The following is a 56,978-nucleotide window of genomic DNA, read 5'->3' as shown; positions in this document are numbered from 1 at the left end:
TCCGGGCCGTGGCGCGGGCCAGGGCCGGGGACGGCCCCGCCTTCCTGGAGTGCCACACCTACCGCTTCGAGGGACACCACACCATGGAGCGCCGAATGAAGGTCAACTACCGTACGGCGGAGGAGATCGAGGACTGGCGTTCGCGCGACCCGCTGCCGCGGGCCGCCTCGGCCGTGGCCCCGGCCCGGCGGGCGGTGATCGACCTGCGGGTCGACGCCGAGCTCGACGGGGCCGAGCGCTTCGCCCTCGCCGCCGCGCACCCGGATCCGGCCGGTGCCTGCGACCACCTCTACGCGAGCGGGCTGCGGCCCAGGGCCGGGGCGGTCGGATGACCCTGCTCTCCTACACCAAGGCCCTGAACCGCGCCCTGGCCGACGCACTCGCCGACGACCCTGCCGTCTGCGTGTTCGGCGAGGACGTCGGGGCCGGCATGGCCGGGCCGACCCTGGGCCTGCAGCAGCGCTTCGGCCCCGGCCGGGTGGTGGACACCCCGCTGTCCGAGCAGGGCTTCACCGGAATGGCGATCGGCGCCGCGCTGGCCGGGCGGCGACCGGTGATCGAGTTCCAGATCCCCTCGCTGCTGTTCCTGGTCTTCGAGCAACTGGTGAACCAGGCCCACAAGTTCTCGCTGATGACCGGCGGCCAGGCCGGGGTCCCGCTGACCTGCCTGGTGCCCGGCTCGGGCTCCAGGGACGGCTGGGCCGGCCAGCACTCGGACCACCCCTACGGCCTGTTCGCCCACGCCGGGGTCAAGACCGTGGTCCCGGCCACCCCCTCCGACGCCTACGGCCTGCTGCTCTCCGCGATCCGGGACCCGGACCCGGTGGTGGTCTTCGCCCCGGCCGCCGCGCTGGGCGTCCGCGAGGACATCACCCGGGAGCTGGCTCCGATCCCGCTGGGCTCGGCCCGGGTGCACCGCAGCGGCACCGACGTGACCGTGGTCGCGGTCGGCCATCTGGTGCACGACGCGCTGGCGGTGGCGGAGGAACTGGCCGGCACCGTCTCGGTGGAGGTGCTGGACCCGCGCACCCTGCATCCCTTCGACTGGGGCGCGCTGGCGGCCTCGCTGGAACGCACCGGGCGGCTGGTCGTCATCGACGACTCCAACCGCAGCTGCGGGATCGGCGCCGAGGTCCTGGCCACGGCCGCCGAGGAGATGCGGCTGATCGCACCACCGCACCGGATCACCCGTCCGGACGGCGCGGTGCTCCCCTTCGCCCTGCACCTGGACCGGGCCCTGCAGCCCGGCCGCGAGCAGTTGCGCCATGCCCTGCACTCCGTCATGAAGCACTCCTGACACCCCGTCGACCAACCTGACCACTACCACTTGAGGAGTACCACCATGCCCACCGACCGCTACCACTGGGACCGTTCGCACCCCGGCCTGTCCGGACTGCAGCAGGCCATCGATCCGCTGCGCCGCGAGGTGGTCGAGCACACCGTCTACGGACAGCTGAACAGCATCGAGCGGGTCCGCAGCTTCCTGGACCGCCATGTCTTCGCGGTCTGGGACTTCATGTCGCTGCTGAAGAGCCTGCAGCGGGAGCTGACCTGCGTCGATGTCCCCTGGGTGCCCAACGGCCCGACCGCCAGCCGCCGGCTGATCAACGACATCGTGCTGGTGGAGGAGAGCGACGAGCTCGGCGAGGGCTTCACCAGCCACTTCGAGCTCTATGTGGAGGGAATGCGGCAGGCCGGAGCCGACCCGGGCCCGGTCAACGCCTTCCTCGACCTGCTGCGCGCGGGCACGGCCGTGCCGGAGGCGCTGAAGTCGGCCGGGGTGCCGCAGGCGGCGCTGGACTTCACCGGCACCACCTGGGAGATCATCGACAACGCCCCGGTGCACTGCCGCGCCGCCGCGTTCGCCTTCGGCCGGGAGGACCTGATCCCGGACATGTTCGCCCAGGTCATCAAGATCGACGACCCGGACGGCGTGCTTACCGTGTTCAAGGACTACCTGGCCCGGCACATCGAGGTGGACGGCGAGCAGCACACCCCGATGGCGATGCAGATGCTGATCGACCTCTGCGGCGACGACGAGGCCAAGTGGGCCGCCTGCGCCGACACCGTCCGCACCGCGCTGCGGGCCAGGGTGAAGCTCTGGACCGCGATCGAGGAGTCCTTCTCGGCCTGATCCCTCGCCTGGCCCCGGTCCGGGGTCAGGCGAGCTTCCGCACCGCTTCCGCCGACGCCGGCAGCACGTCCCCCGGCTCGCGGAAGCGGTGCAGTGCCGCGTACCCCTCGGGGCTGCGCAGCCGTCCGGCCAGACGGGCCGGGAGGACCGCGGTGAACAGCGAACCGGTGTTCTCGAACCCCTCCACCAGCCAGGAAACCCAAGGCAGTTGCAGGTTCGCCGCCGGGCTGAAGAAGACCGGCCGGACGCCGCCGAAGCTGACCTCGTAGGCGCCGAACCGGCTCCAGTTGGAGAAGGTGAACCTGCGCTGCGCCGGATCGAACCCGAGCGGGACGCAGTCCCCCAGCCGGTCCCGGCCGATGGCCTCCAGGAAGCGCAGGTTGGCGCGGAGGTTGAGGTGCGCGCCGGTGAAGTCCTCGATCGCCTCCCGCAGCCCGGCCGCGAGCAGCTCGGGCGCGCCCTGCCCGGGGCAGGACAGGTGGATCTCGCTGAGCAGATTGCCGATCACGGTCGCCGGCAGGTCCAGCGGACGCCGGACGTTGACCGGCACGGTCAACTCCCTGGCTTCCTTGTCCTCGTCCAACTCCCTTATCGCGGAGATGGCGTGGGCACAGATCACATCGCTGGCCGAGAGCTTGCGTCCGGCCGCCGTGATGAAGGCCTGCTTCATCCGGTCGGTCTCGGCTTCGCCGAAGTAGACCTGGACGCTGCGGTTGGCCCGGGCCGCCAGCGCGACCTCACGGCCCAGGAAGGCGACCTCCTCCGGGTCGGGCAGCCGGAATCCGGGCCGTCCGCAGTCCTCGGCCGGGAGTACCCGGTCCAGGTAGGCGTCGTGGTCCTGGACGATCTCCACCTCCGGCAGCCTGCCGCCCTCCACCGCGGCCGACCAGGCCCGCAACAGCTGGACGAAGCTCTGCATGTCGCCCACCGCGTGGTGCCAGGAGATGCCCAGCGCGGTGCCGCCGTCGGCCAGCCTGCTGATCCGCACGGTCAGCAGCGGATGCCCGCCGGTCCTGGCCTGCGCCGCCGCCACATGGTCGACCAGTTCGGCCCGGGGCAGGGTCACCCGGCCCATCGCCTCGGCCAGGGTCTCGTCCACGTCGTAGCTGTCCATCGGCACCCCGGCGCCGTCGCAGACGATCTCCAGCACGCCGTCGACGGTGCGCAGCCGGCCGCCGAACACCGGCAGTCGCTCCAGGGCCAGGGCGAGCCCGGCGGCGAGCCGCTCCTCGTCCAGCGTCTCGGCGAAGAAGTACACGACGGACACGGCGAGGTCGGCGAGCATGGTGTCCATCAGCCCGCAGCGCACCACCCCCGCGGTCGCGGTTCCCGGGCGGACCGTCCGGGAACCGCGCAGCTGCGGCCAGGCACTCACGTGGTCAAACTCCGTTCGCCCCAGGGGTTCTGATCATTCCGAAGAATAGGGCAGCAGCCGACCGCGGGCCAGTGGTCTGGACCAAATGTCACCCCGGGTTCAGCCCAGGCTCCACTGCTGGTTGGCGCCCCCGTTGCAGCCCCACAGCTCCAGCTGGGTGCCGTTGACATTGCCCGCGGGCTGGTCGCCCCCGGTGACGTCGAGGCACAGTCCGGACTGGACCCCGGTGACCGTTCCGTCGGGGTTGAGCCGCCACTGCTGGTTGGTCCCGCCGTTGCAGGTCCAGAGCTCGACCTTGGTACCGGCCGAGGTCTGGTTGTTGTAGGCGTCCAGGCACTGGGTGCCGCCGTAGAGCCGCAGCTCGCCGGCGGCGGTGATGGTCACCGCCTGGTTGCTGCCGCCGCCGCAGTCCCAGATCTGGATCTTGGTGCCCGGTGTGGTCGCCCCGCCGTTGGCGTCCAGGCAGCGCTTGGAGGAGGCGCCGACCAGCGGGTGGGTGCTGCCGGTGCTGCTGCCGCTGCCCACCGAGACCCGGTACATCACCGAGCCGTGGCCGGGGACGGTCGCCGAGATCGCGCCGGTGCTGCTGCTGACCAGGTTGGACCACAGGTTGGTCAGCTTGTAGGAGCCGGCCGACGGCAGGCCGACCGCGGCGGCCGTGGTGCTGATGGTGGCGGCGGAGGAGTTCTCGTTGAACAGCACCACCGACACATCGCCGTTGGACAGCGGCTTGGCCAGCACGTCATGGCCGCCCGAGGAGGCGACCTGGGTGCCCTGCTTGCCCAGCGAGTCCTGGTCCACCGCGACCACCGCCCGGTTGCCGTAGAGCGACAGGGTGGCCGGGGTGGCCTTGCGCAGGTCGGTGCCCGCGATCAGCGGTGCCGCCATCTCGGACCACAGGCTGAACTCGGAGCGGTCCTCGGTGAACGACATGCCGTTGCCGACCTCCAGCATGTCCGGGTCGTTCCAGGCCCCGGGGCCCGCGTACTGCGCCAGTTGGACGTTGCTGTGGTAGATCGACAGCATCGAGCCGAAGGAGGCGTTGATGTCCCCGGTGGTGCGCCACAGGTTGCCGGTGGCCGCGCCCCAGGTCCAGACGCTGTCCTCGCCCCACTCGCACATGCTGAAGACGATGGCCCGGCCGGTGTTGTGCAGCGCGTCCCGCATCGCGTCGTAGCGCTGCTGCCAGGGCACGCCCTGGTTGTTGCAGTTGTCGTACTTCAGGTAGTCCACGCCCCAGGCGGCGAAGCTGTCGGCGTCCTGCTGCTCGTGGTTCAGGCTGCCGGGGTAGCCGGCGCAGGTGGCCGTCCCCGCGCTCTCGTAGATGCCGAGCTTCAGGCCCTTGCTGTGCACATAGGCGGCGGTGCCGCTGATGCCGTCGGGGAACTTGGCCGGGTCGGGGACCAGGTTGCCGCCGGAGTCGCGCTGCGAGGCCATCCAGCAGTCGTCGATATTGACGTACTGGTAGCCGGCGTCCTTGAGGCCGGAGGAGACCAGGTAGTCGGCGGTCTGCTCGATCAGCTGCTCACTGACGTTGCAGCCGAAGGCGTTCCAGTCGTTCCAGCCCATGGGCGGGGTCCTGGCCAGTCCGTTGTCGAGAGCGCGGGCCCGGGGCGCGGCACCGAGCAGGACCAGGACCGGCAGCAGGAGTACCAGCACGGCGGTCACGGTGGCGCGGGGGTGGGGGTGGACCATCGACTCTTCTCCTTCTGTTGCAAATTGAAGGACAGTGTTTGATGTTGACTCGCTGAAGTGTCCGCTCCTGTCTGATGACCCGTCAAGACTGTTGACATGACCAAGGTAATGCAGTGACGATGCGTCAAATCCAACAGCTTTCAACATTTTTGATCCCCGAGGAGCCGCACTCGTGATCCCCACCGTGCTACAGCGACCACGACACCTGCTCGTGCTCGTCCTCGCCACCCTGCTGGCCTCCGTCTCGCTCGGCTTCGGTGTGCTCGCGCCGCAGGCCCGCGCCGCCACCAGCACCTCCATCACCGTCAACGGGAGCAGCGCAGGGAAGGCCTTCGACGGCATCGGCGCGATCAGCGGCGGTGGGGGCAACACCCGGCTGCTGACCGACTACCCCGCGGCCCAGCAGCAGCAGATCCTGCAGTACCTGTTCAAGCCCGGCTACGGGGCCGACCTGCAGATCCTCAAGGTGGAGATCGGCGGGGACACCAACTCCACCGACGGCTCCGAATCCAGCCACATGCACACCGCCTCGGCGGTGGACTGCGGCACCGGCTACGAGTGGTGGCTGATGGAGCAGGCCAAGGCGCAGAACCCCAACATCAAGCTCTACGGCCTGGCCTGGGGCGCGCCCGGCTGGATCGGCGGCGGCAACTTCTGGTCCACCGACATGGTCAACTACCTGGTGAACTGGCTGGGTTGTGCCAAGTCGCACGGTCTGACCATCAACTACCTGGGCGGCTGGAACGAACGCGGCTACAACATCGCCTGGTACGAGCAGCTGCGCTCCACCCTCAACGCCGACGGCTACGCGGGCGTGCAGCTGGTCGGGGCCGACAGCGACTGGAGCGTCGCCGGGGACATCGCGTCCAACTCGGCGTTCGCCAACGCCGTGTCGATCATCGGGGTGCACTACCCCTGCGCCGGCGGCGACGGCGGCAGCGCCGACACCTGCACCGGCAATGCCACCGCGAGCGGCACCGGCAAGCCGCTGTGGGCCAGCGAGAACGGCTCGCAGGACCTCAACTCCGGCGCTCCGGCCCTGATCCGCTCGATCACCCGGGGCTATGTCGACGGCGGGATGACCGCCTACATCAACTGGCCGGTGGTCGCCGCGGTCTACCCGAACCTGCCCTACGACACCGACGGGCTGGTGCTGGCGACCCAGCCCTGGTCCGGCTCCTACAGCGTCGGCCGGAGCCTGTGGGCCACCGCCCAGGTCACCCAGTTCACCTCGCCCGGCTGGCAGTTCCTCAACTCCGGCTCCGGCTACCTCGGCGGCAGCGAGTCCAACGGCAGCTATGTGTCGCTGAAGTCGACCAACGGCTCGGACTACTCCACGATCATCGAGACCACCACGGCCAGCGCGGCGCAGACGGTCACCGTCCATGTCTCCGGCGGCCTCTCGGCCGGGACCGTGCACGTCTGGGCCAGCAACCTCAACTCGGCCAACTCCGCCGACTACCTGGTCCAGCAGCCGACCGTCACCCCGTCCGGCGGGGCGTACACGCTGACCGTCCAGCCCGGCTACGTCTACACCCTGACCACCACCACCGGGCAGGGCAAGGGCACCGCGGCCGGCCCCGCGCAGAGCTCGCTGGCCCTCCCCTACGCGGACACCCTGGACAGCGACGCCGTCGACCAGCAGCCCCGCTACCTGTCCCAGCAGCAGGGCGCGTTCGAGGTGGAGCCCTGCGCCGGGGGCCGCAGCGGACGCTGCGTCAGCCAGCAGGCGCTGGTGCAGCCGATCGAGTGGGACGGCAACTCCAACCCGTACACCATCGGCGGCGGTCTGAACTGGACCAACTACACCGTCGCCGCCGACACCCTGATCCAGCAGCCGGGCTCGGTGCAGCTGATGGGACGGGTCGGCACCCAGCACAGCTTCGGCCCGGCCGGGATCAACGCCTACTACCTGCAGGTCAGCAACACCGGCGCCTGGTCGATCGTGCGCAACAACACCAGCGACAGTCTCAGCACCCTGGCCAGTGGCACGGTCGCCGCGCTGGGCACCGGCAGCTGGCACCATCTGGCGCTGACCCTCAACGGGCACACCCTCACCGCCGCGATCGACGGCACCACCGTCGGCAGTGCCACCGACGGCACCTACAGCGCCGGCATGGTGGGCCTCGGCACCGGCGGCTACCAGAACGACCAGTTCGACAACCTGTCGGTCACCCCGGTCGGCAGCGGCGGCTCCTCGGCCGGGCCCATCGTCGCCGTGGACGACTCCGCCAAGTGCGTGGACGACAACAACGGCTCCGCCGCCAACGGCACCAAGGTCCAGATGTGGGACTGCAACGGCACCGCCGCGCAGAACTGGTCGGTCGGCACCGACGGCACCATCCGCATCAACGGCGCGTGCCTGGACATCACCGGCGCCTCCACCGCCGACGGCGCCCTGGTCGAGCTCTGGGGCTGCAACGGCGGCGGCAACCAGCAGTGGACCGAGCAGAACGGCACCCTGTTCAACCCGGTCTCGGGGAAGTGCCTGGACGACCCCGGCTTCAACACCGCCAACGGAACCCAGTTGGAGCTCTGGACCTGCAACGGAGGCACCAACCAGCAGTGGGTCCCCACAAGTTGAGTGGTCCAGACCCTTGCGGGACAAGGACGTTGACGCCATTTTGGTTGTGTACTCGTCAGAGAATGCGCCAGGAGTGGTGAGAGGACGTCATGTCTCGTAGCAGCACTCGTAGGAGTGCCAGGGTATTGACCGCGGGCGCGGCCTGTCTCGGCCTGCTCCTGGGCGCCGCCGGCGCGACAGCGGCGGCGGCGCCCCAGGTGTCCCCGGCACCGGGCCCGGGCCCGACGGCTTGCGCGGGCGTCGTGCGGATCACCGCCTTCGCCTTCCATCCGTCCCAGGTACCCCCGGGGCAGACCTCCCCGGCCGTGCTGACCGTGAAGAACTGCACCGGGGTGAGCCAGACGGTGAACGAGACCTGGCTGGGCCGCTTCTCCGGCTCCTCCACCGGAGCCCCGTCCGCCTGCCCGGTCCTCGACCCGTTCCTGCGGCCGGTGACCATCGCCGCGCACGGCACCAACAGCACCAGCACCACGTACTCGTCCCCGTCCGGCTGCACCCCGGCCCAACTGGCCGTCACCGTGACGATCACCAGTCAGAGCGGCACCCAGCTGGCCCAGCAGACCGCCGTGCTGACCTTCGGCTGACCCGGGGCGGTCCGTCGGATGCGGTCAGTCCCAGGCCAGCAGCAGCTCCCGCTCGAAGACCCGGTAGCCCGCACGCTCGAAGGCCCTCGCCATCGGGACGTTGCCCAGGTCGGTGGCCGCCCGGATCCGCTCCGGATCCGTGGCGGCCAGGATCCGGGTGCCCTCGGCCAGGATCGGGTCGATGAACCCCTTGCCCCGGTGCCGGGGGACCACCCCGATATAGGCGATGACCGGACGGTAGGAGTTGCGGGCGGCGATCACAAAGCCCACCGGCTCGCCGTCCGGCAGCACCGCCACCCGCCACCAGTCGCGCGGGGTGGTGTAGTGCGCCATCTCGTCGTCGAACTGCAGCTGCGCGGTCTGCCGCGGGGTCATCCGGGCCAGGTCCTCGCGGCTGTGGGCGTCCAGGGTTCCTTCCAGCACCTGGGTCATCAGCTGCACCAGCTCCGCCTCGTCGGCGACCGGACGGAACGTCAGCCCCCGGTCGGGCGGCGGGGGCACGGCCGTCCCCGGCGTCCAGTCGAGGCGCAGCCGCTCCACGAAGAAGCCGGCACCGGTCTGCTCCAGCAGGGCCCTCCGGCCCTCGACCACCGCCCGGGCGGACGGGTCGTCGCGCCAGTCGGCGGGGATCATGCGGGTGTACTTGGGAGGCGTCGCCCCTTCGGGCACCACAGCGGCGAACGCCGTGCGGAGCAGCAGCAGCGCCGCCTCCTCCTGTCCGTCCCGGTAGTCGAAGACGTCGAACAGCAGCGGCGCGTCGTCCTCCGGACGGGCCCACCAGCCGAGCCGCGCGAGCGGCTCCCCGGCCCGGTCGAGGGCGAGCCAGAGCCAGGGCAGCCGACGGCGGCCGGAGCCGAGGTCGTCGGCGATCTCCTGGTTGAAGACATAGGGGAATCGGTTGAAGAGGTCGACCTCGTCCGGACCGGTCAGGGTACGGATCGTCAGGTCGGCGAGTACTGCGGTCAAGGCACGCTCCGAGGGAAGTGCGCCCGGCCGCCCGGGGTCAGCGCTGCCGCCGGCCCCGGGAGGGATCGGACGCAGTGGTTGAGCAGGTCATCGGCTGGTCCCTCCTTTCGTATCGTGTGGTGTGGTTCAGCTCGGCGATCATGTTCTACCGGACGACCGCGGAGCCCGGCAAACCATTTACGCTCAGCCCAGGTCGGGTCCGGCGTCGCGGACCTGCTCGACCGTGCGCATGGCCTCGCGCAGCTCGGCGAGCCAGGTCTCGGCGTGCTCGCCCACCTGGCGTACGCACCAGCCCAGCGCGTCGCTTCGGCTGCGGGCCACCCCGGCGTTGACGAGGGTGTCCAGCAGCTGCCGCTCGCTCTGCCGCAGCCGGGTCATCACCGGCACGGACAGGGTGGTGAACATCTGCACGGTGTCCCCGCAGCGCACCCCCCACGACACCTTGCGCCCGAAGGCGTGCTCGGCCTCGGCGGCGACCTCGATCCGGGCGTGCCGGGTGCGCTCGCGGAACTCCTTGATCCGTCCGGCGACGGCGGCGGAGCGCTCCACCTCGGAGGCGCCCTCGCCGGTCTCGGGGGCCGGGATCCGCCCGATGACGGTGATCTCCTCGCGGTCGACCGTCACCTCGGGCGGGCCCTCGTAGAGGCCCTTGGGAAGGCGGCCGGTGAACCAGCCGCGCAGTTTGTCTGTCAGTGCGTGTCCTGTGGTCATGTATTTATGCTTACACAATTACGAACCTAGGCAAAGGGTTCGGCGTTCGCCGCCGGTGAACCCGCTCCGCGTGCCAGCATCGAGCCGGCCGCGGTCGCGGCGGCGATGGTCACCAGCGCCCCGAGCATCAGCGCCGCCGCCTCACCGGGCGCCAGCAGGCCCAACTGCGAGCCCAGGGTCGCGGCGGCCACCGGGACGCCCAGCTGGGCCGCGGCCAGCGTCCCGATCGCCACCGGCTGACCGGTCGCCCGCATGGCCGCGTGCACCGCGACCGCGCCCAGGCCCAGCACCAGGCCGAGCAGCACGAACGAGGAGTGGTGGGCCAGCTCGCGCAGGTCGAGCGAGGCCCCGAGCCAGAGGAAGAACAGCGGCCCGAGGAAGCCCTCGGTCAGCGCGAACAGCTGCTTGGCCAGCCGTCTCGGCTCGCCGACCGCCGCGACCACGAGGCCGAAGGAGAATCCGGCCAGCATGATCGACACATGGGTCCGCACCGCCAGCGCGGCCAGCGCGAACAGCAGCACCAGGCTGATCCGCAGCTCCAGCGCGAAACTGCGCCGCTCGGACAGCTGGTGCAGCCGCCGCTGGTAGCCGCCCCGCTCCAGCCGCCGCAGGACGAAGAACAGCAGCACCGCGCAGCCGACCACCGCCAGCGCGCCCAGCGCCGCCCTGGCCGCATGGTCCGGGTCGATGACCAGCGGCAGCGCCACGATGCAGGCCGTGTCGGCCACCGCGACCTGCGGCAGCATCCGCAGCACCGGCCCGCCGTCCAGGCCGAGCGAGTCGACGATCGGCAGGACCAGCGCGGCGGAGGAGGACGCCATCAGCACCGCGTACAGCGCGGCGTGCCCGGTGCCGAAGAGCCGGGCCACGGCGAGGCCGGCCCCGGCCGCCAGCACCCCCACCGCGACCGCCCGGAGCGTCCCGGTCCGCAGGCCCGCCCGCAGACTGGCGTCCCGGACCGGGACGTGGGCGCCGGCCACGAACATGATCAGCGCGAACCCGATGTCGGCCAGGAAGCTGAAGGTGGGGTTCCGCGCGTCCAGGTACCCCAGCGCGGTCGGGCCCAGCAGCACCCCGGCGACCAGCTCCCCGAGCACCACCGGCAGCGCCCACCGCCGCGGCAGCGCCAGCAGCGGCCCGAGCAGCGCCGCCAACGAGATCACCGCCAACGTCGCAAACCCCATCGGCGGGACCTCCTCGCACGGAACCGGCGGAACTTCAGCTCACGGTAGCCGTTAGGTGAGCCGCAGCATGGCCCACAGGGCGGTGGTGGCCGCGGCGAGGGTGAGCGGGACGGTGCAGAGGCCGAGCCGGGTGAAGGTGCGCAGGTCGGCCTGGCTGTTGTGGTCGTGCAGGATGCGCCGCCAGAGCAGGGTGGCCAGGGAGCCGGCATAGGTGAGGTTGGGCCCCAGGTTCACCCCGATCAGGGCGGCCAGCACCGGCCCGGGTCCGCTCGACGCCAGGATCGGCAGCAGCGCCAGGATCGCGGGCAGGTTGTTGATGGCGTTGGCGAGCACCGCGGCGACCGCGGCCACCGCCAGCAGCGACGGCAGGCTGCTGCCGTCCGGGAGCAGGCCGCCCGCCGCGCTGTCCAGGCCGTGGTCGACCACCGCCTTGACCACCACCCCCAGCGCCAGCACAAACAGGCAGAACAGCGGGGCGGCGGCGCCGGCCAGGGTGCGCACGGTGGTCCGGCGGCGGGCCAGCGCCCGTGCCGCCAGCACCAGCGCCCCGGCCAGCGCGGCCCAGGCCGGGTTGATGCCGGCGAAGGAGGTGACCGCGAATCCGGCCAGGGTGAGCACCAGCACCAGCAGGGTGAACCGGGGCATCGGCACCGGCTCCGCCTGCCCCGGCGGCGGCCCGCCGGCGACCGCCAGGTCGGTGCGGAAGAAGCGCCGGAAGACCAGGTACTCCAGGCCGATCACCAGCAGCCAGGCCGGGGCCATCAGCACCGCGAAGCGGGTGAAGCCGAGGCCGCTGGCGGTGAAGGCGAGCAGATTCGTCAGATTGGAGACCGGCAGCAGCAGCGAGGCGCTGTTCGCCAGATGCGCGGTGGCATAGACATGCGGACGGGTCCGGGCGCCGACCCGGGCGGCCGAGGCGAAGATCACCGGTGTCAGCAGCACCACGGTGGCGTCCAGGCTCAGTACGGCGGTGGTCACCGAGGCCACCGCGAACACCCCGCCGAGCAGCCGTACCGGGCTGCCCTGGCAAGCCCGCGCCACCAGGTCCCCCGCCGCGGTGAACAGGCCCTCGTCCGCGCAGAGGTGGGCCAGCACCAGCACCGCGGCCAGGAAGCCCACCACCGGCAGCAGCGTGCGGACCTGCTCCCAGGCCTGCTCCGGCGTCACCATCCCCAGCGCCACCACCAGCGCGGCGGCGGGCACGGCCGCGGCGGCCTCGGGCCACCCCCGGGGCCGGACCACGGCGAACCCGAGCACCCCCAGTAGCAGGACGACCGAGAGAGTCTCGGCGAGGGCGGTGCTCAGGGGGTACTCCTCGACTGGAACAGCAGGTCACGGGACACGGGCGGGACATGGGCGGGATGCGGGCGGGATACGGCGTGCCACTACCCCGACACCCGGCAATGATGCCATCGCACCGCTGGCCCACCCCCCGCACCCACGCCGGCCGCGCCCGCACGCCACCCAGTGCCGGCCGGTCAGTGGTGCGGCACCACGGCGACCGGGCAGTGGGCGTGGTGCAGCACCTGCTGGGCCACGCGTCCGATCGGCGGGGCGAAGCGGTGGCGGCGGCGCTCGGCCCCGACCACCAGCAGGCAGGCCCGGGTGGAGGCGTCGACCAGGGCCCAGGCCGGCTCGTGCATCCCGACCTCCTGGACCACCCGCACCCCGGGGAACTCCTTGGCCGCGTCGGCCAGCACCAGGGCGAGTTCCTCGCCCTCCTCACCGTCACGCAGGCCCATGTCGCCGGGCGGCGGGGCGATGTACCCGCCCACGTTCGGCGGGTACTGCCAGGCCCGGACCACCAGCAGCGGCGCACCGCGCCTGGCCGCCTCGGCGAAGGCGAACCCGACCGGCGCGGACGCCTCGCCGGGGGCGGCCCCCAGCACGACCGGGGCCGGGCCGGTGGTCGCGGCGGCCTCTGACTGCTCGACCGCGGACTCGGGGCCGCGGTCCCCGGTACGTCCCGTAGTCCCCCGCAGGACGACCACCGGGCACGGTGCGTGCGCGACCAGGCTCTGGCTGACCGAACCGATCAGGATCGAGGAGAACCGGCTCAGACCCCGGGAACCGACCACCAGCAGGTCCGCCCGCCCGCCCAGGTCGATCAGCCCCGGCGCCGCCCCCTCGGTCAGCAGGTCCAGGTCGACCCGCAGCTCGGGGTGCTCCTTGAGCACCCGGGTCTGCGCGCCCTGCAGCAGCGCCTCCGCCGCCTCTGTGATGCCCTGGGCGATGTCCCCCTGCTCCAGCACCGGGACCCCGTAGGGGGACAGGGTCCAGGAGTGAGCGATCCGCAGCGGGACCCCGCGCAGCACCGCCTCGGCCGCGGCCCAGTCCAGTGCCTCCTCGGCACAGGACGATCCGTCGAATCCCACCACTACGCCGTGCTCCGGTGAACCGGTCATGGTCTGCTCCCTCTGTGCGCGGATGTCGGCAGTAGCCAGCCTGTCCGCGCGGCACCGGTCCGCGGCAGGGACCGATCGTCCCTGCCGGAGGGACAACCGGCCCTGGGCGGGCGGCGCTCAGAACCGGCTGAGCAGAGCGGCGGAGCCGCCGGTCTCGTGCGCATCGGCGGCAGCCGCCATCAGCCGGGCCGCCCGCCCGGGGTCGCACTCGGGCGGGACCACCAGCAGGTCCCAGCGTCCGACCTTGTAGGAGAGCAGGCAGAGGTCGTCGGTCTCCTGCTCGGGGCCGAACCAGCCCAGCCGCACCACGTGCGCGCCCACCGGGACCTTGGCCGGCAGGTCGGGCCAGCTGCCCTGGTGCACGGTCACCCGGGTGATCCGCCCCCAGGTCCGGTCGAGTTCCGCCACCAGCGACGGCAGTTCGGCCGTCATGTCCCGGGACCTGGGCCACCAGGCCCCGTCCAGCCGTCCCCGGATCCGGGTCTCCGGCTTGAGGGAAAGGCGCAGCCCGGGAACGGGGGCGGGAGCGACGGGGGCTTCAGGGGCTTCGGGGCGGGTGCTGATGGTGGTCACGGTGCGGACCTGCCTCCGGGCCGACGAGCGCCCGGTGTCGTCGCTCACCGGAGACGACGCGCCAGTGCGGCGGCGTACGGAATGCCCTCGGTGGGTCCACCGTACTCCGGCATCCGGCCCGCCCCTGTGAACCGTCCGCAGCCGTTGCCCGAGACTGGGGCCGCGCTCCTGGCGTAGATTCCCCCACAGCACCCGAGCAGGAGGAGGACGACGATGTCCGCAGACCTCGATCCGCAGCTGTCGCACCGCAGGGGCGAGGCGGAACCGCCGCTGCCGGAGCGCACCGTGGGCGCCGATCTGGCCCGTACCGCGCGGGCGTTCCCGGACGGCGAGGCGCTGGTCGAGTGCGCCAGTGGCCGGCGCTGGACCTACGCCGCCTTCGACGCCGCCGTGGACCAGCTGGCCCGCGGGCTGCTCGCGGCCGGGGTGGAGGCCGGCGACCGGGTCGGCATCTGGTCGCCCAACTGCGCGGAGTGGGTGCTGCTGCAGTACGCCGCGGCCCGGGCCGGGTCGATCCTGGTCAACCTCAACCCGGCCTACCGCGAGCATGAGATCGCCTACGCGCTGCGCCACTCCGGGACGAAACTGCTGGTCGCCGCGACCCGGGTGAAGGGCAGCGACTATGTCGCCCTGATCGGGGCGGTGCGCGCGGACTGCCCGGCGCTGGAGCGCGTGGTGCACATCGGCACCGCCGACTGGGACGCCCTGGTCGAGGGCGGCCGGGCCGTGCCGCTGGAGCAACTCCGGGAGCGCGAGGCCGGGTTGAGCCCGGACGACCCGGCGAACATCCAGTACACCTCGGGCACCACCGGCTTCCCCAAGGGCGCCACCCTCTCGCACAACAACATCCTGGGCAACGGCTTCCAGGTCGCCGAGATCCAGGGCTGGACCGAGGCCGACCGGGTCTGCCTGCCGGTTCCCTTCTACCACTGCTTCGGCATGGTGATGGGCAACCTCGGCGCGACCTCGCACGGCTCCTGCATCGTGGTCCCCGGCGCGCTGTTCGACCCGGTGCAGACCCTGGACGCGGTGCAGAACGAGCGGTGCACGGTGCTGTACGGGGTGCCCACCATGTTCATCGCCGAACTGGCGCAGCTGGAGGCCGCGCCCGGCCGCTGGGACCTGTCCTCGCTGCGGACCGGCGCCATGGCCGGCTCGCCGTGCCCGGTGGAGGTGATGAAGCGGGTGATGGGCGAGATGGGGATGGCCGAGGTGACCATCGCCTACGGGATGACCGAGACCGCGCCGGTCTCCACCCAGACCCGGCGCACCGACTCGCTGGAGCACCGGGTGGCCACGGTCGGCCGGGTGCATCCGCATGTCGAGGTCAAGGTGGTGGACCCGCAGACCGGCGCGACCGTGCCGACCGGGACGCCGGGCGAGCTGTGCACCCGCGGCTACTCGGTGATGCTCGGCTACTGGGAGGACCCGGAGCGCACCGCGGAGGCGGTGGACCCGCAGGGCTGGATGCACACCGGGGACCTGGCCGAGATGGCGGCCGACGGTTATGTCTCGATCGTGGGCCGGATCAAGGACATGGTGATCCGCGGCGGCGAGAACGTCTACCCGCGCGAGGTCGAGGAGTTCCTCTACTCCCATCCCGACATCGAGGACGTCCAGGTGATCGGCGTCCCCGACCCCCGCTACGGCGAGGAGTTGATGGCCTGGGTCAAACTGCGGCCCGGAGCGCCGGAGTTGACGGTCGATCAACTACGGGCGTTCTGTGCGGGAAAGCTCGCGCACTTCAAGGTCCCGCGCTATCTGCACCTGGTGGACGGCTTCCCGATGACGGTCACCGGCAAGGTCCGCAAGGTGGAGATGCGCGAGCAGGCGCTGCGGCTGCTGGCCACGACTACCAAGCCGGGTCCGGGCGTTTGAGGGCCTGACCGACCAGGACGGTGTCCACCAGGTCGACGTCGAGGGCGGCCAGGTCGTGGGTGATGAAGCGGTAGAGGTGGTCCAGGTCGCGGAGCCAGACCGCGATGTTGAGGTTGCCGGGGCCGGTGGTGGCCAGCGCGCCGTGCACGGCCGGGTGGGCGGCGAGCAGCCGCCCGGTCCGGTCCAGTCGCGCGGGCGGGACCCGCATCCGCAGGTTGGCGTCCACCCCGAGCCCGAGCCGCCGCGGGTCGACCAGGACCTGGGTGCGCAACTGCCCCTGCTCGAACAGGGCGGTGAGCCGACGGCGCACGGTGGACTCCGGGTGCCCGGTGGCCCGGGCGACGGCCGAGGCCGACATCCTGGCGTTGCCCGCCAGGGCGGCGGCGACCGCGCGGTCGACCTCGTCGGCCTCCCGGTCGCCGCCCTCCGCCGCCGGTAGTCGCGGGGTGAGCCGGTCGCGCTCGTCGGGGGTGAGCGCGTCGAGGCGCCAGTCCCCGGCGACGGCGAAGACATGGATGACGGTCTCGGCCTCGACCGAGGTCACCGCCGAGGTGGTCGGAAGCTGGCGGAACACCAGCCGGTCCCGGTGGTCCGGACTGGCCGTCAGCACCGCGATCAGCTGGTCACCCCCGGCCGACACATCGACCAGCGGGATGTCGGACCTGGCGGCCAGGGCGTGGGCCACCGCGTCGACCTTTCCCCGCAGCACCCTGATCCGCAGCAGCATCACCCCGTCCGGGCGCGGCAGCGGCGGCGAGGCGACGACCCGTACCCCGCCGCCGTCCAGCAGCGCGGCCCAGCGCCGGGTGACGACCCGGGCCGGCAGCCCGAGCACTTCGGCCGCTCGCTCGGCGGTGATCCGGCCGTCGCACTGCAGCGCCGCGATCAGCCCCAGGTCTATGGCATCGGCGACGTAGTCGCTCACGGGAAAGCCCATGCTGGACAGTATCGCTCGCAATGACCTCACTGACCGGCAGCTGTCCGCCGCCCGGCGCCAGGCTTGGAGCAGCAACCACCCGAGAGGAGCATCCGATGTCCGACACCCTGACCCTGATGGCGCGGGCCGCCCAGGACGCCGCCGCCCTGCTGCCGCGGCGGACCGGTCCGCACGGGTTCGACAGCTGGCCCGCGTTCAAGGCCGCCTTCGACGCCGTCGACCGGCCCACCACAGCCCTGCTCCGGGAACGGCTGGAAATCGCCCTCCCCGGTACGGCCTGGGCCGAGGAGATCGACACCGACCTTCCGCCGGGCGGTGAGCAGTGGGTGGTCGACGCCGTGGACGGCGCGGTGCAGTATCTGCAGGGGCTGCCGCAGTGGTCGGTCAGCATCGCCCTGGTCCGCGAAGGACGCCCGGTCCTGGCCGCGCTGCACAGTGCGGTCCTCGGCCACACCTACACCGCGGCGCTCGGCGGCGGGGCGTTCCTGGACGGGGCCCCGATCACCCCGTCCGGCAAGACGGACCTGTCGCTGGCCCTGGTCGCCACCAGCCAGCCGCCCTTCGTCGGCCGCCAACCCGGGGCGGTGGCCGACGCCGGCCGCGCGCTGTCACTGCTGCTGCCCGCGGTGGGCGCGGTCCGCAACCTGGGCCCGACCTCCTGGCAGCTGGCCGACGTCGGCTCGGGACGGATCGACGCCTTCTACGAGTACGGCCGTGACGCCGGCAACCTGCTGGCCGGTTCGCTGGTCGCGAGCGAGGCCGGTGCGCTGGTCACCGACATCAACGGCAGGCCCTGGCACCCGGCCTCGCCCGGCTTCCTGGCCGCGCCGCCCGCTCTGCACGGCCGGATCCTGTCCCTGCTGGCGACCGCGCGGACTACCCCGGCGGGCTGACCGTCACACCGAGGCCGGTGATGTCGAAACCGGCGCTGGGCAGCGGGGTGGCCGCGCCCGGCCGGGCCCGCAGGCCGTCCAGGATGAGCAGCAGGTAGCGCCGCCAGGCATCGGGGTGGCCGGTGTGGTCGGTGACCGCGGACACCATCAGCTGGATCATCGGGATGTCCCAGGGCTCCGCGTCGGGGCGCAGCGTCCCCTGCTCCTTGGCGCGGGCGACCAGCCGGTCGACCGCCGGTTTGATCCGACGGGCCACCAGCGCCTGCCGCTGCGGGCCCTTTCCCGTACCGAGCATGACCTCGCGCAGCCCGCGGTCGAAAGCCTGCAGCTCGCACACCTGCTCAAGACTCGTGGTCAGCCCGTGCCAGGCGTCCGGGTCCGCCGCGGCCTCGGCGGCCAGCGCCTCGACCCGGTCGATCATGTCCTCGAAGAGGGCGTCGACCAGCTCCTCCTTGTTGGCGAAGCGCCGGTAGGCGGTGCCCACGCCGACTCCGGCGTGCCGGGCGATGTCGTCGAGGGTGGCGCTCATCCCCCGTTGGCGGAACACCTCGTGGGCGGCGGCGATGATCCGGCTGCGGTTCAGTTCGGCGTCACGTCTCAACGGTGGCCGGGCCGGCCCTGAGGACGCTGCCATGTCGAACCGCCTCGGCTTCCTGGGGTGGGATCCACTGTCCAGCGCATGCTACAGCGGCGGCTGTGGCATATGCCGGACAGAGATCAACACTCAGTCACCTCGAGTTGGCGGCCTGTCAGAACGGCAACCCCGTCAGAGCAGCGGCCCGGTCAGAGCAGCGGCCCGGTCACCGGCAGGACCACCTCGCAGGGGACGCTGCGCCGGTGCGCCGGATCCAGCGCGTTGAGGACGTCCGTCAGCGCGATCGGGTCGGCGGCGATCTCCAGGTGGTCGGTGCCGTCCAGCAGGCACTGGTTCTGCAGCAGGATGTTGGTGACGTTCGGCGCCGCCGGGAGGAAGGCATTGGTGTAGGGGGTGACCACCTCGTCGTCCACGGACTCGATCACGGTGTACTGCACACCCGGCACGGTCTCACCGCCGGCGTTGAGCGCGGTGAGGAAGGGCGAGCCCTCCTCCTGTTCGACGCAGGCCGCGCACGGCCCGTTCAGCAGGCCGTTGATCGGGTCGATCAGGTTCAACTGCCGGCCGAGCTCGGTGATGCCGTCCAGCGTGGTCCCGTTGTTGCTGGGCGCCAGCGCCACCAGCTTGTCGACCTTGGCGGCCCCGCCCAGGTTCTTGAGGTAATAACGGGGCATCATCCCGCCCTGCGAATGGCCGACCAGGTCCACCTTGGAGGTGCCGGTGGCGGCCGTCACCTGGTCCACGAAGGCCGACAGCTGTCCGGCGCTGACCGCGATGTCGCCGGTGCCCTGCAGGATCGCGGTGGGCGAGCTGCCGCCGTAGTTGAAGGCGAAGACGCAGTAGCCGTTGTTGGCGAGCAGCGGCGAGGCCCCGGCCCAGTTGTCGTGCATGTTCCCGAAGGTGCCGTTGACCAGGATGACCGGGTAGGGGTGCGCGGCGCTCGGCCGGCAGGACCAGTTGTTGGCGCCGGGCGGCGCGACGGTGGGGGTGAGCGCTCCCGCCAGCACCCCCGTCGCGAAGTTGTAGTTCACCGGGTACGAGGCCGAGGCCGCCGCCGGTTGCGCGCCCGCGAGCGCGACTCCCATGGCACCGGCCGCCGCAGCCGCGGCCAGAACACGCAGTCGGCCGCTTCTCAGGTTGGCTTTCATGTCGGACACCGTCCCTTGTGGTGGAATTGCGAAAACACCTGGTCCGACTTCGAGTGGGAATGTCGAACCTGCGATCGAACGGCGACGCTAGGAGTGCGGCACGTTCGCGTCAACGACTTCCACAAGCGCCAAGGGAAAGCGCGCGATCGGATGCCAGGATTCCTGCCGCGGCATCTCGGCGGCCTGTCATCAAACCTAGCGCTCCCACTGCCCCCGGTCGGCCGCAGCTGACGGACAGCAGGCGGGCAGCTGGGCCAAGTTCAGGCATAGGGCCATGTCAGAAGTATTGACTCGTCAGTAACATCGGCTCATACTCACGTCGGGCGGCTCCGTCTCCAGCGCGGCGGAGCCCCGACGGAGGGCAGCTGTTGACCGGACCGTGGGCCGCTTTGCCGCGCCAATTCGCGGTCGAGCTACGGAAAGAGCGGCAGACTCTCGCTGCCGAGATCATACGCGAGATCAGGCAGCAGATTCCGGAATTCGACCGCCCACTCGCCGGTAAATTCGGGACCGGAATTCAGCGGGGTGTGGAGACGGCGCTGGCCGAGTTCGCCGACCTGGTCGCCGGCTCACAGCTGAAATCCGACGAGGAGCGGCTGGCCGTCTACCGCGCGCTCGGTCGGGGCGAGTTCGCCGAAGGCCGCAGCCTGGACGCGCTGCAGGCCGCCTACCGGCTCGGCGCCCGGGTCGCCTGGCGGCGCTACGCCCGGGCCGCGCGCCGCAGCGGGATGGGCCCCGACCTGCTGGTCACCGTCGCCGAGGCGGTCTTCGTCCACATCGACGAGATCGCCTCCGCCTCGGTCCAGGGTTATGCCGAGGCCAGGGCCAACCACGCCGGGACGCTGGCGCCGCTGCGCCGCCGCCTGCTGGAGCTGATGGCGGCCGGCGCGCCGCAGGAGGAGGTCGAGAAGGCGGCAGTCGAGGCGGACTGGCCGCTCCCGGAGCAGGTGGCCTGCGCGGTCCTCGGCCCCGCCGACCCGCGCCGCGGCCGACGGCGGCGGCTGCCCGCACCGGTCCTGGCGGACCTGGACGGACCCGACCCGTACTTGCTGCTGCCCGAGCCCGCCCTGCTGCTGAAGGACGATCAGATCAGGGCGGTGCTGCGCGAACGGGGTGCGGTCATCGGCCCGACCGTGCCCTTCGACCTCGCCGCCGACTCGCTGCGCTGGGCCAGGCTGACGGCCTCCCACAGCCGGCCGACCGAGGTCGGCAGCGAGCCGCCGACCTGCGACGACCGCCTTCCGGACCTGCTGCTGCTCGCGGATCCGCCGCTGGTACGGCTGATGGCGGAACGCCGGCTCGAACCCCTGGCCGGACTGACGGCCAAGCAGAGCGAGCGGCTGGGGGCGACCCTGCTGGCCTGGCTGCAGACCAACCGCGGCAGCGCCCCCGAGGTGGCGGCCCGGCTGGGCATCCATCCGCAGACGGCCAGGCAGCGCCTGCACCGGGTGCAGCAGCTGTTCGGCACGGCGCTCAGCGACCCCGATGCCCGCTTCGAGCTCGAGGTAGCGCTCCGCGGTCGGGCCGCGTCGGCGGCCAGCCGCTAGCCGGTAGGTATACAACGTTGGAACGCGGGCGTCGGCTCTCGCCTGCTCCAGCCGGGCAACGCACCAAGGTCGACGTGCTGTTTGTGCAGCCTCATGCCCAAGGCCCCGACCTGGCCGTATGCGGTAGGGCAGCACTGTTCCCCGCTGGCGGGATGTGAAGGTTCACGTTCCGGGGGTGGACAGCGCGGTAGCGGCGTGCTGTCATACCACTGCCCTTCATTCCAACGTTGTTATTTGCTGCACAACACGGGGACCGAGCACCGCACCCTGAACCAACGCCGCTCCCACCAGCGGCTTCTGGAGGAAACCATGTCCCACACGATGGACTCGTCCGACCGGTCCGAGGGCGCGGAGCAGACCGCTCCGGGCGACGGCCTCAGCCGTCGCGGCCTGATCCGCTGGAGCGGCGCGGCCGGGCTCGGGGCGGCCGGCGTCGCCCTGCTGCCGGGCATGGCACAGTCCGCCGCCGCAGCCGTCCCCGCTTCGGCCTCGGCCTCCGCCGCCTCGGCCTCCGGTCAGGCGAGCGCGTTCGCGTCCACGTTCGACCCGATCCGGCCTCCGGCCGTGCCCCTCGCCGTCCGCTCCCCCTACCTGAGCACCTGGCTGTCGGCCGACAATCTCGCCGGCACCTGGCCGAGCTTCTGGACCGGACGCACCACCGCCATGGCCGGCATCGCCCGGATCGACGGCGTGGCCTTCCTGTTCATGGGCGCGCCGAACATCGACGGGCATGTGCTGCGGGGCATGATGCAGCGCTCGCTGACGCTCAGCGCCACCCGTTCGACCTATGTCTTCGAGGCCGCCGGCGTCCAGCTGACGCTGGCCTTCCTCTCCCCGATCGAGCCGGGCGACCTGCGCCGCCAGTCGGTGCCGCTGTCCTACCTCACCGCGGACGTGCGCAGCACCGACGGCAAGTCCCACCAGGTGAGCCTGTACTTCGACATCTCCGGGGAGTGGGCCCACGGCGACTCCGGCACCAAGATCCGCTGGTCCCAGGAGCAGGTCGCCGGCAGCGGCAGCACCTCGCTCACCTCGCTCTCGTTCACCCCGGACACGCCGGCCGTGCTCGCCGAGAACGGCGACATGGCCAGTTGGGGCTCGGTCGTCTGGAGCGCCACCAACCGCTCCGGGCTGAGCTGGCAGATCGGCGCCGACACCGTGGTCCGCGCCGCCGTGCTCGCCAACGGGAAGCTCGGCAACACCGCCGACAGCAACCAGCCCCGGGCCATCAGCGACAACTGGCCGGTGTTCGGCTTCAACTTCGACTTCGGGGCGGTGCGGTCCAAGCAGTCGGCCGTGCTGTCCGTCGGCCACGTCCGCGAACCGGCCATCAGCTACCTGGGCGCGGACCTCCCGCCGCTGTGGCGCTCCTACTGGCCCACCTGGCAGCAGATGGCCGCCTCCTTCCACGCCGACGCCTCCGCCGCGCAGACCCGTACCGCGGCCTTCGACGCCAAGGTGCGCCGCGACGCCACCGCGGTCGGCGGCGCCAAGTACGCCGCGCTGTGCGCGCTCTCGCTGCGCCAGGCGTACGGCGGCACGGAGCTGGTCAGCCGCAACGGCGAGCCCTGGGCCTTCCTCAAGGAGATCTCCAGCGACGGCAATGTCTCCACCGTGGACGTCACCTACCCGGCGATGCCCGCGTTCCTGTACACCGACCCGGCCTATCTGGGGCTGCTGCTCGCACCGATGCTCGACTACCCGGAGAACGGGGGCTGGCCCAAGGAGTTCGCGGAGCACGACCTCGGCTCCCACTACCCCGTCGCGTCCGGGCACAACGACGGCAACGAGGAGGACATGCCGGTCGAGGAGTCGGCCAACATGCTGCTGATGTGCGCCGCGTACCTGGCCAGGATCGACCGGTCGGCCGCCCGCGCGTTCGCCGCCAAGCACTACCCGATCCTCAAGCAGTGGGGCGAGTACCTGGTCGCCAACGCGCTCGACCCCGGCTTCCAGAACCAGACCGACGACTTCACCGGCTTCATCGGGCACAGCGCCAACCTGGCGCTGAAGGGCATCCTCGCCATCGGCGCGATGGGCCAGATCGCCACCGCCGCCGGCAACACGGCGGACGCCGCCCGGTACCGGACCACGGCCGGCAGCTACAGCTCGCAGTGGGCGGCCAAGGCCCAGGACACCACCCCGGACCACCTCAAGCTGGCCTACGACCAGCCGGGGACCTGGAGCCTGAAGTACAACGGCTACCCGGACCGGCTGCTGGGCCTGAACCTGGTCCCGAGCTCGGTGGCCGAGGAGGAGGCCGACTGGTACCTGACCCAGGTCAACCAGTACGGGGTACCGCTGGACCTGCGGCACTCCTACACCAAGGGCGACTGGGAGATGTGGACCGCGGCCTGGCTGAGCGGCCACCCGGTCAGCCAGTTCCTGATCGACTCGCTGTACGACTTCGCCAACACCTCCCCCTCCCGGGTGCCGTTCACCGACCTGTACGACACGGTGACCAACCACCAGAGCGGATTCCAGGCCCGACCGGTGGTCGGCGGCATCCTCGCCCTGCTCAGCCTGGGCCGGTAGCCCGCCCGCCTTCACTCCTCCGAGGTCGTGACCGAGGCCCGGCCGCCTCGTTAGAAGAATCGTTTCCGCCCCCGTTTCCCTTCCCCGGAACGGGGGCTTCTTCGTTCCCGCGAGCAGGTGCGGCGCCCCAGCTGGCAACCCTGCCGGGGCCGCTCGCGTCAAGGTCGCGTCAAGGTTGGCGGACGGGACGCAAGGGAGGCGTTAACGCCGCGCATACAACCCCCTGACGTGCGCTTTCCTGGCACAGCCGGTGTTCGCCGGTCACCAACCACTCGACCTCTGGGGTGCAACCTCATGCTCGACGTGCTCTTCGTCGGGGTGACGATCCTCGTGTTCGCCATCCTCGCTCTGATCGTCAAGGGAGTGGAGAAGCTGTGAGCGCCGACAACATCGTGGGCCTGATCGTTTCGGTCGCCCTCGTCGGATACCTGATCGTGGCTCTGATCCTCCCGGAGAAGTTCTAGTGAACGCTACCCTTGCGGGCTTCCTGCAGGCCCTGGCCCTGGTCGGCGCCCTCGCCCTGTCCTACCGACCACTGGGCGACTACATCGCGCACACGCTGACCTCGCGCAAGCACCTGCGGGTCGAGCGCGGCATCTTCAAGCTGATCGGCGTCGACGGCGACGCGGAGCAGACCTGGGGCGCCTACCTGCGCAGCGTCCTGGCCTTCTCCTTCATCTCGGTGCTGTTCCTCTACGGCTTCCAACGGCTGCAGGAACACCTCTGGCTCTCTCTGGGTTTCCCCGCCGTCACGCCGGCCATGGCGTGGAACACCGCGGCGTCGTTCGTCACCAACACCAACTGGCAGTCGTACTCGGGTGAGTCGACGATGGGCCACCTGGTGCAGATGGGCGGCCTGGCGGTGCAGAACTTCCTGTCCGCCGCCGTCGGCATCGCCGTGGTGGCCGCGCTGATCCGCGGGTTCACCCGCAACAGGACCGACCACCTGGGCAACTTCTGGGTGGACCTGACCCGGATCACGCTGCGCGTGCTGCTGCCGATCTCGGTCGTCTTCGCCCTGGTCCTGGTGGCCGGCGGTGTCGTGGAGAACCTGCACGCCGCGCAGCTGGTGCACACCCTGTCCGGTGGGACGCAGTCGATCCCGGGTGGTCCGGTGGCCTCGCAGGAGGTGATCAAGCAGCTGGGGACCAACGGCGGCGGCTTCTACAACGCCAACTCCGCGCACCCCTTCGAGAACCCCAACCCCTTCACCAACCTGCTGGCCATCTACCTGCTGCTGGTGATCTCGTTCGCGCTGTGCCGGACCTTCGGCAAGATGGTGGGCAACCACAAGCAGGGCTACACCATCCTCTCGGTGATGGGCCTGTACTGGGTGGCCTCGGCCGCGCTGATCACCTTCTTCGAGCACCAGCACTCCGGTGTCGCCTCGCAGATCGCGGGTGCGGCGATGGAGGGCAAGGAGGTCCGCTTCGGGATCCCCGGCTCGTCGCTGTTCGCGGCCTCCACCACGCTGACCTCCACCGGCGCGGTGAACTCCATGCACGACTCGTTCACCCCGCTCGGCGGCGGTATGACGATCCTGAACATGATGTTCGGCGAGATCGCCCCCGGCGGTACCGGTTCGGGCCTGTACGGGATCCTGATCCTGGCGATCGTGACGGTGTTCGTGGCCGGTCTGATGGTCGGGCGCACCCCTGAGTACCTGGGCAAGAAGCTGGGCGCGCGGGAGATGAAGTTCGCCTCCCTGTACATCCTGGCCACCCCGGCGGTCGTGCTCTGCGGCACCGGCCTGGCGATGTCGCTCAAGGCCGGCCACGGCGGCGGGATGAACAACTCCGGGCCGCACGGGTTCTCCGAGGTGCTGTACGCCTTCACCTCGGCGGCCAACAACAACGGCTCCGCGTTCGCGGGCATCACCGTCACCTCGCCGCACTGGCAGACCGCCCTCGGGCTGGCGATGCTCTTCGGCCGCTTCCTGCCGATGGTGTTCGTGCTGGCCCTGGCCGGCTCGCTGGCCCGCCAGCAGCCGATCCCGGAAAGCGCGGGCACGCTCAAGACCACCAGCCCGCTGTTCGTCAGCATGCTCTCCGGCGTGATCCTGATCGTCGTCGGACTCACCTACTTCCCGGCCCTGGCGCTGGGGCCGCTCGCGGAAGGCCTCCACTGATGTCCACCCCCACCCTCAACACCCCGGTCCTGGAACCGGACCCGCAGCAGGCATCAGCACAGGTCGAGCACCGGCTGTCGGCGGGCCTGCTGGACCCCAAGCAACTGCTCACCTCCTTCCCCGACGCGGTCAGGAAGCTCGATCCGCGGGTGATGGTCAAGAGCCCGGTCATGTTCGTGGTGGAGGTCGGCTCGCTGCTGACCACCGTCTCGGCGATCGAGAAGCCCAGCGTCTTCGCCTGGGTGATCACCGTCTGGCTGTGGCTGACCGTGGTCTTCGCCAACCTGGCCGAGGCCGTGGCCGAGGGCCGCGGCAAGGCCCAGGCCGACACCCTGCGCCGGACCAAGACCGACACCGTGGCCCGCAAGGTCCAGGGCCACTGGATCCCCGGCGCCACCGGGGTCGCCGAACAGGAGATCGCCGCAAGCGAGTTGCAGCTCGGCGACTTCGTGATCGTCGAGGCCGGCCAGGTCATCCCCGGTGACGGCGACGTGGTCGAGGGTGTCGCCAGCGTGGACGAGTCGGCCATCACCGGCGAGTCCGCACCGGTGATCCGCGAGTCCGGCGGCGACCGCTCGGCGGTGACCGGCGGCACCAAGGTGCTCTCCGACCGCATCGTCGTGAAGATCACCTCGGAGCCCGGCAAGACCTTCATCGACCGCATGATCGCCCTGGTCGAGGGCGCCTCGCGGCAGAAGACGCCGAACGAGATCGCCCTGAACATCCTGCTGGCCTCGCTGACCATCGTGTTCCTGCTGGCCGTGGTCACCCTGCAGCCGATGGCCAAGTACGCCGGCGCCGAGCAGAGCATCGTGGTCCTGGTCGCCCTGCTGGTCGCGCTGATCCCCACCACCATCGGCGCCCTGCTGTCCGCGATCGGCATCGCCGGCATGGACCGGCTGGTGCAGCGCAACGTCCTGGCCATGTCCGGCCGCGCGGTCGAAGCCGCCGGCGACGTCTCCACCCTGCTGCTGGACAAGACCGGCACCATCACCTTCGGCAACCGCCAGGCCGCCGAATTCCTGCCGGTCGGCGATGCGACGGACCGTCAACTCGCGGACGCCGCACAGCTCTCGTCGCTCTCCGACGAGACCCCCGAGGGCCGCTCCATCGTCGTCCTGGCGAAGGAGGGGTACGGGCTGCGCGAGCGTGCGCAGGGCGAACTGTCGCACGCCACCTGGATCGAGTTCACCGCCCAGACCCGGATGTCGGGCGTGGACCTGGACGAGACCTCCGGCATACACAGCATCCGCAAGGGCGCGGCCGGCTCGGTCGCCGCCTGGGTGCGCGACAACGGCGGCAGCACCGGCAACGAGCTGGACCTGGCGGTCGAGCGGATCTCCGGGATGGGCGGCACCCCGCTGGTCGTGGCGGAGAAGCGGGGTTCGGCCCCGGCCCGCGCCCTCGGGGTGATCTACCTCAAGGACGTGGTCAAGCCCGGTATCAAGCAGCGCTTCGAGGACCTGCGGGCGATGGGCATCAAGACCGTCATGATCACGGGCGACAACCCGCTGACGGCCGCCGCCATCGCCGCCGAGGCCGGTGTGGACGACTTCCTCGCCGAGGCCACTCCCGAGGACAAGATGGCCCTGATCAAGAAGGAGCAGGCCGGCGGCAAGCTGGTCGCCATGACCGGGGACGGCACCAACGACGCCCCCGCCCTGGCCCAGGCCGACGTCGGCGTGGCGATGAACACCGGGACCTCGGCCGCCAAGGAGGCCGGGAACATGGTGGACCTGGACTCCAACCCCACCAAGCTGATCGAGATCGTCGAGATCGGCAAGCAACTGCTGATCACCCGCGGTGCGTTGACGACCTTCTCGATCGCCAACGACGTGGCCAAGTACTTCGCGATCATCCCGGCCATGTTCGCCGCGGTGTATCCGGGGCTGCGCCACCTGAACATCATGGGCCTGCACAGCCCGACCTCGGCGATCACCTCGGCGATCATCTTCAACGCCCTGATCATCATCGGCCTGATCCCGCTGGCCCTGCGCGGCGTGCGCTACAAGCCCTCCTCGGCCCAGTCGCTGCTGCGCCGCAACCTGGGGATCTACGGCGTCGGCGGCCTGATCCTGCCCTTCGTCGGGATCAAGGCCATCGACCTGATCATCCAGTTCATCCCCGGTCTGCACTGAAAGAAGTGGTGTGACACATCATGGCTAAACCCCTTCCCACCCCGGTGCGCAACCACCTCACAGGGCTGCGGATCCTGCTCCTGTTCACCCTGGTCTGCGGCCTGGCCTACCCGTTGGCCGTGACCGGGATCTCCCAGGTCGCGTTCAGCAAGCAGGCCAACGGCTCGCTGCTCAAGGACAGCAGCGGCAAGGTCGTCGGCTCCTCGCTGATCGGCCAGAACTTCACGGTGGTCGGCAAGGACGGCAAGACCGTCAGCCCCGACCCCAAGCTGTTCCAGTCCCGGCCCTCGGCCGCCGGCGCGGACGGCTACGACCCCACCGCCTCGGCCGGCAGCAACAAGGGCACCAACGACGCCGATCTGGCCACCACCTACACCCAGCTCAAGGCCGCCGTCGCCAAGTTCAACGGCGTCAGCCAGGGCCGGGTCCCGCCGGACGCGATCACCAAGTCCGGCTCCGGGCTCGACCCCGACATCAGCCCGGCCTACGCCGCCATCCAGGTCAACCGGGTCGCCCAGGCCCGCGGCCTGACCGACGCCCAGGTCCAGACCCTGGTCAAGAAGTACACCAAGGACCGCACCCTCGGCTTCCTCGGCGAACCCCGGGTCGACGTCCTGCAGCTCAACCTCGCCCTCACCGAACTCAGCTGAAGCCGAACTCGGCTGACACCGGACAGGGTTGACGTTTGGTCCGGCCGCACGGGGATCCTCCGTGCGGCCGGCCCGCGATGGACAGGCAGCTTGCCCAATTCTCCGCAGAGGAAAGGACACGTCCGGTGGCACCGCAGCAGGAGCAGCCCCCGCCCTACCCCCGTGGTAGCGGCCGTCAGGGCAGGCTGAAGGTCTTCCTCGGCGCCGCACCCGGCGTCGGCAAGACCTACCGGATGCTGGACGAGGCCCGCCGCCGCTCCGAACGCGGAACCGACATCGTGGTCGCCTTCGTCGAATGCCACCGGCGCCGCAACACCGAGGACATGCTCGACGGTCTCGAGGTCCTGCCCCGGCTCACCCGCGAGTACCGCGGCACCGCCTTCCCCGAGATGGACCTCGACGCCGTACTGGCCCGGCGTCCCGAGGTCGCGCTGGTGGACGAACTCGCCCACAGCAACATCCCCGGCGGCCGCAACACCAAGCGCTGGCAGGACGTCCAGGAGCTGCTCGACGCGGGCATCGACGTGCTCACCACCGTCAACGTCCAGCACCTGGAGTCGCTCAACGACGTGGTCCAGAAGATCACCGGGGTGCCGCAGCAGGAGACCGTCCCCGACAAGGTGGTCCGCCACGCCGAGCAGATCGAACTGGTGGACGTCGCCCCCGAGGGCCTGCGCCGCCGGATGGCCCACGGCAGCATCTACGCCCCGGAGAAGGTCGACGCGGCCCTCTCCCACTACTTCCGGGTCGGCAACCTCACCGCCCTGCGCGAACTCGCCCTGTTCTGGCTGGCCGGACGGGTCGACGAGGGCCTGCAGAAGTACCGCGCCGACCACGGCATCGCCAGCGTCTGGGAGACCCGCGAACGGGTCGTGGTCGCGCTCACCGGCGGCCCCGAGGGCGAGACCCTGATCCGCCGCGCCGCCCGGATCGCGGCCCGAGCCGCCGGCGGGGACCTGCTGGCCGTCCACGTCGCCCGCAGCGACGGCCTGGCCGACGCCAACCCCGCCGCGCTGGCCGCCCAGCGCCGCCTGGTGGAGGCCCTCGGCGGCAGCTACCACTCGGTGGTCGGCGACTCCGTCCCCCGCGCGCTGATCGACTTCGCCCGGGCCGAGAACGCCACCCAACTGGTCCTCGGCACCAGCCGCCGCAGCGCCCTGTCCCGCTCGCTGACCGGACGCGGCATCGGCGAGACCATCACCGCCCTGTCCGGCGACATAGACGTCCACATGGTCACCCATGAGGAGTCGGGGCGCGGACGCAGACTCCCGGTCCCTGGCCGGCTGCACTCCCCCGCCCGCCGGATCGCCGGGCCGCTGGCCGGCCTGGTCACCCCGTTCCTGCTGACCGCGCTGCTCAGCCAGACCCGCGGCGCCGTCAACCTGACCAGCGACATACTGATCTTCCTGCTGGCCGTGGTGGGCGTGGCGCTGCTGGGCGGGGTAACCTCGGCGCTGCTGGCCTCGCTGTTCGCCTCGCTGCTGCTGAACTACTACTTCATCCCGCCGATCCACCGCTTCACCATCAACGACCCCAACAACATCCTGGCCCTGGTGGTCTTCGCCGCCGTGGCACTCACCGTCGCCGCCGTGGTCGACCGCGCCACCCGGCTGGCCCGCCGGGCCGCCCGCGCCACCGCCGAGGCCGAGACCCTGTCCGCCCTGGCCGGCAGCGTCCTGGGCGGACAGAGCGCCATCGAGGCCCTGCTCACCCGGCTCCGCGAGACCTTCGGCATGGACTCCGTCGCCCTGGTCCGCCGCCCCGAGGACCGTCAGCTCCCGGTCGGCGAGGCGAACAGCGAGGCGGACAGCGTGGGGATCGAGGAGGTCCCGGTCGGCGACGATGCCGTCCTGGTCCTGCGCGGACGCCCACTGCCGGCCGCGGACCGCCGGGTGCTGACCGCCTTCGCCGCCCATGTCGCCGCCGCCCTGGACCGGGCCCACCTGGCCGAGGTCGCCGCCGAGGTCGAACCGGTCAAGGCCGCCGACCGGATGCGCACCGCCCTGCTCGCCGCCGTCAGCCACGACCTGCGCACCCCGCTCGCCGTCGCCATGGCCTCCGTCAGCTCGCTGCGCAGCCACGACGTCCAGTTCACCCCCGAGGACCAGCAGGAACTCCTCGCCAGCGCCGAGGAATCCCTCGGCAAACTCAACCGCCTGGTCGACAACCTGCTCGACATGAGCCGGCTGCAGGCCGGCGCGCTGTCGCTGGACCTGCAGCCCACCGGCCTCGACGACGTCCTGGCCGCCGCCGTGGACTCCATGGCCCGGGGCACCTCGGCGAGCCTGCGGGTGCAGGGCCTGGCCCAGGTGCCGGCGGTGCTCGCGGACGGGCCGCTGCTGGAACGGGTGGTGGCCAACCTGGTCGCCAACGCCCTGCGCCACAGCGGCGGCACCCCGGTGCTGGTCTCCGCCAGCGCCCTGGCCGGCCAGGTGGAGATGCGGGTGGTGGACCACGGCCCCGGACTGCCCGAGGACGACCGGGAACGGGTCTTCCTGCCGTTCCAGCGCCTGGGCGACACCGACAACGGTTCCGGCGTGGGCCTCGGCCTGGCCCTCTCCCGCGGCCTGGCCGAGGCCATGGGCGGCACCCTCACCCCCGAGGACACCCCAGGAGGGGGCCTCACCATGGTCCTCACCCTCCCCGCCACCGACGGAGACTCCTTCTCGTGACCCGCGTTCTGCTCGTGGACGACGAGCCGCAGCTGCTCAGGGCCCTGCAGATCAACCTCAAGGCCCGCCAGTACACCGTCGCCACCGCCCCCGACGGCCCGCGCGCCCTGGAGGAGGCGGCCAGGATCCCGCCCGACGCGGTCATCCTGGACCTGGGACTGCCGGGCCTGGACGGCATCGACGTCATCCACGCCCTGCGGGTGTGGAGCGCGGCGCCGGTCATCGTGCTCTCCGGCCGCACCGACGCCGCCGACAAGATCGCCGCGCTGGACGCCGGCGCCGACGACTACGTCACCAAGCCCTTCTCCATGGACGAACTGCTGGCCCGGCTGCGCGCGGTGCTGCGCCGGCCGGCCACCGGGGAGTCGCACGGCACCAGCGCCGTCATCGGGGACCACATCGTCGACCTGGCCAGCTGCACGGTCCGCCCGGCCGGCGTGGCCGAGCCCTCGGACGACGAGGCGCTCCGGCTCACCCCCACCGAATGGCGCATCCTCACCGTCCTGCTGAACCACCCGGGCCGCCTGGTCACCGGCCGGAGCATCCTGCTGAGCGTCTGGGGTCCCGGCCATGAGCGCAACACCAACTACCTGCGGGTCTACCTCTCCGGCATCCGCCGCAAGCTGGAACGCGACCCGGCCCACCCGCGCCACCTGCTGACCGAGCCGGGCATGGGCTACCGCTACGAGCCCTGACCGGCCGCGGGGTCCGCGCACTCAGACCAGGAGGCGGGCCTTGGCCTGCTCGAACTCCTCCTGGCTGAGGTCACCGCTGCGCTTGAGCTCGGCGAGCTTGGCCAACTGCCCGGCCTGGCTGTCCGCCGGAGGCGCCTCGGCGGCGGCCTTGCGGACGTAGTCCTGGAACTGCTGCTCCTTGTCCCGGGCGGCCTGCTGCTCGCGCTCTCCCATCGAACGCCCACGGACGACCAGGTACACCAGCACACCCAGGTACGGCAGGACCACCAGGCCGACCAGCCACAGCGCCTTCCACCAGCCGCTCATCCCGTGGTCCCGGAACAGGTCGGTGACCACCTTGAACAGCAGGAACAACCACATGATCCACAAGAAGAACCACAGCATCATCAAGAACGCGTTGAGCAGCGGGTGGCTCATGGCTCCAGCTCCTGTTCACAACCGGTGGCATTATGGTGTGAAAATTACCATTATGTACGATTTCCCGCCGGTCAGGAGACGCGTCGATGACCCAGGATCAGGCAGCGCAACGGCCCTCCCCCGCGGAGCGGGCAGCGAGGGGCAGGGCCGCGCGGGCGCAGGCGCCCCGGTCGTCCCACGCCGTGTTCGAGCCGACCGCGCGGCGGCCCGATCCGGTGGACGTGATCGAGAAGCAGTCCGCCGCCCGGCTGCAGGAGCTGGTGCCGATCCGCTACGCGCGGATGACCGAGTCGCCGTTCCGCTTCTACCGCGGCGCCGCCGCGATCATGGCCGGCGACCTCGCGGCCACCCCGGCCTCCGGGCTGCGCGCCCAGCTCTGCGGCGACGCCCACATGTTGAACTTCCGGCTGCTGGCCTCCCCCGAGCGGAACCTGATGTTCGACATCAACGACTTCGACGAGACCCTGCCCGGGCCCTGGGAGTGGGACGTCAAACGACTCGCCGCCAGCCTGGTCATCGCAGGCCGGGAGAACGGCTACTCGGACCGGGAGCGCCGCGGCATCGTCCGCGGCTGCGTCCGCTCCTACCGCGAGTGGATGCGCCGCTTCGCCAGCATGCACGACCTGGACGTCTGGTACGCCAAGGCCGACGCCGACGCCCTGGGCGCCCTGGCCTCGCGCGAACTGAACAAGCGCGGCCGGCGGCGGCTGTCCAAGTCCCTGGCGAAGGCCCGTACCCAGGACCGGCTGCAGGCCTTCGCCAAGCTCGCCCGGGTGGTCGACGGCGTGCCCAGGATCACCCCCTCGCCGCCCCTGGTCACCCCGATCGCCGACCTGCTCCCCGACGGCGAGCGCGGTCTGCTGGAACAGCGGATCACCGAGCTGATCGAGCGCTACCGGGACACCCTGCAGTCCGACCGCCAGCATCTGCTCAACCAGTTCACCGTCACCGACATGGCGCGCAAGGTCGTCGGCGTCGGCAGCGTCGGCACCCGCTGCTGGATCGTCCTGCTGCTCGGCCGCGACAGCGGCGACCCGCTGCTGCTGCAGGCCAAGGAGGCCGACGAGTCCGTGCTCGCGCCCTTCGCGGGCCCCAGCGAGTACGCCACCCAGGGCGAGCGGGTCGTGGCCGGGCAGCGCCTGATGCAGTCCGCCAGCGACATCTTCCTCGGCTGGCACCGGACCCAGGGCATCGACGGCCGCGAGCGGGACTTCTACGTCCGGCAACTGCGGGACTGGAAGGGCATCGCCCTCCCCGCGCTGATGGTGCCTCAGGGCATGGCGCTGTTCGGCGAGGTCTGCGGCGCCACCCTGGCCCGCGCGCACGCCAGGTCCGGGGACCGGATCGCCATCGCCGCCTACCTGGGCGGCGGCGACGTCTTCGACCGGGCCGTGGCGGAGTTCGCCGAGAGCTACGCCGACCAGAACGAACGCGACCACCGGGCGCTGGTCGACGCGGTCGGGTCCGGCCGGGTCACCGCCGCCGCGGTCTGACCGGGCGGTCCGACCGGGCGGTCCGACCGGGCGTCCGGTGCTGCGTCAGCCCTGGTCCGGGTAGGTGCCGACGTTCCAGAACCGCCAGGAGTGCAGGGACGCGGGATCCGCCAGGTGGATCTCCAACTGCTGCCGCACACCGTCCGCGTAACGGATCGCCACATCGGCGTCGGCGCTGTCCGAGTCATTGCCGGTGACGGTGACGGTCGCGCTGCCGCTGTTGGCGTCCCGGGTATAGGCGAAGTCGGCCGGCGAGAATCCGCTGGGGCCGTCGCTGCCCGAGCGGACCACCGCGCGGAGCTGGCCGTCGCTGTGCTGGGCGACCGCGCGCAGATAGCAGCGGATCAGGCCGGCCTGGTCCGCGTCGGCCTTCTCGATCCGGGCGGCCGACCAGGAGCAGGACGGCGCGGACGCGTCGGAGTCCCGGAAGACGCCCCGGGCCCAGAGTGCGCACAGCAGCAGCACCGCGGTCGCCACCGCGGCGACGAGCCAACGCCGGTTGCGGCGCCAGGCGGCACCCGCGGCAACAGTCATTCTTGTCCCCCTTGTCCGCAGTGGGGGACGCCGCGTCGGCCGGAACGGTTCTGGCTACCGCCCACCGACTCGCCCGGCTCCGTCGGCCGTCCAGCCGCCTACGCCGCCGGACCGGTGGAGCTGCGGACGACCAGTTCGGGGGCGAAGAGCAGTTCGTCGTGGCTGACCTGTCCGCCGGCGATCTCCCCCGCCAGCAGGTCCACGGCGGCCCGGCCCATGGCCTCGATCGGCTGCCGCACCGTGGTCAGCGGCGGGTCGGTGCAGGTCATGAAGGAGGAGTCGTCATACCCCATGACGGAGACCTCCCCCGGGACGCTCAGCCCCCGGCGCCGGGCGGCGCGTACCGCTCCCAGCGCGAGCGGGTCGCTGGCGCAGATGATGCCGGTGACCCCGCGCTGCAGCAGTCTCGCCGCGGCGGCCTGGCCGCTCTCCAGGGAGAACAGCGCGTGCTCGATGTGGGAGTCGGGCAGTGCCAGGCCGGTCCTGGCGGCGAACTCATGGGCGGCGACCCGCTTGCGGCGTGAGGGCATGTGGTCCGGCGGCCCCAGCAGCAGCCCGATCCGCTGGTGGCCCAGCGAGAGCAGGTGTCCGAGGGCCTGCTCGACGGCGACCGCGTCGTCGCAGGACACCTGGGGGAAGTCGAGGTCCTCGAAGGCCGCGTTCATCAGCACCGTCGGCAGCCCGCGCTGGGCCAGCCGCTCGTAGTGCTCGTGCGGGGAGTCGGCCTGGGAGTACAGCCCGCCGAAGAAGACCACCCCCGAGACGTGCTGACGCAGCAGCAGTTCCACGTACTCCGCCTCGGACACCCCGCCGGCGGTCTGGGTGCACAGCACCGGGGTGAACCCCTGCTGGGCCAGCGCTCCGCCGACCACCTCGGCGAAGGCCGGGAAGATCGGGTTCGCCAGTTCCGGCAGCACCAGCCCGACCAGCCGTGAGCGCTGTCCGCGCAGCTGGGTCGGCCGCTCGTAGCCGAGCACGTCCAGCGCGGTCAGCACTCTGGACCTGGTCGCCTCGGCGACCCCCGACTTGCCGTTGAGGACACGACTGACCGTCGCCTCGCTCACGCCGACCTTCTTAGCCACATCTGCAAGCCTTCGCGCCATAGCCGCAAGACTAGGCCATAACCCGCAAAATATTTGCAGACGAGCGCAATAAAAAGGCGCGCTTACGCCGACGCGTCTCCTTCGGGGGGCGCGTCAGCGGCGCCGCCCGCCCCGGGGGCGTACGGGCGGACCCGGACCACGCTCCCGTTGCTCTCGGCCTCCGCCAGCAGGGCGGCGACCCCGGCGGCGTCGGTCAGCGTGACGACGGGGGCGTCGTGCCCGGGCAGGTGGTGCGTGACCTCGAAGCGCACTGGCGTCCTCTTCCTCTTCCCTCGGCGCCAACCAGGATGGAGCACGCGGAAGATTCATTCAATCACCGCTCCGGAGCCTGCGGCGGAACGGCCGGCGGCCAGTTCCTCTTTCAGCCCCACAACCGGCGATGAGGGCCTCCACCCGGGTTCCACCCGGGGGTTGAAGGTATTCGGAAGCCCGCGCCGGATAGTCGAGCCATGAACCTTTCCGACTGGATCATCGACATCGCCCTCGTCCTCATCGTCTTCCGCCAGCTGCGGGAGGAACGGCTCAGCCTCCGCACCGTGCTGCTGCCGCTGGCCCTGGTCGGGTGGGCGACCAGCCACTACCTGCGCAGCGTGCCGACCGCCGGCAACGACCTGGTGCTGATCACCCTGTTCGCGGCGGTCGGGGTCGTCTTCGGCCTCGTCGGCGGCCTGCTCACCCGGGTCCGGTACGCGGACGGGCACGTGCGGGTGAAGGCCACCCTCGGCGCGGCGGCCCTGTGGGTCATCAGCATGGGCTTCCGGCTCGGCTTCGCCGTCTGGTCCACGCACTCCTCCGGCGCCGCGCACCTCGCCCACTTCTCCGTGGCCCACGACATCACCACCGGCCAGGCCTGGGTGGCGGCGCTCATCCTGATGGCCTTCGGTGAGGTCGCCGTCCGGCTGGGTACGATGGTCATCCGCGGCCAGGTCCTCACCGCGCGTGCCAGCCAGGAGAAGCAGTTCGAGCTGTCCCCTGCGGCCCGTCCCGACAGCTACGTCTGACCGGCGGCTACGTCCGATCGAGGGAACCGGGATGTCGACAGTGCGGCGCAGCGGTGATGACGTGTGGTGGCGGTCCGTCGACCGCGGCAATCTGACCGGCGGGACCGCGATGATCGCCTGCGGGGCGGTGACCGTCCTCGCGGCCACCGGCTTGATCCTCCGGCTGGTCGTCGGCGTGCTGGTGCTGTGTGCCGCGGTCGGCAACCTGGCCATCCGGCGGCCCCTGCCCCCGCGCTGGGGGAGGTTCGCGGCGGCGGTCACCATCGGCTCCGGACTCGCCGCCACCGCGTTGGTGCCCGGTGGCCTGGGCTCGGTCCCGGTGATCGGCGGGGCCTCCGTGCTGCCGAGGTGGGTCCCGGCGGGCCCGGCGCGCATCGTCTGCGTCGGGGCGGTGTCGGTCGCCTTCGGGGTGATCATCATGGCCGTGGTCGGCAGCCCGGCCGGCCTGCTGGCCGGGCTCGGGCCCTGGGCCATCGCGGACCGGGCCGTCGAGCACGACGAATTGCAGGCCGAGCGGGACCGCGCGGTCGCCCTGCTGGCCGAGTTGGAGGCCTCCCGGCAGGCGCAGCAGGAGGCGGCGGCGGCCGAGGAGCGCAACCGGATCGCCCGCGAGATGCACGATGTGCTCGCGCACAGCCTCGCCGGACTCTCGATGCACCTGCAGGCCATCCGCGCGATCGCGCGCCGGGAGAACGCTCCGGCCTCGCTGACCGACCCCCTGGACCGCGCCGCCGGTCTCGCCCGCGACGGCGTCCAGGAGGCACGGGCCGCGGTCGGCGCCCTGCGCGCACCCCACCTGCGCGGCGTCGACGACCTGAAGGCGCTGGTCGGCGGCTTCCCCGGCGAGGCGGAGCTGCTCGTCACCGGCCGCCCCGGCCGACTGGACCCGGAGGCGGGCCATGCGGTGTACCGGGCGGTGCAGGAGGCCATGACCAACGCGGCCCGCTACGCCACCGGCAGCGCGATCGAGGTCCGGGTCGCCTGGGACGAGCGGGGGCTGCGGGTCGATGTCCGCGACCACGGCCTGCCGGTCGGAGGCCGGCCCTCCGGGGTGAAGGGCAGCGGCACGGGGCTGCGCAGCATGGGCGAGCGGATCGAGGCGGTCGGCGGGACGGTGGGCTCCGGGCCGCAGCCGGGCGGCGGCGGATGGCACACCGAGGTACGGGTGCCGCTGAGCGGAACTGGGGCCGGTGGGCCGGACGGGGCCGGAGTCCGCGGGTGAGTCCGCGGGCGGCAGGATAGGGGCGTGAGCGGCTGGGCTGCCGTCCGGGCACCGGACACCGAGCGCGTGCGGAAGGGTGGAGCGGTGACGATTCGGGTGCTGGTGGCCGACGACCAGGCGGTGGTGCGGGACGGGGTCGTCCTGCTGCTGTCCTCGGCCGACGACATCGAGGTGGTCGGCCAGGCCGGTGACGGGGGCGAGGCCGTACGGCTGGCCTCGGAACTGCGCCCCGACGTCGCCCTGGTCGACCTGCGGATGCCGGTGCTGGACGGCGCCGAGGTCACCGCCCGGGTGGTCGCCGCCGGCCTCGGGGTCCGGGTGCTGATCCTCACCACCTACGCCGACGACGACGCGGTGCTGCCGGCGTTGCGGGCGGGAGCGGCCGGCTATCTGACGAAGGACGCCACCAGCGAGGCGCTGTTGGCCGCGGTCCACGACGTGGCCGCCGGACGGACCGTCCTCGACTCGGCGGTGCAGCGGCGGCTGGTCCAGCTGCTCATCGACGAGCCGAACGCCGCCGCGGCTCCCACCCCCGTCCCGGCCCAGGAACCGCCGCCCTCCGCCGAACTCCCGGTCGAGGCCGGGGGTCTGACCCGCCGTGAGGTCGACGTGGTCCGGCTCGTCGCCCAGGGGCTCAACAACCGGCAGGTGGCCAGGGCGTTGGTGGTCGGCGAGGCGACGGTCAAGACCCACCTCAACCACGTACTCTCCAAGCTTGCGATGGACGACCGCGCCGCCCTGATCGCCTGGGCCTGGCGGCACGGCCTGGCCGACCAGGGCGGTGGCACGCAGCAGACGGGGAACGGGTCGTGGAACTGACGTTGATCGCCGTGTTCGGCGTGATCAGCATCGTCGCCGTGGCGGTGGTGTCCCGGCGGATCGGGGTGGCCGCGCCGCTGGCCCTGGTGGTGGTCGGGATCGTGCTCAGCTTCCTGCCGGGGGTGCCGCACATCGAGGTCGAGCCCGAACTCGTGCTGACCGTGGTGCTGCCGCCGCTGCTGTACGCCTCGGCGGTGCACATGTCCGCGATCGACTTCCGGCGCGACCTCAAGGCGATCCTGCGGCTGGCGGTGCTTCTGGTGGTCGCCACCACGCTGTGCGCGGGCTACCTGTTCAGCTGGCTCCTGCCCGGCCTCGGACTGGCCGCCGCGTTCGCGCTGGGCGCGATCATCAGCCCGACCGACGCCGTCGCGGCCACCTCCATCGGCAAGCGGCTCGGGCTGCCGTCCCGGCTGATGACCATCCTGGAGGGCGAGGGGCTGGTCAATGACGCCACCTCACTTGTACTGCTGGGCTCGGCGGTCGCCGCGATGACCTCCACCGTGCACCTGTGGAAGGTGGGGGTCGACTTCGTCCTCTCGGTGCTCATCGCCACCGTCGTCGGCGTGCTGGTCGGCCTGCTCACCGTCCTGGTGCGGGGCCGTCTCGCCGACGCCGTGCTCAATACGGCCCTCTCGTTCGTGGTGCCCTTCCTGGCCTTCCTGCCCGCCGAGGCGATGGGCGCCTCGGGCGTCCTGGCCGTCGTGACGACCGGGCTGGTCAGCGGCCACCTCAGCCCCCGGTTCCTGCGGGCCAGGGACCGGCTCGCCGAGGAGGTGAACTGGCAGACCGTGGCCTTCCTGCTGGAGAGCGGGATCTTCCTGCTGATGGGCCTTCAGCTGAGAACCCTGGTGGACCAGGCGCAGGACGCCGGACAGGGCATCGCGCACGCCGTCGGGATCGGGCTGCTGGCCTCGCTGCTGGCGATCGCGGTCCGGATCCTGTTCCTCGGACCGCTGGTGGCCTCGCTCAGGCGCGACGCCGACAGGGCCGAGAGCTTCCGGACCGCGCTTGACGACCTCGCCGACCGGCTCAGCACCGGCCAGGAACTGCCGCACCGGTTCAAGAAGACCGACCCGAAGCGGCTGGAGGGCCGGCTGCGGCGGGGCAGGAGCGACGCCGAGTTCCGGATCAATGAGACCTTCGGCTGGCGCGGCGGGATGGTGATCGCCTGGTCCGGGATGCGCGGCGCGATCACGGTGGCCGCCGCCCAGACCCTGCCGACCGACACCCCCTACCGGCCGCAGCTGCTGCTGATCGCGTTCGTCGTGGCCGTGACCACGCTGCTGCTGCAGGGCCTGACCCTGCCCCGGGTGATCCGCGCGCTCAGGATTCCCGGCGACGACGCCGCCGCCGACCGCGCCGCCTTCATCGACCTGTCCTCCGAGCTGGCGGCCAGAGTGACCGACGCGCTGGCCGACCCCGGGCTGACGACGGCCGACGGCGCCCCCTACGACCCCGCGATCCTGGACCAGGTCCGCACCTGGACCGCGACCCGCCGCCAACCGCCCGCCCCGGCCGGCACCGTCGCCGAGGGCGTCGACCCGCGGGAGCAGTACCGGGACCTGATACTGGCCGCGGCGAACGCCAAGCAGGACGAACTGCTGTCCATCCGCTCGACCGGCGCCTACAACTCCCGCGTCCTCGCCCAGGCCCAGGCCATGATCGACAACGAACTGGCCCGCTTCCAGGAGCCCGAGGGCTGACCGCGCGCCGCCCCCACCACGGCCGGGGCCTGCCGCTCAGGCGCCCGCGCCGCCGTCGACCGGCACGATCGCACCGGTCACCATCGACGCCCGGTCGCTGAGCAGCCACGCGGCCGCCTCGGCCACCTCATGGGGCTCGGCCATCCGTCCGAGCGGGATCGACGCCTTGATCCTGGCGACGACGCCGGGGGTCGCCGCCTCCCACGCGTCGATCATCTCGGTGGCGGTGCCGCCGGGGGTGATGCCGTTCACCCGGATGCCGTCCTTGGCCCAACTGACGGCGGCGGTCTCGGTGATGCTGTTGAGGGCGCGCTTCATCGCGGCGTAGGCGGGGAGGGCGGGGTTCGCGCGGCGGCTGCCGATGCTGGAGGTGTTGACGATCGCCCCGCCCCCGTTCCGGCGCATGAGCGCGGCCTCGGCGTTCATGGCGGTCCAGTGCGAGCGGAAGTTCACGGCGAACTGCTCGTCGATGTCCTCGTCGGTCGTGGCGTCCAGCGGGCCGGGCTGCCGCTGACCGGTCGCGCCGTTGTTGAACGCGCCGTCGAGCCGTCCGTGCAGTTCCTCGACCCGGTCGACGGCGGCGCGGACGCTCGCACGGTCGGCGAGGTCCAGGGTCACCGCGTCGGCGACACCTCCCCCGGCGCGGATCTCGGTGACGATGCGGTCCAGGGCGTCGGTGCCGCGGGCGGCGAGCACCACGGCGGCGCCCTCCCGGGCGAAGAGCTGGGCCGCGGCTGCGCCGATGCCGCGACTGGCGCCGGTGATGAGGACGACCTTGCCGGTGAGCAGGCCGACGGGTGCGGTGTTGGTGGGTGCGGTGTCGGTGGGGTTTGTCATGCTGCCAGTCTCAGCCGGTCTCCGGGCCGGATTCAGGCACAGGCAGTACCAGGATCCGTCGCCGCACCGCGTGCACACTTGGGGTATGGACAAACAGGAGCTCGCAGCCTTCCTCCGCAGCCGCCGCGAGCGGCTCCGGCCGGAGGACGCCGGCCTGCCCTCGGGCCCGCGACGCCGGACACCGGGTCTGCGCCGCGAGGAGGTGGCGGTCCTCGCGCACATCTCCACGGAGTACTACGTCCGGCTGGAGCAGGGCCGGGCGCCGCGGCCCTCGGGCGAGGTCCTCGCCGGGATCGCGGGCGCGCTGCGGCTCACCGACACCGAGTCCGACCACCTGCACGTGCTCGCCGGCACCGCACCGAGCCGTACCGGGCTGCACCGGCGCGACGTCCGCCCGAGCATCCTCGCGCTGCTGGAGCGGCTGCCGCAGACGGCCGCCTTTGTGACCTCCGCCGTGTTCGAGGTGCTCGCCTGGAACGACCTCGCCGCCGCGCTGATGGAGGACTTCGCCGAGCTGGCCCCGGAGGACCGCAATCTCGCGCGCCGGGCTTTCCTCCGGCCCGCCCGCGCCGAAACAACGCTGTACGGGGTCTCCGACGCCGCGGAGTTCCGGCACCATGTGGTGATGGGGCTCCGATCCACCCTCGCCCGCTACCCGTCCGACCCCGCGGTGACCGCACTCATCGACGAACTCCGGGACTCCAGCGCGGAGTTCGCCCGGCTCTGGGAGCAGCACGACGTCCAGGCCGCGCCGATGCTCACCAAGACCTTCCGGCACCCGGTCGTCGGGGAGATCACCGTCGACTGCGACGCGCTCACGCTCACGGACCGGGACCAGAACCTGGTGCTCTACAGCGCGCCGCAGGGATCCCGCAGCGCCGAGGCGCTGGCGCTGCTGAGCGTCCTCGGCGCCGAGGCCGGCGACTACCGGCGGTAGCGTCCCGTCCCGACAGTCCCGGGAGGTCCGGCACAGTCCGGATGCCGCTCAGGCGCTGTCGAGCTGGACCGAGACGGCGACCCGGCCCCGGTCGTCGCGTCGGGCCAGAGCCTGGCCGTGGCGCTCGGTCCCGTCCAGCCGCAGGGTCATCGGGCCGCCGTCACCGGTGAAGTTGCGCCACCAGGTCTTGGCGTCGGGCATCATCACGGCGATGGTCACCACATCCCCCTTGCGCCGGTAGCCCACCGGCGTGCTGACGGTACGGCCCGAGCGCCGCCCGGTGTAGGTGATCACGGCGAAGGAGCGGCCGACCAGCCGTCCCCACCGCGGTGAGGACACCAGCGCGGACACAGCCGCGTTGGCCGGAACGGCCAGCCGTGCCACCAGTGTTCTGCGCTGTCCCACGAGACCTCCGGGCATTGTCGAATGGCGTCACCCCACGGGGCGGCATGCCCATGGGGCGCCAAGCCCAGGCTACGTGGCCCGGAAGGTGACGGCGACGGTCAGCCCCCCGTCCGGGCCGGGGTCGGCGGTGATGTCCGCGCCGTGGGCCTCGGCGATGGATCTGGCGATGGACAGGCCCAGGCCGTGACCGGTGCTGCCGATGCGGTCCTGCCCGAGGCGGCGGAAGGGCTCGAAGAGGTCGGCGACCTGCTCCTGTGCCACGGTGCCACCGGTGTTGGCGACGGTCAGGACCCGTTCGGTGAGGTGGACCGTGACGGTGCCGCCCGGCCGGTTGTACCGCAGCGCGTTGTCGAGCAGGTTCGTCAGCAGCTGGCACAGCAGCACGGGATCGCCTTCCACCCGCAGCAGCTGATGGACCGTCAGGGTGACGGAGACGTCCCGCGCCCGGGCCGCCGGGCCCAGTCCTTCCACCAACTGCCCTGCCAGTGTGCTGAGTTCGACCTGTTCGGTCTGCTGCAGGCCGCGGTCGCTGCGGGCCAGCAGCAGCAGGGAGTCGATCAGCTGTTCCGCTTCGCGGTTGACGCTCAGCAGGTCCTCGCGCACCTCCGCCAGGCCGTCGGGCAGCGGGTCGGCCAGTCCGACCTGAAGGCTGGTGCGCTGCGCGGCCAGCGGCGTGCGCAGTTCGTGCGAGGCGTTGCTGACGAAGCGCCGCTGGCTGTCGAACGCCTTCTCCAGGCGGTCGAGCATGATGTCGAAGGTGTCGGCGAGTTTGTGGAGCTCGTCGTCCGGGCCGGTGAGGGCGAGTCGCTCGTGCAGGTTCTGCTCGCTGATCCGGCGGGCCGTGTCCGTCACCGCGATCACCGGCCGCAGGGCGCGTCCGGCCAGCCACCACCCCACGAACGAGGCCAGCAGAGTGATCAGCACCAGCCCGACGCCGGACCACAGCAGCATCTGCTGCAGTGCCGCGTTCTGCACCGCGGTCACGGTCCGGTCCACCAGTTGGACCGCGATGCCGTCGGGCTCGGCACCCCCGCCGGCGTTGCCCGTCCTCCCCGCAGTCGCCGGGCCGGCCGGGGTGGTCGGGCGCAGCGGGCTGGTCGTGGCGTACGGTGCCGCGCCGGTCGGCCCCCCGGTGCCGCGCACCAGGTCGATGCCCTGCACCTGCTGCGCGGTGCCGTAGCGGGCCAGCACCACCACAAAGGCCAGCAGCACTACTCCCGCCAGCACGAACAGCGTGGCGAACGCGGCGGCGATCCTGGTCCGGAAGGACATGGCGCGCAGGGCGCCGCGGAGGCGCGCCGGGCGGGTCAGCGGCACAGCCGGTACCCCTCGCCCGCATCGGCCACGATCGCGTCCGGGACGCCGAGCTTGCCCCGCAGCCGACTGACGGTGGCGCGCACCGCACTGGTGCGCGGGTCCAGGTTCTCGTCCCAGATGGAACGCACCAGCTCCCGGTGGGTGACGGCTTCGCCGCGCGCCTCGATCAGCATCAGCAGCACGGCGAACTCCTTGGGCGTGAGTTCGACCGCCCGGCCGTCGACGTGCACCTCGTGCCGGGTCAGGTCCAGGGAGATGCCCTGGTACTCGTGGACGACCGACGGCGGCTTGGGCGCGCGGCGGCTCAACGCCCGTACCCGGGCGACCAGTTCGGTGAAGTCGAAGGGCTTGCCGAGGTAGTCGTCGGCGCCCAGCCGGTCCAGGCCGTAGACCCGGTCCTCCAGCGAACCGGCCGCGGTCAGCATCAGGATCGGCGGCGGGTCGCGCAGTTCGCGCAGCCGCAGGCAGACCTCGTCGCCCGTCATCACCGGCAGGTCGCGGTCCAGGATCAGCACGTCGTACGCGGCGAGCAGGCACATCCGCTCGGCCTCGTCGCCCGAGGCGGCGATGTCCACGGCCATGGACTGCCTGCGCAGGCCGGTGGCGATGGTCCGCGCCAGGATCGCGTGGTCCTCGGCCAGGAGAACTCTCATGGGATCAGAGAAGCACGCCGGGGATTGCAGCGGGATAAAGACGGCCGTCCGGCGTGTTCGGCCCGCTGAGCAGGCCCGGAACCCGTCGCTCTTATACAGCCGTAACAGCCCTTATGCCGTTGCGCGGGCCGGGCTGGTGTTGTTCGCTCCATGAACTTCGTCAAACGGGCTGCTTTCAGTCTGAGGGCCCGAAAAGGAAAGACCGGCATTCTGCTCGGCATTTTCCTGGTGATCTGCACCCTGCTGCTCGGCGGTTTCCTGCTCCAGGACGCGACCGCCCGGCGCCAGGCCGAGGCTGGACGGCGCATCGGGGTGGACGTGACCGTGCGCGGCGCCGAGCTGACCTCGCGGACGGTCGACACCCTCGGCGCCTCCCCGCCGGTGCAGCGGTACAACCCGATGCTGCGGGCAGTGACCGAACCGCAGGGGCTGACCCCCGTGGTCTCGAACCTGCCCGAACCCCGCCGATCCGAAAGGGCAGGCGACGGCGGCAAGGACGGGCTGACGGTGTACGGCATCCGCGACTCGGGGATGCTGCTGGACTTCGCCACCGGCACCACCACGATCGTCTCCGGACGCGCACTCACCGAGCAGGACCGGGCCCGCAGGGTCGTGCTGATCGAGCAGCGCCTGGCCGTCAGGAACCGGCTGAAGGTCGGCGACCGGGTCACCCTCGCCTCCGCCGACGGAAAGCGCACGGCCGCGTTCGAAATCGTCGGCCTGTACCAGGACCCCCGGCCGGATCCGCCCCAGTGGGTGGCGCCGAGCGAACTGTCCGCGAACCAGGTGTACGCGCCGGTCGCCGCCCTGACCGCACTGGGCTTCGGCGACCGGCCCGAGGAGGCGGTCTTCAAGGTCGGCTCCCCCGGACAGGTCCAGCAGCTGCGCGCCGAGGCCGCCCGGCTGCTGGGCGCCCGCGGCTTCCGCTTCGACGTCAACGACAAGGCGTACCGGGACCAGGTCCTGCCGCTGCAGCGGGTCGGGTCGTTCACGGCCGCGCTGGTCTGGCTGATCACCCTGTCCGGCGCGGTGATCCTCAGCCTGATCGTGGCGATGACGATCCGGGAGCGGCGCGACGAACTGGGCATGCTGCTCGCCCTGGGCGAGAAGAAGTGGAGGCTCATCGGCCAGCACACGGTGGAGGTCGCCGCCGTCCTGCTGCCGGCCCTCGCCCTGGCCGCCCTGGCCGGTCAGTCGCTGGCCCACCGGGCGGGCAGCGCCCTGCTGGCCCACGAGCAGCACAGCGTCACCGCCGACCGGATCCCCTCGTTGGCGCCGCTCCCGCAGGCGCCTCAGGTCCCGCAGGAGGCGCAGGCGCCGCAGGTCCGGATGGATGTCGGCGAGCTCGGCAAGGTCGCCGGCATCGGGCTGGGCATCGCCCTGGTCTCCACCGTCGTCCCGGGCATCGGGATCCTCCGGCTGCACCCCCGCTCCATCCTCACCGACACCGAATAGGCCCCCACACCCATGAACTTCGTCAAACGAGCCGGCTTGAGCCTGTGGTCGCGCAAGGCCAGGTCCCTGATCACCCTGGGCACCTTCCTGGTCATCTGCACCATGGTGCTGGCCGGCCTGCTCATCAACACCGCCACCGGACGAGCCGCCGACAGCGCCAAACGCACCCTGGGCGCGGCGGTCACCCTCGGGATGGACCTCGGCGGCCTGTCGGGCAACCAGTTCCAGGCCCCGCAGATCGGCTCGGACGTCGTCGACCGGATCGGCGCGTCCCCGCTGGTGGCCAAGTACAACTACACCTACGTCGACGGCACCCAACTGCTCGGCGGCCCGAAGCTCGTCAGCGACAAGCCGCTCACCTCCGACGCCCCGCCCAACTACACCCTGGCCACCGGCGTCAGGGACTCCTCGCTGCTGCCCGACTTCGACAACGGGACCTGGACGCTGCTGTCCGGCAGCCCCATCACCGCCGCCGACCAGGACCGCAATGTGGTCCTGGTCGAGGAGCGGCTGGCGAACAAGAACCACCTCAAGGTCGGCGACCGGATCACGCTGACCCAGAACGACCCCGGGGGCCACACCAAGGCCGCGTTCACCATCAAGGGCGTCTACCGCAACCCCTCCGACCAGCCCGACCCGGACTACCAGCAGTTCCCCGGGGACCGGCTGATCGTCCCGGCCGCCGCACTGGGCCGGCTCAACTCCGGCGGCAAGCACGGCCCGGCCCAACTGCAGGGCGCCACCTTCCAGTTGAAGGACGCCAGCGCGTTCAACAGCTTCAAGGCACAGGCCGAACGCACCGCGGGGAACGCGATGCACGGATTCAAGCTCAGCATCAACGACAAGGCCCTCAAGCAGATGACCGGCCCCCTGGACAGTGTCACCACCTCCGCGACCGCGGCCATGTGGCTGATCGGCATCGCCGGCGCACTCGTCCTGGGCCTGCTCGCCGCCCTCGCCGTCAAACAGCGCCGCACGGAGTTCGGCGTGCTGCTGGCGATGGGTGAGAACAGGTGGAAGCTGGTCGCCCAGCAGTGCGTGGAGATCACCGCGGTCGCGCTCCTCGCCATCGCGCTCAGCTCCCTGTTCGCCCAGGGCCTGACCCAGCGGGCGGGCGACAGCCTCCTGCACAGCCAGGCCGCCTCGGCCCTGCAGAAGATCAACGCCTATCAGCCGCCGCCCCCGGGCTCCACCGGGCTCGGCGAGGGCATCGACCCGAACGACGCACCCGTCAAGGGCGCCGACCCCATCGACCGGATCACCGTCCGGCTCCGGCCCGCGGACCTCGGCACGGTCGCCGGCATCAGCCTCGGCGTCGGCCTGCTGGCCACCGCGATCCCCGCCGCCTCCTCGCTGCGCCTCAACCCCCGCCGCATCCTCACCAAGGGCAAGTGACCACCATGACCGGAACCCCCGTCGCACTCGTACCCGTGCTGCAACTGTCCGACGTCAGCCACGTCTACCAGAGCCAGCGACGCCGCACCACCGTGCTCAAGCAGATCGACCTGGACTTCGAGCGCGGCACCTTCTACACCGTTCTCGGCCCCTCGGGCAGCGGCAAGACCACGCTGCTCAGCCTGGCCAGCGGACTGGACAGCCCCACCAAGGGAACCATTCACTTCGACGGGCAGGAGTTGTCGAAGCTCGGCCTGGGCCGCTACCGCAACAAGCACGCCGCCACCGTCTTCCAGCAGTACAACCTGCTCACCTATATGACGGCGCTTCAGAACGTCACCACCGCCATGGAGATCACCGGCGCCAGGCCCGCGACGGGACGGCGCAAGGCCCACGCGCTGGAGATCCTGGCCAAGGTCGGCCTGGACCCCGACACCGCCCACCGCAACGTCCTCAGGCTCTCCGGCGGCCAGCAGCAGCGCGTCGCCATCGCCCGTGCCCTGGCCTGCGACGTCGACATCCTCTTCGCCGACGAACCCACCGGCAACCTCGACGAGGACACCGCCGACGGCATCATCGGCATCTTCCAGCAGCTGGCACACGAACAGAACAAGTGCGTCATCGTGGTCACCCACAGCCAGACCCTCGCCGCACGATCCGACCGGACCCTGACCCTGCGCAAGGGCAGGGTCACGGTGGGAGGCAGCTGAGGCGTCCACCCCAGCCGGCCGGACCCGGAGTTGGGGCTCCCGATCGTGATCGGGAGCCCCGACCTGACTACTTCGCGGTGCGCGCCAGCACCACGCGGTCGATCTCGGCGCCGAAGCCGTCGATGGCGCGGACGGTGAGCTTGGAGGTGCGGCCCCTGGCGGCCGGGGCGCTGTCGATGGCCAGCAGGCAGTAGCCGGTGTAGCGGACCCGGGACCAGGTGACGCTCTCGGCGGTCTTGGTCTGGCCCGGCTCGTTGACGAAGGAGGCGATGGGGGAGACATCGTCCACCGCGCCGTCGTAGCTGTCCTTGGCCGGGAAGGAGTAGAGGCTGTTGCCGGCGCCGCCCGCGACCACGTAGGTGGTGCCCTGGGTGGCGGGGGTGACCGTGGCGCCGCTGGGGGCGGCGGTGGTGACCTTGCCGGCCTTCAGCGGGTCGGTGCGCTCGTAGACGTGGTTGTGCCCGTTGATCACCAGGTCCACGGCGTAGGCGTCGAACAGCGGGGTCCAGTACTGGCGGACGCCGCCCTCGGAGGCGTGCGAGGAGCAGGTGCTGTAGGCGCAGTGGTGGAACTGGACCACGATGAAGTCGATGTCGGCGCGCTTGCGCAGGGCGGCCAGTTCCTGCTTCAGCCAGGCGGTCTGCTTGCCGCCGGTGTAGCCGTTGCCGGACGGGATCTCGTAGGACACGTCGTTGGCGTCCAGGGTGATCACGCCGACGTTGCCGTAGCTGAAGGAGTAGTAGGTGTTCTGCTGCCCGGCGAAGTCGAACCGGGCGGCCAGGCCGCCGTTGCCGTCCGCCGAGTACCAGGGCTCCATCTCGTGGTTGCCCGAGGCCACCTGCCACGGCACGGTCGCCGCCACCGCCTCCACCTGCTGGAAGAAGGAGTCCCAGACCTTGGGGTCGTAGGAGTCGGTGATCAGGCCGTGCCCGGTGCCCTCGGCGTAGGAGACGTCGCCGGCGTGCAGGTGGAACGCCGGGTGCTGACCCGCGATCAGATGGGTGGTGGCCACCGCGTCGTAGCTGATGCCCTGGTCGCCGAAGGCGGTGAAGGTGAACGGGCCGCGCTTGCTCGGCGCGGTGGTGAAGGAGTTCACCACCGCCAGGTTGGCGCGCGGGTCCCAGCCGTCGTGGCCGACCGTGTAGTAGTAGGTCTCGCCCGGGCGCAGCCCGTTCAGCGAGGCGTGCAGGTAGTACTGCTCGACCGTGCTCGGCGAGACCAGCGCCACCGAGTCGATCGGGCTGGTGTCGCTCGCCAGGGTGGACAGCACCCGGACGTCGGCGTGCAGCTTCTCGCCGAGGTCCCGCGGGGAGCGCCCGATCCGGACGAAGGGGTTGCGGACGCTGTTCGTCGCCTGCCAGGCCACGGACATCTGCCGGGTCGGGTCGGCGCCGAAGGAGATGTGCCGCCCGAAGGGGACCACCGTGGAGCCGGTCGGACGGTCCGCGGTCGGCAGCAGCGAGGCGGCGGACCGCAGCGGCGCGGCCGAGGCGGTGCCGGAGAGCCCGGCGGCGCCGACGATCGCGGTTCCCGCGCCGACCAGCCCGCCGCGCAGCATCGCCCGCCGCGAGGTCGCCCGGCGGAACCACTCGTGCTGCTCGGCCATGCTGAGATTGGCTGCCTGCTCAGGAGTCATGCCCTGTTTCGTCATGCCCCGGAGGCTAGGAGCGCGTGGTGGCCCCGAGGCGAACGCCGCCTGAACCAGCAACCACAGCTCCCCGTGATTTCCCATGGGAACGCTGGGAAAAGCAGCAGGTGCGCGGCCTCATTCGCCCGGGGTGAGCACGATGCGCCGGCCAGGGGCGGTGGGGGCGTTCCAGGCCTGCTCGACCTGGCTCAGCGGAACGGCGACGGGGTCGACGGCCAGGGTGCCGCGGGTGATCTCCGCGGCCAGGGCCGGCAGTTCGGCGAGGATGCCGGCGGCGGTGACCGAGCCCTGGCCGCTCCCCATGATCTGCAGGTTCGCCGCGCGCAGGAGGTAGGAGGGCAGGGTGAGTTCGAGTCCTGCCATGGAGCCGATCTGGATCCAGGCCAGCGGCTTGCTGCGTTCGGTGCGGCCGGTGAGCACGGCGGGCATGGCGGCTTCGGTGACCGGCCCCCAGAGGTAGTCGATGACGACGTCCACGTCCCCAGCGGCCTTGGTCAGGCGGTCGGCGACCTCCTTGGGGTCGTCGGTGAGCGTGATGGTCTCGTCGGCGCCCATGCCGGGCAGCAGGCTGAGCCGCTCGGGGTCGCGGCCGGCCGCGACGACGCGGGCGGCGCCGAGGTGCGTGGCGATCCGGACGGCGAGTTGGCCGGCGTTGCCGGTGGCGCCCAGGACCAGGACGGATCCGCCGGGGCGGAAATCGATCCGGCGGCGCAGGGCGACCCAGGAGGACATGCCGGGGTTCATCGCGGCGGCGACGGCGGCGGCGTCGGTGCCGTCGGGCAGGACGACGGCGCGGCGGCGGTCCACGACGGCCTGTTCGGCCATGGTGCCCGGATCGTCGTCATCGGCGATGAAGTAGACCAGTTCCCCCTGCTGGGTGCGGCCGACCGCGTCGATGCCCGGAACCATGGGCAGGGTGCCGTCGGAGGTGTAGTGGGTGCCGTTGGCGGCCGAGCGCACCCGGGGGTGCAGGCCGGCTGCCAGGACGTCGACCAGGATCTGGTCCGCACTGGTGGCGACGGGGGTCGGGAAGGTGTCGAAGCGGGGCGGGGCGTCGAAGGAACGGACGACAGCGGCGTGCATGGGGACCTCCAAAGGTTTGTGTCACGTACCATGTGAACTGTAGTTTGTGCCACGTACCAAGTCAAGCAAGTCAGGCGGAGGAAGCCGCCCATGCCCCCCAGCCACGCCCATCGCCGGACAGCGGACCCGGCGGCCGAGGAGCCGCAGGGCACACCGGACGCCCTGGTCCAGTTGTCCTGACCGCAGCGCTGACGCCCACCGAGCACGCCCAGTTCCGCGCCGTGGCCGACTCCGGAGGGCGGCGCTCGCGACCAGGGCAGATGACAGGCTGGTCAAGATGCGACTCCTTGCGTCTGCAGGTCCCGGTTCGGTCGGCGGGGGTGCGGCTACCGAGGCTGCTGGCCGGCGCAGGCCCTCCAGCAGCCGGGTGATGCCCCGGGCTGCGAGCTCGGCGAGCTTGGAGCGGGTGACGATGGCCGCGGTCTCGCCCTGCCTGCGGACGTTGCGCAGGTCGCCCCGGAAGTGGCGCTGGAGCTGGTCGAACTCCTACTGCGCGGTGGAGCGCCGTCGCTCGGCGGCGGCCCGCAGGAGGCGGTGCTCGCGTCGAGTGCGGGGGCTGCGGTCGGCGGGATTCGGTGTGGACATGCTGCTTCCTTCCATCGGTGCGGTGGCCTGTGCGGTGCGCGGGCGGGTCACCGCGCGGGGCGGATGCCCACGGTGTCGAGGAATGCCTCGATGGAGCCGAGATCCGCGGCATCGGCCACGGCCGCGAGGTAGCCGTCGGGCCGGACCAGGATCCACGGCGGGCCGGCCAGCGCGTAGGCGCTCTGGACGTGGCCGCCGGTGTCGAGGATGTCGCCTCGGGCACCGAGGGTGTGGATGTGCAGACCGCGCCGCCCGACCGGAGCGCGGTTCGCGTCGATGTCGTAGCCGAGCAGGGTCCAGTGGGGTCCCTGGAAGAGGCTGAACAGCCGGGTGGGCCTCCAGCAGCTTCTCCGACAGGCCCAGGACCGCTTCGGCGATCGGCCGGCGCTCCTGCAATTGATCAATTACTTCCCGGCAGCCTCAAGATCACTTCCCGGATTCATGGATACACATGCACATGGGGCCTTCGCTTGCAGCGCTGCCGTGCTCGAAACTGTCCACCTGGGCACAGAAGGGAACGCCACAACCACGCTCCCATTCGTCGTCGGACCGCCTTGAAGTTCATGCCCATATTGCCGGGCTTGCTGATCCCGACGGGATCAGTTCCTTGTCAGGACGGAGGCCGACTGGCCGGCCGACCCCAGCATCGCCACGATGCCGAGCCCCAGCGCAACCCTGCCCGCAGCTATCAGCGGCTCACCGAAGTGTCCTCCGAGGCATCGCCTTCCATGATCGGTTAAGGGAGTCGTCCCAAGTGCCGTCCCGGTCGAAACTCGCAGCCCGGCAGCCACGGGACATGGGTGCCGCAGCACTATGACGCCAGGGGACGTCACCGATCCGGGCAACAGCGTGACCGCAGTTCCGGCAGGCCGCGTGCTCCATCAACTCAGCAGCCAGTCTCTCGACTTGCGCGGTGCGGTCCGCCACCTCCTCTTTGATGCCACGCAGCACATCGTCGGCATTGGACACCCCCGCCGAACCGATGAGGTCGCGCACGAGTGCCGCCGCCTCGATTGCGGTGTCGGCCCGACGCGCGGCGTCCGCCAAGCTTCTCGCACTGCTGCTGCCCGGCGACTTGCTCGCCGTCCGTTCCGCCAATTCGACGGAGGAGCGGTCCGACACCGTCGGCTGGTTATCAGCAGGCTCGCCTGCCGCGTCTCTGTCTCTCAAGCGTCGGCGAGCCACTTCGAGGGCCCATGCCTCAGTGGATGCCTTCTTGGCGACGTTGAAGTGGGTACTGGTCGCCGCATCAATGACCGTATGGAACTCCTCCATCAACGCTCCCCAGTGGTACCCACCGGCGAAGTCCTCAGGGCACCAGCCGTAGTGACGCACGAGTTCATCACGGACTCGAGTGAAATGGTGCAGGCTCTTGCGCACCGGTCCGGAGATGTCAATGTGGAGCCCGACGTGTTCCATACGCGCCAGCATCTCCGGATCCACACCGTCCCACTTCATATGACCGTCGCGGTCACAGGCGTAGTCGACCCAGGACCAGAACGCCTCGGCATCCGCGACATCGGGTGCCTCGCGGTGATGTTGTGGGCAGAGAAGTGCAAAGTTGCGCACATCGTTCGAGCCGCCGAGCGACTCTGGAACCACATGGGCCCTTTCGACCGGTGCCTGCCAGCAGATCAGGCAGATCGGCTCATCGAGACCGAGGTAGTCGGCGATGGCCCGGACCGGTGGTCTGGATCGGCGCTGATCAGGACCACTGTCTCGGTTGCGGACGCCTAAGTCACCATGGTCGTAGGTATGTTCACGATTTGGGTCTTGAATATTCAGAACGTCAGGAATGTCCTCGCGTTGCGGCTTGGGGTTCCTCGCCCGGTAGAGCGGTGTGCTGATCTCCGTCACATACGGGCCGAGGAAGTCCAGCAGGAACTCGCGGATGATCTCCAGGGCATCCGCGTCGTAGCCGCCTGCAGCGTTGCGATGCCCCTGGATGTCCAAGTAGAGGTAGCGCGGGGCGCCAGGCCGTTCCGCTGCAGCCTTCTTGAGGATCGTGAAGAGGCGGGTGGCGCACTTGTTGAAATCCTCTTCGACCCTCATGTCGTGATACAGCGCGATGCCCCTCGGCTTCGCATCGACCTGCACCCCCTCGGGGGGTGTCGCGTTCCGGGCGTCCTGGGGGCAAGCCGAGCCCCGAACCGACATTGCCTTCTGTGGTCTTTCATTCATGGCCGTACCGTAAAGGCCGCCTCTGACAACCGGCCCTTTTCGCCTCCGACTTCGGTTGCAGCAGTGCACGCCCATGCAGAGAACGAGCCGACCCGTGGGTGGCCAGTTGCGGATCGTCCGCGAGTTCTGCTTCTCAGAGCCGGGGCCAGTAGTTGATCAGGCGCTTCCCGGCGATTCCATGATCATTACCAGACTGATGCCGTTTTTCGGACGCACAGCCAGCCAGCATGTCCGCGAACTCCTCGGTCGCGAGGACGGGCCGTCGGTATCCAGGCCCAGTGCCAGGAGAGGAGGTGGGCCAACGTGGCCACGGGTGAGCGCCATTGCGCGTCGGCCGGATTGCCCGTGCGACTACCAGGCAGACGGCGAATTGACCCGCTTTGCACACCACCCTGCCAGGGGCCTGCATCCCCAGGCGCCCGAGGGCACCCTGAGCCTGCGGACTACGTCGCGGCCCGCCGGTGCCACGTTGTACTACCGCCCGGACCTCACTCTTGCCGAAGAGCGCACGCTGCTGCGGAGGAACTACCTGCCACCTCAGGCAGGCCGGGCCGCGCTGGGCCTCATCGGCCCGGACCTTCTGGGAATCGCGGTGGAACCTCAGACGGACGCGACCGTTCTCCACTTCGCCATCGCCGCTCGCACCAGCGCGTTGGAAAAAGACCTCGACGACATCATCTTCGAACATCATCTGCGTATCGAACTACCGCAAGATCCATATGCTCGGCCAGCAGTTGTGCCTCGACGACGCCAGGCCGGGAACGGCGTCCCCCGAAGACCTCTCAGCCATCGCCCCGAGCCGACTGACCTGGGTCGACCACACCTACGAAGCGCTCCCGGCCGGGGAGTAACAACCCGCGCCCTTCACCGCAGCGCTCAACAAACGAGGACGTGCCTGGGAACCAACACCGAGCGGTTCCCAGGCACGTCCTCGTTCGGCCCCGCACACAGCCTCGCAGCGGCTGCCATCGCATCACCGCCTTGCCGTCCGCGCCGACAGGACCGTAAGCCCTGCTTGGTACTGATTTGGCCCCCTGATCCAAGATCAGGGGGCCAAATCGTGAAGCGCCACAGGCCGTTATCGTGAACGACCCTGTCTGTGTCCGAGGGGGGACTTGAACCCCCACGCCCCGAAGGGCACTAGCACCTCAAGCTAGCGCGTCTGCCATTCCGCCACCCGGACCGGGTGGTCAACGCGGCGTTGCCGTCGTGCTGACAGGGAAACAATACCAAGAAAACGGAGTGCTCCCGACCGTGGTCCCGCGGGGTCGGGAGGGCCGGCGCTCCCGCCCGGCGGGCGAGCAGGGGGCGAGCAGGGGGCCGCTGGGGTGGCGTCGGGATGTGGCGTCAAATGGTCGAGCTGGGGCCATGAACGATCAGAAGTCAGCTAGAAACAGACACTTTGTGCAGCAACCTGGGTGCAGCCTGTGCCCACGCGGTCTCATATCGGATGAGTCGACCGGCGCGGCAGCAGAAGACCAGCCGGAGGCCCGTTGCGCAGAGGATGGCGGCACCGACATGCATGTCTGTGGAGAAGTCCCTCCCGACCCCTCCTCCGGAATGCCGCCCGCAAGGCCGACGCCGCCCCCGCCCCTGCCCGGCATCCTCGGCGTCGAGGGGGTCTGGCGGTTCGCCGCACCCGCCGTGGACGTGTCCGTACCGCAGGCGCGGCATGCCGTGCGCGATCTCCTGCGGGCCCAGGGCATGAACGGCGAGGGCTACGACGAGCTGCTGCAGGGGCTGCTTCTGATCGCCTCCGAGCTGGTCACCAACGCCGTCCGGCACGCCGCGCTGCTCTCGCCGCAACTGGTGGTCGAGGTGGTGATCGGCTCCGGCTGGGTGCGGCTCTCCGTGGAGGACAGCCACCCCTACCGGCCCAGAGCCCTGCACAACGACGAGGTCGAGTCCGGCCGCACCGGCGGACGCGGGCTGCTGCTGGTCAAGACCATCACGGCGGAGGCGGGCGGGGTCTGCGACGTCGAGCGCACCGCGACCGGAGGCAAGGTGGTCTGGGCCTCGCTCCCGCTTCCCCGCCCCCGCCCGGAACCGCAGCCCTGACCAGCAGCAGGCCCCGGGGGGGCAGGGCCCCACTCGGATCCAGGGCCTCAGACGATGTCGCGCCACCAGTGGTCCAGCTTCGGCGGGTTGGCGACCTCGATCCGCTCCCCCGGCCTCGGCACCACGACCTGGACGCCGCGGGCGTCCGCGTCCGCGCACAGCCGCTCGACCGGCTCGGACCAGTCGTGCAGCCCCAGCACGAACGTCCCCCAGTGGACCGGGACCAGCAGACCGTGCCCGCTCTCGCCCTGGTTGACGTCGAGGTGGGTGCTGACACCCTCCTCCGGCGTCATGTGCACCGAGCGCCAGTGGTTGCTGTAGGCGCCGACCTGGATCAGCGACAGGTCGAAGGGGCCGTACCGCTCCCCCGTCTCCACGAAGCCGTCGAAGTAGCCGGTGTCGCCGCTGTAGAAGACCCGCTGCTCGGCTCCGATGATCACCCAGGAGCTCCACAGCGTGCCGTCGTTGGCGAAGCCGCGGCCGGAGAAGTGCTGCGCGGAGGTGGACACCAGCCGCAGCCCGTCGATCTCGACCTCCTCCTCCCAGTCCAGCTCGTCGAACCGGTCCGGGCCGATGCCCCAGCGCTCCAGGTGCGCGCCCACGCCGAGCGGCACCACGAACCGCAGCTCGGGACGGGTGCGGGCGAGGGTCCGCACGGTGCGCATGTCCAGGTGGTCGTAGTGGTCGTGCGAGATCACCACGGCGTCGATCCGCGGCAGCTCCTCCAGCGGCACCGGCGGCTGGTGGATCCGGCGCGGGCCGACCGACTGGGACGGCGAGCAGCGCTCGCTCCACACCGGGTCGACCAGGATCCGCTTGCCCTCGATCTCGATCAGCGCGGTGGAGTGCCCGAACCAGTTGACGGCCAGTCCGTTCCCGTCCGACGCTTCGACGTCCCGCACCAGGGGGACGGGCAGGGACGGGCGCCGCTGCTGCTTGCCGAACAGCATCTCCTTGAGGATCTGCCGCCCGCCGCTCACCTCCAGGCCGGGTTCGGCCACCTCGGCGCTCAGGGTCACGCCCTCGGCGCCGGCCGGGTCGGCGAGGCCGACCGCAGCGGCCTTGGCACCAGTGGCATCGGCTTCACCAGTGTCATCAGAGCCCTCGGCAGCCGCGCCCTCCTCGGCGCCTGGTCGCTGCGGCTCCGTGGTGTTGTGGAACACCCCGTCCCGGAACTGCGGCGACGCACGCAGCCGCTCTCCGCGCGCCCCTTCCTTGGGGTCGCCGCCGAACGCGGCGGGCATGTCCCGGGCCGCCCAGGCCAGCGCCCCGACCGCCCCGAGCGCGACCCCGATCGCGCCGGTCGTACCCACTCGAGTCCGCCCCATGACCTGCCACCTCTCGTACGGGCCGTTCGTCGTAACGGCCTCGCTGTTCCGCAAACGGTCGTGC

Annotated in this window: 49 protein-coding genes and 1 tRNA gene (1 of these 50 running past the window's edge); 25 read left to right on the top strand and 25 right to left on the bottom strand. The window is 71.2% G+C overall.

Going from position 1 to position 56,978, the window contains the following annotated elements; translation table 11 throughout:
• The 3 genes in view from ACEZDG_RS20335 to ACEZDG_RS20325 are tightly spaced (at most 45 nt apart) and all read left to right on the top strand, a layout consistent with a single transcriptional unit that may run on beyond the window.
• Positions 1 to 332 carry the 3' portion of a thiamine pyrophosphate-dependent dehydrogenase E1 component subunit alpha gene (locus ACEZDG_RS20335; RefSeq protein WP_380511575.1) on the top strand. 661 nt of this gene lie to the left of the window's left edge, so only the last 332 of its 993 coding nucleotides appear in the window; its start codon lies off the left edge, out of view; its stop codon occupies positions 330 to 332.
• The gene (locus ACEZDG_RS20330; protein WP_380511572.1) at positions 329 to 1,297 is read left to right on the top strand and encodes an alpha-ketoacid dehydrogenase subunit beta; all 969 of its coding nucleotides are present in this window, start codon (positions 329 to 331) and stop codon (positions 1,295 to 1,297) included. Before ACEZDG_RS20335 ends, ACEZDG_RS20330 begins: the two co-directional genes overlap by 4 nt.
• A 45-nt stretch (positions 1,298 to 1,342) precedes the next feature.
• The gene (locus tag ACEZDG_RS20325) at positions 1,343 to 2,134 is read left to right on the top strand and encodes a DUF3050 domain-containing protein (protein WP_380511569.1); all 792 of its coding nucleotides are present in this window, start codon (positions 1,343 to 1,345) and stop codon (positions 2,132 to 2,134) included.
• Between the two features lie 25 nt (positions 2,135 to 2,159).
• On the opposite strand, the gene ACEZDG_RS20320 is transcribed toward ACEZDG_RS20325, so the two are convergent.
• Positions 2,160 to 3,509 carry an acyltransferase gene (locus tag ACEZDG_RS20320; RefSeq protein WP_380511566.1) on the bottom strand — a complete coding sequence of 450 codons (1,350 nt, stop codon included), beginning with the start codon at positions 3,507 to 3,509 and terminating at the stop codon, positions 2,160 to 2,162.
• Positions 3,510 to 3,608: 99 nt separating this feature from the next.
• The gene (locus ACEZDG_RS20315; protein ID WP_380511563.1) at positions 3,609 to 5,204 is read right to left on the bottom strand and encodes a glycoside hydrolase family 27 protein; all 1,596 of its coding nucleotides are present in this window, start codon (positions 5,202 to 5,204) and stop codon (positions 3,609 to 3,611) included.
• A 172-nt stretch (positions 5,205 to 5,376) separates the two neighbouring features.
• On the opposite strand from ACEZDG_RS20315, the gene ACEZDG_RS20310 reads away from it, so the two are divergent.
• Together ACEZDG_RS20310 and ACEZDG_RS20305 are read left to right on the top strand one after the other, a co-directional pair.
• On the top strand, positions 5,377 to 7,788 hold the full coding sequence (locus ACEZDG_RS20310) for a ricin-type beta-trefoil lectin domain protein (protein WP_380511560.1): 2,412 nt from the start codon (positions 5,377 to 5,379) through the stop codon (positions 7,786 to 7,788).
• Between the two features lie 89 nt (positions 7,789 to 7,877).
• Positions 7,878 to 8,372, top strand: a complete 495-nt coding sequence (locus tag ACEZDG_RS20305) for a hypothetical protein (protein WP_380511557.1) — start codon at positions 7,878 to 7,880, stop codon at positions 8,370 to 8,372.
• A gap of 24 nt (positions 8,373 to 8,396) precedes the next feature.
• On the opposite strand, the gene ACEZDG_RS20300 is transcribed toward ACEZDG_RS20305, so the two are convergent.
• The 6 genes from ACEZDG_RS20300 to ACEZDG_RS20275 form a co-directional block, all read right to left on the bottom strand.
• Positions 8,397 to 9,338, bottom strand: a complete 942-nt coding sequence (locus tag ACEZDG_RS20300) for a GNAT family N-acetyltransferase (protein WP_380511554.1) — start codon at positions 9,336 to 9,338, stop codon at positions 8,397 to 8,399.
• Between the two features lie 183 nt (positions 9,339 to 9,521).
• Positions 9,522 to 10,049 carry a hypothetical protein gene (locus tag ACEZDG_RS20295; protein ID WP_380511552.1) on the bottom strand — a complete coding sequence of 176 codons (528 nt, stop codon included), beginning with the start codon at positions 10,047 to 10,049 and terminating at the stop codon, positions 9,522 to 9,524.
• A 26-nt stretch (positions 10,050 to 10,075) separates the two neighbouring features.
• A complete protein-coding gene (locus ACEZDG_RS20290) occupies positions 10,076 to 11,233 on the bottom strand; it encodes a cation:proton antiporter (protein ID WP_380511549.1) in 1,158 nt (385 codons plus the stop codon).
• 51 nt (positions 11,234 to 11,284) lie between these two features.
• Entirely contained in the window at positions 11,285 to 12,538 is a 1,254-nt protein-coding gene (locus ACEZDG_RS20285) for an SLC13 family permease (protein ID WP_380511879.1), read from the bottom strand.
• 173 nt (positions 12,539 to 12,711) lie between these two features.
• On the bottom strand, positions 12,712 to 13,638 hold the full coding sequence (locus tag ACEZDG_RS20280; RefSeq protein WP_380511546.1) for a universal stress protein: 927 nt from the start codon (positions 13,636 to 13,638) through the stop codon (positions 12,712 to 12,714).
• A gap of 117 nt (positions 13,639 to 13,755) precedes the next feature.
• Positions 13,756 to 14,211, bottom strand: a complete 456-nt coding sequence (locus ACEZDG_RS20275) for a DUF5994 family protein (RefSeq protein ID WP_380511543.1) — start codon at positions 14,209 to 14,211, stop codon at positions 13,756 to 13,758.
• A 213-nt stretch (positions 14,212 to 14,424) separates the two neighbouring features.
• Between ACEZDG_RS20275 and ACEZDG_RS20270 the strand changes: the two genes are divergently transcribed.
• Entirely contained in the window at positions 14,425 to 16,089 is a 1,665-nt protein-coding gene (locus ACEZDG_RS20270; protein WP_380511540.1) for an AMP-binding protein, read from the top strand.
• On the opposite strand, the gene ACEZDG_RS20265 is transcribed toward ACEZDG_RS20270, so the two are convergent.
• A complete protein-coding gene (locus ACEZDG_RS20265) occupies positions 16,064 to 17,026 on the bottom strand; it encodes an Lrp/AsnC family transcriptional regulator (protein ID WP_380511537.1) in 963 nt (320 codons plus the stop codon). The genes ACEZDG_RS20270 and ACEZDG_RS20265 overlap by 26 nt on opposite strands.
• Positions 17,027 to 17,121: 95 nt before the next feature.
• Between ACEZDG_RS20265 and ACEZDG_RS20260 the strand changes: the two genes are divergently transcribed.
• Positions 17,122 to 17,919 (top strand): inositol monophosphatase family protein, encoded by a 798-nt coding sequence (locus ACEZDG_RS20260; protein WP_380511534.1) that lies wholly within the window; start codon positions 17,122 to 17,124, stop codon positions 17,917 to 17,919.
• On the opposite strand, the gene ACEZDG_RS20255 is transcribed toward ACEZDG_RS20260, so the two are convergent.
• Together ACEZDG_RS20255 and ACEZDG_RS20250 are read right to left on the bottom strand one after the other, a co-directional pair.
• A complete protein-coding gene (locus tag ACEZDG_RS20255; protein ID WP_380511531.1) occupies positions 17,903 to 18,553 on the bottom strand; it encodes a TetR/AcrR family transcriptional regulator in 651 nt (216 codons plus the stop codon). The two genes, ACEZDG_RS20260 and ACEZDG_RS20255, sit on opposite strands and share 17 nt — an antisense overlap.
• 149 nt (positions 18,554 to 18,702) lie before the next feature.
• On the bottom strand, positions 18,703 to 19,662 hold the full coding sequence (locus ACEZDG_RS20250; RefSeq protein WP_380511528.1) for an esterase/lipase family protein: 960 nt from the start codon (positions 19,660 to 19,662) through the stop codon (positions 18,703 to 18,705).
• Between the two features lie 527 nt (positions 19,663 to 20,189).
• On the opposite strand from ACEZDG_RS20250, the gene ACEZDG_RS20245 reads away from it, so the two are divergent.
• From ACEZDG_RS20245 to ACEZDG_RS20210, 8 genes are all read left to right on the top strand, one after another.
• A complete protein-coding gene (locus tag ACEZDG_RS20245; RefSeq protein ID WP_380511525.1) occupies positions 20,190 to 21,209 on the top strand; it encodes a helix-turn-helix domain-containing protein in 1,020 nt (339 codons plus the stop codon).
• 309 nt (positions 21,210 to 21,518) lie between these two features.
• Positions 21,519 to 23,744, top strand: coding sequence for a glutaminase family protein (locus ACEZDG_RS20240; RefSeq protein WP_380511523.1), 2,226 nt, complete (start codon positions 21,519 to 21,521; stop codon positions 23,742 to 23,744).
• Positions 23,745 to 24,118: 374 nt separating this feature from the next.
• Complete coding sequence (gene kdpF / locus ACEZDG_RS20235) at positions 24,119 to 24,208, top strand: K(+)-transporting ATPase subunit F (RefSeq protein WP_380511520.1); 90 nt, start codon at positions 24,119 to 24,121, stop codon at positions 24,206 to 24,208.
• Positions 24,208 to 25,872, top strand: coding sequence for a potassium-transporting ATPase subunit KdpA (gene kdpA, locus ACEZDG_RS20230; RefSeq protein ID WP_380511517.1), 1,665 nt, complete (start codon positions 24,208 to 24,210; stop codon positions 25,870 to 25,872). Before kdpF ends, kdpA begins: the two co-directional genes overlap by 1 nt.
• A complete protein-coding gene (gene kdpB, locus ACEZDG_RS20225; protein WP_380511514.1) occupies positions 25,872 to 28,010 on the top strand; it encodes a potassium-transporting ATPase subunit KdpB in 2,139 nt (712 codons plus the stop codon). Before kdpA ends, kdpB begins: the two co-directional genes overlap by 1 nt.
• Before the next feature lie 20 nt (positions 28,011 to 28,030).
• A complete protein-coding gene (gene kdpC, locus ACEZDG_RS20220) occupies positions 28,031 to 28,660 on the top strand; it encodes a potassium-transporting ATPase subunit KdpC (RefSeq protein ID WP_380511511.1) in 630 nt (209 codons plus the stop codon).
• Positions 28,661 to 28,737: 77 nt separating this feature from the next.
• Entirely contained in the window at positions 28,738 to 31,332 is a 2,595-nt protein-coding gene (locus tag ACEZDG_RS20215) for a sensor histidine kinase (protein ID WP_380511508.1), read from the top strand.
• Positions 31,329 to 32,027, top strand: coding sequence for a response regulator (locus ACEZDG_RS20210; RefSeq protein ID WP_380511505.1), 699 nt, complete (start codon positions 31,329 to 31,331; stop codon positions 32,025 to 32,027). Before ACEZDG_RS20215 ends, ACEZDG_RS20210 begins: the two co-directional genes overlap by 4 nt.
• A 21-nt stretch (positions 32,028 to 32,048) precedes the next feature.
• Here the strand turns inward: ACEZDG_RS20210 and ACEZDG_RS20205 are convergent, their stop codons facing one another.
• A complete protein-coding gene (locus tag ACEZDG_RS20205) occupies positions 32,049 to 32,444 on the bottom strand; it encodes an SHOCT domain-containing protein (RefSeq protein WP_380511502.1) in 396 nt (131 codons plus the stop codon).
• Positions 32,445 to 32,530: 86 nt separating this feature from the next.
• Between ACEZDG_RS20205 and ACEZDG_RS20200 the strand changes: the two genes are divergently transcribed.
• Positions 32,531 to 33,937, top strand: a complete 1,407-nt coding sequence (locus ACEZDG_RS20200) for a DUF2252 domain-containing protein (protein ID WP_380511499.1) — start codon at positions 32,531 to 32,533, stop codon at positions 33,935 to 33,937.
• 45 nt (positions 33,938 to 33,982) lie between these two features.
• Here the strand turns inward: ACEZDG_RS20200 and ACEZDG_RS20195 are convergent, their stop codons facing one another.
• The 3 genes from ACEZDG_RS20195 to ACEZDG_RS20185 form a co-directional block, all read right to left on the bottom strand.
• Positions 33,983 to 34,471: a hypothetical protein gene (locus ACEZDG_RS20195; protein ID WP_380511497.1), complete on the bottom strand. Its 489-nt coding sequence runs from the start codon at positions 34,469 to 34,471 to the stop codon at positions 33,983 to 33,985.
• Positions 34,472 to 34,569: 98 nt separating this feature from the next.
• On the bottom strand, positions 34,570 to 35,574 hold the full coding sequence (locus tag ACEZDG_RS20190; RefSeq protein ID WP_380511494.1) for a LacI family DNA-binding transcriptional regulator: 1,005 nt from the start codon (positions 35,572 to 35,574) through the stop codon (positions 34,570 to 34,572).
• Between the two features lie 62 nt (positions 35,575 to 35,636).
• A complete protein-coding gene (locus tag ACEZDG_RS20185) occupies positions 35,637 to 35,825 on the bottom strand; it encodes a hypothetical protein (RefSeq protein ID WP_380511491.1) in 189 nt (62 codons plus the stop codon).
• A gap of 198 nt (positions 35,826 to 36,023) precedes the next feature.
• Between ACEZDG_RS20185 and ACEZDG_RS20180 the strand changes: the two genes are divergently transcribed.
• From ACEZDG_RS20180 to ACEZDG_RS20165, 4 genes are all read left to right on the top strand, one after another.
• A complete protein-coding gene (locus tag ACEZDG_RS20180) occupies positions 36,024 to 36,575 on the top strand; it encodes a hypothetical protein (protein WP_380511488.1) in 552 nt (183 codons plus the stop codon).
• A 31-nt stretch (positions 36,576 to 36,606) separates the two neighbouring features.
• The gene (locus ACEZDG_RS20175) at positions 36,607 to 37,797 is read left to right on the top strand and encodes a sensor histidine kinase (protein ID WP_380511485.1); all 1,191 of its coding nucleotides are present in this window, start codon (positions 36,607 to 36,609) and stop codon (positions 37,795 to 37,797) included.
• An 84-nt stretch (positions 37,798 to 37,881) separates the two neighbouring features.
• Entirely contained in the window at positions 37,882 to 38,616 is a 735-nt protein-coding gene (locus ACEZDG_RS20170; RefSeq protein ID WP_380511482.1) for a response regulator, read from the top strand.
• Entirely contained in the window at positions 38,607 to 40,322 is a 1,716-nt protein-coding gene (locus ACEZDG_RS20165; protein ID WP_380511479.1) for a cation:proton antiporter, read from the top strand. The genes ACEZDG_RS20170 and ACEZDG_RS20165 overlap by 10 nt, the downstream gene beginning before the upstream one ends.
• Positions 40,323 to 40,358: 36 nt before the next feature.
• Here the strand turns inward: ACEZDG_RS20165 and ACEZDG_RS20160 are convergent, their stop codons facing one another.
• Positions 40,359 to 41,159, bottom strand: coding sequence for an SDR family NAD(P)-dependent oxidoreductase (locus ACEZDG_RS20160; RefSeq protein WP_380511476.1), 801 nt, complete (start codon positions 41,157 to 41,159; stop codon positions 40,359 to 40,361).
• A gap of 85 nt (positions 41,160 to 41,244) precedes the next feature.
• Here ACEZDG_RS20160 and ACEZDG_RS20155 point away from each other — a divergent pair, with 85 nt between their 5' ends.
• Positions 41,245 to 42,096: a helix-turn-helix transcriptional regulator gene (locus tag ACEZDG_RS20155; RefSeq protein WP_380511473.1), complete on the top strand. Its 852-nt coding sequence runs from the start codon at positions 41,245 to 41,247 to the stop codon at positions 42,094 to 42,096.
• Between the two features lie 48 nt (positions 42,097 to 42,144).
• On the opposite strand, the gene ACEZDG_RS20150 is transcribed toward ACEZDG_RS20155, so the two are convergent.
• From ACEZDG_RS20150 to ACEZDG_RS20140, 3 genes are all read right to left on the bottom strand, one after another.
• Positions 42,145 to 42,501, bottom strand: coding sequence for a nitroreductase/quinone reductase family protein (locus ACEZDG_RS20150; RefSeq protein WP_380511470.1), 357 nt, complete (start codon positions 42,499 to 42,501; stop codon positions 42,145 to 42,147).
• A gap of 69 nt (positions 42,502 to 42,570) precedes the next feature.
• Positions 42,571 to 43,818, bottom strand: coding sequence for a sensor histidine kinase (locus ACEZDG_RS20145; RefSeq protein ID WP_380511466.1), 1,248 nt, complete (start codon positions 43,816 to 43,818; stop codon positions 42,571 to 42,573).
• Positions 43,809 to 44,471 (bottom strand): response regulator transcription factor, encoded by a 663-nt coding sequence (locus tag ACEZDG_RS20140; protein ID WP_380511463.1) that lies wholly within the window; start codon positions 44,469 to 44,471, stop codon positions 43,809 to 43,811. The genes ACEZDG_RS20145 and ACEZDG_RS20140 overlap by 10 nt, the downstream gene beginning before the upstream one ends.
• Before the next feature lie 150 nt (positions 44,472 to 44,621).
• Here ACEZDG_RS20140 and ACEZDG_RS20135 point away from each other — a divergent pair, with 150 nt between their 5' ends.
• The 3 genes from ACEZDG_RS20135 to ACEZDG_RS20125 are packed head-to-tail and all read left to right on the top strand — an operon-like array spanning position 44,622 to position 48,031.
• On the top strand, positions 44,622 to 45,926 hold the full coding sequence (locus ACEZDG_RS20135) for an ABC transporter permease (RefSeq protein WP_380511460.1): 1,305 nt from the start codon (positions 44,622 to 44,624) through the stop codon (positions 45,924 to 45,926).
• Positions 45,927 to 45,962: 36 nt separating this feature from the next.
• On the top strand, positions 45,963 to 47,321 hold the full coding sequence (locus ACEZDG_RS20130) for an ABC transporter permease (protein WP_380511458.1): 1,359 nt from the start codon (positions 45,963 to 45,965) through the stop codon (positions 47,319 to 47,321).
• 5 nt (positions 47,322 to 47,326) lie between these two features.
• The gene (locus ACEZDG_RS20125) at positions 47,327 to 48,031 is read left to right on the top strand and encodes an ABC transporter ATP-binding protein (RefSeq protein ID WP_380511455.1); all 705 of its coding nucleotides are present in this window, start codon (positions 47,327 to 47,329) and stop codon (positions 48,029 to 48,031) included.
• Between the two features lie 67 nt (positions 48,032 to 48,098).
• Here ACEZDG_RS20125 and ACEZDG_RS20120 read toward each other — a convergent pair whose 3' ends face one another.
• The 5 genes from ACEZDG_RS20120 to ACEZDG_RS20100 form a co-directional block, all read right to left on the bottom strand.
• On the bottom strand, positions 48,099 to 49,682 hold the full coding sequence (locus ACEZDG_RS20120) for a purple acid phosphatase family protein (protein ID WP_380511452.1): 1,584 nt from the start codon (positions 49,680 to 49,682) through the stop codon (positions 48,099 to 48,101).
• Positions 49,683 to 49,796: 114 nt separating this feature from the next.
• Positions 49,797 to 50,762 carry a quinone oxidoreductase family protein gene (locus tag ACEZDG_RS20115; protein ID WP_380511449.1) on the bottom strand — a complete coding sequence of 322 codons (966 nt, stop codon included), beginning with the start codon at positions 50,760 to 50,762 and terminating at the stop codon, positions 49,797 to 49,799.
• 632 nt (positions 50,763 to 51,394) lie between these two features.
• Entirely contained in the window at positions 51,395 to 51,751 is a 357-nt protein-coding gene (locus tag ACEZDG_RS20110; protein WP_380511446.1) for a hypothetical protein, read from the bottom strand.
• A 292-nt stretch (positions 51,752 to 52,043) separates the two neighbouring features.
• On the bottom strand, positions 52,044 to 53,528 hold the full coding sequence (locus ACEZDG_RS20105) for an HNH endonuclease (protein ID WP_380511444.1): 1,485 nt from the start codon (positions 53,526 to 53,528) through the stop codon (positions 52,044 to 52,046).
• A 1,100-nt stretch (positions 53,529 to 54,628) separates the two neighbouring features.
• Positions 54,629 to 54,711: transfer RNA gene (locus tag ACEZDG_RS20100), tRNA-Leu, on the bottom strand.
• Between the two features lie 377 nt (positions 54,712 to 55,088).
• Here ACEZDG_RS20100 and ACEZDG_RS20095 point away from each other — a divergent pair.
• Complete coding sequence (locus ACEZDG_RS20095) at positions 55,089 to 55,586, top strand: ATP-binding protein (RefSeq protein WP_380511441.1); 498 nt, start codon at positions 55,089 to 55,091, stop codon at positions 55,584 to 55,586.
• Positions 55,587 to 55,633: 47 nt separating this feature from the next.
• Here the strand turns inward: ACEZDG_RS20095 and ACEZDG_RS20090 are convergent, their stop codons facing one another.
• Complete coding sequence (locus tag ACEZDG_RS20090; RefSeq protein WP_380511439.1) at positions 55,634 to 56,914, bottom strand: MBL fold metallo-hydrolase; 1,281 nt, start codon at positions 56,912 to 56,914, stop codon at positions 55,634 to 55,636.
• Between the last annotated feature and the right edge of the window lie 64 nt (positions 56,915 to 56,978).

Origin of the sequence: Streptacidiphilus alkalitolerans (assembly GCF_042511045.1) — a bacterium.
Lineage (GTDB): Bacteria > Actinomycetota > Actinomycetes > Streptomycetales > Streptomycetaceae > Streptacidiphilus > Streptacidiphilus alkalitolerans.
This window is presented reverse-complemented; position numbering and strand designations above follow the sequence as displayed.

What these genes read in the sequence shown, in the direction of transcription:
- ACEZDG_RS20330 (WP_380511572.1), top strand. Translation starts at nt 329, where the DNA reads ATGACCCTGCTCTCCTACACCAAGGCCCTGAACCGCGCCCTGGCCGAC.
- ACEZDG_RS20325 (WP_380511569.1), top strand. Translation starts at nt 1,343, where the DNA reads ATGCCCACCGACCGCTACCACTGGGACCGTTCGCACCCCGGCCTGTCC.
- ACEZDG_RS20315 (WP_380511563.1), bottom strand. Translation starts at nt 5,204, where the DNA reads ATGGTCCACCCCCACCCCCGCGCCACCGTGACCGCCGTGCTGGTACTC.
- ACEZDG_RS20305 (WP_380511557.1), top strand. Translation starts at nt 7,878, where the DNA reads ATGTCTCGTAGCAGCACTCGTAGGAGTGCCAGGGTATTGACCGCGGGC.
- ACEZDG_RS20295 (WP_380511552.1), bottom strand. Translation starts at nt 10,049, where the DNA reads ATGACCACAGGACACGCACTGACAGACAAACTGCGCGGCTGGTTCACC.
- ACEZDG_RS20290 (WP_380511549.1), bottom strand. Translation starts at nt 11,233, where the DNA reads ATGGGGTTTGCGACGTTGGCGGTGATCTCGTTGGCGGCGCTGCTCGGG.
- ACEZDG_RS20280 (WP_380511546.1), bottom strand. Translation starts at nt 13,638, where the DNA reads ATGACCGGTTCACCGGAGCACGGCGTAGTGGTGGGATTCGACGGATCG.
- ACEZDG_RS20270 (WP_380511540.1), top strand. Translation starts at nt 14,425, where the DNA reads ATGTCCGCAGACCTCGATCCGCAGCTGTCGCACCGCAGGGGCGAGGCG.
- ACEZDG_RS20265 (WP_380511537.1), bottom strand. Translation starts at nt 17,026, where the DNA reads ATGGGCTTTCCCGTGAGCGACTACGTCGCCGATGCCATAGACCTGGGG.
- ACEZDG_RS20260 (WP_380511534.1), top strand. Translation starts at nt 17,122, where the DNA reads ATGTCCGACACCCTGACCCTGATGGCGCGGGCCGCCCAGGACGCCGCC.
- ACEZDG_RS20255 (WP_380511531.1), bottom strand. Translation starts at nt 18,553, where the DNA reads ATGGCAGCGTCCTCAGGGCCGGCCCGGCCACCGTTGAGACGTGACGCC.
- ACEZDG_RS20250 (WP_380511528.1), bottom strand. Translation starts at nt 19,662, where the DNA reads ATGAAAGCCAACCTGAGAAGCGGCCGACTGCGTGTTCTGGCCGCGGCT.
- ACEZDG_RS20240 (WP_380511523.1), top strand. Translation starts at nt 21,519, where the DNA reads ATGTCCCACACGATGGACTCGTCCGACCGGTCCGAGGGCGCGGAGCAG.
- kdpB (WP_380511514.1), top strand. Translation starts at nt 25,872, where the DNA reads ATGTCCACCCCCACCCTCAACACCCCGGTCCTGGAACCGGACCCGCAG.
- kdpC (WP_380511511.1), top strand. Translation starts at nt 28,031, where the DNA reads ATGGCTAAACCCCTTCCCACCCCGGTGCGCAACCACCTCACAGGGCTG.
- ACEZDG_RS20215 (WP_380511508.1), top strand. Translation starts at nt 28,738, where the DNA reads ATGGACAGGCAGCTTGCCCAATTCTCCGCAGAGGAAAGGACACGTCCG.
- ACEZDG_RS20205 (WP_380511502.1), bottom strand. Translation starts at nt 32,444, where the DNA reads ATGAGCCACCCGCTGCTCAACGCGTTCTTGATGATGCTGTGGTTCTTC.
- ACEZDG_RS20200 (WP_380511499.1), top strand. Translation starts at nt 32,531, where the DNA reads ATGACCCAGGATCAGGCAGCGCAACGGCCCTCCCCCGCGGAGCGGGCA.
- ACEZDG_RS20195 (WP_380511497.1), bottom strand. Translation starts at nt 34,471, where the DNA reads ATGACTGTTGCCGCGGGTGCCGCCTGGCGCCGCAACCGGCGTTGGCTC.
- ACEZDG_RS20190 (WP_380511494.1), bottom strand. Translation starts at nt 35,574, where the DNA reads ATGGCGCGAAGGCTTGCAGATGTGGCTAAGAAGGTCGGCGTGAGCGAG.
- ACEZDG_RS20180 (WP_380511488.1), top strand. Translation starts at nt 36,024, where the DNA reads ATGAACCTTTCCGACTGGATCATCGACATCGCCCTCGTCCTCATCGTC.
- ACEZDG_RS20175 (WP_380511485.1), top strand. Translation starts at nt 36,607, where the DNA reads ATGTCGACAGTGCGGCGCAGCGGTGATGACGTGTGGTGGCGGTCCGTC.
- ACEZDG_RS20160 (WP_380511476.1), bottom strand. Translation starts at nt 41,159, where the DNA reads ATGACAAACCCCACCGACACCGCACCCACCAACACCGCACCCGTCGGC.
- ACEZDG_RS20155 (WP_380511473.1), top strand. Translation starts at nt 41,245, where the DNA reads ATGGACAAACAGGAGCTCGCAGCCTTCCTCCGCAGCCGCCGCGAGCGG.
- ACEZDG_RS20140 (WP_380511463.1), bottom strand. Translation starts at nt 44,471, where the DNA reads ATGAGAGTTCTCCTGGCCGAGGACCACGCGATCCTGGCGCGGACCATC.
- ACEZDG_RS20135 (WP_380511460.1), top strand. Translation starts at nt 44,622, where the DNA reads ATGAACTTCGTCAAACGGGCTGCTTTCAGTCTGAGGGCCCGAAAAGGA.
- ACEZDG_RS20125 (WP_380511455.1), top strand. Translation starts at nt 47,327, where the DNA reads ATGACCGGAACCCCCGTCGCACTCGTACCCGTGCTGCAACTGTCCGAC.
- ACEZDG_RS20120 (WP_380511452.1), bottom strand. Translation starts at nt 49,682, where the DNA reads ATGACGAAACAGGGCATGACTCCTGAGCAGGCAGCCAATCTCAGCATG.
- ACEZDG_RS20115 (WP_380511449.1), bottom strand. Translation starts at nt 50,762, where the DNA reads ATGCACGCCGCTGTCGTCCGTTCCTTCGACGCCCCGCCCCGCTTCGAC.
- ACEZDG_RS20105 (WP_380511444.1), bottom strand. Translation starts at nt 53,528, where the DNA reads ATGAATGAAAGACCACAGAAGGCAATGTCGGTTCGGGGCTCGGCTTGC.
- ACEZDG_RS20095 (WP_380511441.1), top strand. Translation starts at nt 55,089, where the DNA reads ATGCCGCCCGCAAGGCCGACGCCGCCCCCGCCCCTGCCCGGCATCCTC.
- ACEZDG_RS20090 (WP_380511439.1), bottom strand. Translation starts at nt 56,914, where the DNA reads ATGGGGCGGACTCGAGTGGGTACGACCGGCGCGATCGGGGTCGCGCTC.